Origin of the sequence: Rhodococcus sp. O3, assembly GCF_048897285.1 — a bacterium.
Taxonomy (GTDB): Bacteria; Actinomycetota; Actinomycetes; order Mycobacteriales; family Mycobacteriaceae; genus Rhodococcus.
This window is the reverse complement of record NZ_JBMBTE010000029.1, coordinates 1-51,309: the sequence shown is the minus strand read 5'-3', so window position 1 is coordinate 51,309 and position 51,309 is coordinate 1. Positions and strand designations below refer to the sequence as shown.

Sequence of the window (51,309 nt, the reverse complement as noted above, 5' to 3'; positions counted from 1 at the left end):
TCCGGTTCGAAAGCATGTTCGAACCATAGCGGGACCCACCGACAAAGTCGGATCGGACCGATCGTCAGGAGGATCGCCAGCGCAGAGGCTTTGCGTCGCCGTGCTCATCGCAGCGCCATTCGGTAAAGTATTGGTAATGGAGCAGTGGCACGCGCTCGACACCACCGCCACGTTGGATCGTCTGGATTCCTCGCCGACCGGCCTGAGTTCGGACGAAGCGGAGCGGCGGCTCACCGAGTGCGGCCCGAACGCCTTACCGCGTCCTCCGTCGGACCGCTGGTGGGGGCGGTTGCTACGACAGTTCCACAATCTCCTGCTCTATGTGATGCTGGGTGCCGCGGTCATCACCGCGTTTCTGGAGCACTGGATCGACACAGGGGTACTGCTCGCTGCGGTTGTGATCAACGCGCTGCTGGGCTTCGTGCAGGAGGGGCGCGCCGAATCCGCGCTCGACTCGATCCGGGCGATGCTGGCCCCCCGCGCCCGCGTGCGCCGGGACGGGCGGCTCGTCGATCTACCCGCCGCCGAACTGGTCCCCGGCGATGTCGTCCGGCTCGTCTCCGGTGATCGGGTACCCGCCGATCTGCGGCTGATCCGCGTGCGTGAACTCCGTATCGACGAGGCAGCGCTGACCGGCGAATCCGTGCCGGTGGACAAGACGTCCCACCCTGTGGAGGCGGACAGCGAGCTCGGGGATCGCCGATCGGCCGCCTATGCGGGAACCGTCGCCGTGTTCGGGCAGGGCGACGGCGTGGTCACCGCCACCGGGATCAACACCGAACTCGGCCGTATCAACGCTCTCCTCGCCGGAATTCCCAAGAGCACGACGCCCCTGCTGCGCCAGATCGACCGGTTCGCCCGGTGGCTGGCCGTGGTCATCCTGGCCGTCGCTGCGGCGACGTTCGTGATCGGAATCGCGTGGCGAGGCGAATCTCCGGCGGAGATGTTCACGCTCGTCGTTGCGCTCGCCGCCTCGGCCATCCCCGAGGGGTTGCCGGCGATCATGACGGTCACCCTCTCGCTCGGGGTGCAGCGGATGGCCCGGCGAAATGCCGTGATCCGGCGGCTACCTGCAGTCGAGACGCTCGGCTCGGTCACCGTGATCTGTTCCGACAAGACCGGCACGCTCACCCGCAACGAGATGACCGTGCAGAAGGTTTTGTGCGCACACGACCGGATCGACGTCGGCGGGATCGGCTACGCGCCGATCGGAGCGTTGACCGCCGGCGACGGCACCGTCGCGGATCGGGCATCCGTCCCCCCGCTGGACCTCGCCGTGCGAGCCGGAGTGCTCTGCAACGACGCCCGCCTGTTCGAGACGGACGGGGCGTGGCAGATCGAGGGTGACCCGACCGAGGCAGCGCTGCTCGTGCTCGGACGAAAGGCGGGCCTGTCGAAGCAGGACGCCGAGCGCACCTGGCCGCGGCTGGACGTCGTGCCCTTCGAATCCGAACACCGGTTCATGGCCACCCTGCATCGCGCCGACGACCCGGCACACGAGCGGATCTTCCTCAAGGGAGCCCCCGAGAGGATCTTCGCGGCGTGCACCCATCAGCTCGGGAAGGACGGCTCGAGGACCGACTTCGACACGGCCCACTGGAACGCCTGCGCGGCCGATACCGCAGCGCAGGGGCTGCGCGTGCTGGCTCTGGCCTACCGGGAACGCAAAGCCGTCGGTGCCACCCTCGACTTCGAGGACGCCGAGCACGATTTCACGATGCTCGCGCTGGTCGGGATCATCGACCCGCCGCGGGAGGAAGCCGTCACCGCTGTACGCGAATGCCACCGAGCTGGCATCACGGTCAAGATGATCACCGGCGATCACGCCGCGACGGCCGCCGAGATCGGCGCTCAGATGGGGCTCGGCGTCGGCTCGCAGCCCGTCACCGGGGCCGAGATCGAAGCGCTGGACGAACCGGCGTTGCGGCGCGTTGTCGCCGACGCCGACGTGTTCGCCCGGGCCAGTCCCGAACACAAGTTGCGCCTGGTGCGGGCACTGCAGGCGAACGGTCACGTGGTGGCGATGACCGGCGACGGCGTCAACGACGCCCCGGCCCTCACCCGCGCCGACGTCGGTGTCGCGATGGGTGCCGGCGGCACCGAGGCGGCCAAGGAAGCGGCCGACATGGTGCTGGCGGACGACAACTTCGCGACGATCGCCGCTGCGGTGCGCGAAGGCCGCGGCGTCTACGACAACCTCAAGAAGTTCGTGCTGTTCATGCTGCCCACCAACGGCGGCGAAGCACTCGTGGTGATCGCCGCGATCCTGTTCCAGCTGACGCTTCCACTCACACCCGCACAGGTGCTGTGGATCAACCTGGCCACGGTCAGCACCCTGGGTCTGGCGCTCGCGTTCGAGCCGACCGAGTCGTCCGTGATGCGCAGGCCGCCACGTCCACCCACGGAGTCGCTGATATCGGCCTTCTTCGTGTGGCGCGTGGCCATGGTGTCGGTGGTGATGATGGCGGGCGCACTCGGACTGTTCCTGTGGGAGCTGGAATCGGGTACGACCGTGGAGGTGGCGCGTACGATCGCCATCAACGCGATCGTCGTGGCCGAGATGTTCTACCTGGTCAACAGCCGCCGCATCGAGGAGTCGGTCCTGAATCGAGAGGGCCTGTTCGGCAACCACTACGTGCTGGGCGCGATCACCGCCTGCATCGGGCTGCAATTGCTCTACACCTATATGCCGTTCTTCCAGACCGTGTTCGGATCTTCGGGCCTCACTCTCGTGGAGTGGGTGAAGGTGCTCGGCGTCGGACTGACGGTCTTCTTCGTCGCCGAGGCGGAGAAGTGGGTGGTCCGTCGCATCCGCGCCAGAAATGAGGGGCTGTAAACACAATGGAGACGTCATCTCTTCGGCACATCCTGGTTGCCACCGACCTGTCCGATGGTGCGGCGCACGCGGTCCGCCGCGCCGCGCAGCTCGCCCGCGAACACCACGCGCAGCTCACCGCGGTGTATGTGCCGTCCTCGGCCGCACCGGAAAAGCTGCGGCGGTCGAATGCACTCCTGGCGGGGCATCTGAACCGATGCGTCGGCGACACAGCGGTCGATGACACAGCGGTCGGTGACACACAGGTCGACGGTGTGGTCCGGGCGGGTGACATCGCCTCCGTCGTCGGCGCCGTCGCCGGTGAGTGCGACGCCGAGCTTCTGGTCGTCGGCGCGCACAGCGGTCGACTTCCCATAGCGTTGCTGGGAAGCACCGCCGAGCGACTCGTCGGAACGAGTGCCGCGCCGGTGCTGGTGGTCCGGAATCCATCCGACGGCCCCTACCGGACCGTCCTTCTGGCCGTGGACACTTCTCCCGTCTCCGCCTCGGCCGCCCGTACCGCCGCAGCGTGGACACCCGGCGCCGACCACATTGTCGTGCACGTGTCGGTCGTCATGGGTGAACAGCTCATGCGAATGCACGGCGCCGACGACGTGGGGTTGGCGCAGCTGCGGCGCGTGAGTACCGAGCAGGCCCGCTCTCACCTCGACGAATTCGCCGCGACGCTGATCCCCGAACCTGCCGACACCCGCATCGAATCCGGTCATGCCGCCACGAGGATCCCGGAAATCGCCGACGAGTATCGCGCCGAGCTGATCGTCGTCGGGACCGGGGAGCGTTCGGCACTCGAATACGCGATGCTCGGCAGCGTCGCCCAGTACGTACTGCGATACGCCACCACGGACGTCCTGGTGATGCCCGAGGGTGGATCGGGCTCGAAATCGGCTGTATGAGTTTCCACTCACGTGGGGTAGTCGCAGCGGTACGTTCCTCCAAGGAGAGGAGTTGCCATGACTCAGGTCGGCGGCGCACGCGGGAGCGGACTCTTCCGCACCAAATCGGTCGAGCAGTCCATTCGTGACACCGACGAACCGGATTCGAAGCTCCGAAAAGACCTCACCGCGTGGGATCTGATCGTCTTCGGCGTCGCCGTCGTCATCGGTGCCGGCATCTTCACCTTGACGGCCCGCACCGCCGGTAACGTCGCGGGCCCGTCGGTATCCCTCGCCTTCGTGTTCGCCGCGATCGCGTGCGCCCTCGCCGCGCTGTGCTACGCCGAGTTCGCGTCGACGGTGCCGGTCGCCGGCAGCGCCTACACGTACTCGTTCGCGACGTTCGGCGAGTTCATCGCGTGGATCATCGGCTGGGACCTCATCCTCGAGTTCGCGCTGGCCGCAGCGGTCGTCGCCAAGGGCTGGTCGCTGTATCTCGGTGAGGTGATCGGCGGGCTGTCGTCGTCCTTCATGCTCGGGTCGGTGAAGGTCGACTGGGGCGCCGTCCTCATCACCATCGTCATCGGCGTGCTCATCGCGACCGGGACCAAACTGTCGTCGCGGGTGTCGTTGGTGATCACCTCCATCAAGATCGCGGTGGTGATCTTCGTCGTCGTCCTCGGCGCGTTCTACATCCAGGCGGACAACTACTCGCCGTTCATTCCGCCGTCGGAGGCGGGCGACACCGGTGAGGGTCTGCACCAGTCGCTGTTCTCGTTCGTCACCGGCGCCGGCGGCAGCACGTTCGGCTGGTACGGCCTGCTCGCCGCGGCCAGCCTGGTGTTCTTCGCATTCATCGGATTCGACGTGGTCGCCACGACCGCGGAGGAGACCCGGAACCCGCAGAAGGCCGTGCCGATCGGCATCCTCGGCTCGCTCGCCATCGTCACCGTCCTGTACGTCGCGGTCAGTCTCGTCCTCACCGGCATGGTGAACTACACCCAACTCGCCGGGGACGAGTCGACCCTGGCCACGGCGTTCGCGCTCAACGGCATGGACTGGGCGAAGAACCTCATCTCCATCGGCGCTCTCGCCGGCCTGACCACCGTCGTCATGGTGCTCATGCTGGGGCAGACGCGCGTGCTCTTCGCGATGGCCCGCGACGGCCTCATGCCCCGGCGGCTCTCGCACACCGGCCGCCACGGCACCCCGGTCCGCACGACCGTCGTCGTGACGGTGGTCGTCGCGATCCTCGCCGGCCTGATTCCGCTGGGCACCCTCGAGGAGATGGTGAACATCGGCACGCTGTTCGCGTTCGTCCTGGTCTCGCTCGGCGTGATCGCGCTGCGGCGCATGCGCCCGGACCTCGAACGCGGATTCCGGGTTCCTTTCGTTCCCGTGGTGCCGATCCTCTCGGTGCTCGCGTGCGTGTGGCTGATGATCAACCTGTCTGTGGAGACGTGGCTGCGATTCGTGGTGTGGATGGTCATCGGCGTCGTCGTCTACTTCACCTACAGCCGGAAGCATTCGGTGCTCGCCGGACAGGGCAGGGTCGGATCACCGACCTCCTCGCCTTGACCGGAACGGGCGGGTGAAGGTGCGAATCGACTATTCCCGAGCATCCGACCGGAGGCCACGATGCCGCAGCGTCTGAGAATCGACCGGGGTTTCACCATCGGGGCGGGGGCCGTGCAGTGCTGGTCGTGGAACTGGCACGGCGAACCCGACGCCGATCGCGGGCCCGTCCTCTTCATTGCGGATCCGAAGGACGTCCCGCCCCAGCGCGTGGTGCTGGTGACCTACGACATCGCCAAGTGCCGGGCCGGCCCGAACGAGCTGCATCCGTCGGAAGTGTTCTACGAGTTCAAGATCCGGAACGACAGCAACATCACCGTGGCGTTCCGGCTGGAGATCGTCCTGCTCGACGACATTCCGGTCCGTGACACCACATGAGACGACACGACACGAGAACGGAACCGTCATGAAGCTCACCGTCATCGTCGGTGCCGAGGGCCAGGTGATCGGGACCGCCCACCACATCGACAGCGAGGAAGGCTCCGGGACCGGTGGCCCGATCGCGGGTCCCGGTCAGTCGGTGCTCCTGATCGACGTGCCCGCGGAGGTCGAGAACGTCCACGACGTCGACGAGCTGTACCGGGCGCTCGAACACATCATCCGGTCCGGCACCCCCAAGTAACACACCTGAACATCAGCCGAGTTGCTCGAACAGGGACACGATGATCCCGTCGGGTCCCCGCACGTAGGCCATGCGCACGCTGTCCTCGTACGTGCCGATGCCACCGACGAGCCCGTACCCGTCCGCGGCAGTCGCGTCGAGGGCCGCCTGCAGGTCGCCGACCTCGAAGGACACGTTGCGCAGCCCGAGTTCGTTGGGCATCGCCGTCGGCGATCCGGGCACGTGGCCGGGCGTGACGAAGGCCGAGAGCTCGAGCCGGCACCCTCCGTCCGGCGGACGCAGCATCACGATGTTGCAGTGTGCCCCGGGGAGGCCGTAGACGGTCTCCGGGAACTCGCCCTCCACGGATCCGGTGCCCTCCACCTCGAATCCGAGTTTCACGAAGAACGCCGTCGCCGCGTCCAGGTCCGAGACGGTGATGCCGACGTGGTCGAAACGTCGTACGTGTGCCTGTCGTTCGTGTGCCATGGGGAATCATCCTCCGAAGTTGTCTCGCCGATTCGATTCTGGGACGGAGCCGCGGCCGGGATCTCGACACGACCCGGAATCCGAAAGGTGACACCGCCTTGCAGAACCTGCGAAACAGCGGGTGCCGCAATTAGGGTCGTCGCCATGCGCAAACTCTGGTGGTCCCTCGCGGCGGTCGTCGTGATCGTGCTGCTCGGTTTCTTCGTCGCTCCGTGGGTGTACGGGACGTACATCGCCGAGGACGACGCTCCCGCCGCGGCGGTGTCGACGTCCGGCGCGGAGGCCGCGACCGGCGACCTCGAGGGTTCGTGGACGATCACGCCCGGGTCGGAGGTCAATCGCACGGCCGCCGGGTACACCGTGCACGAGATTCTGCGCGGCGCCGATGTCACCGTCGTCGGCAGCACCGACCAGGTCACCGGATCCGCGACGATCGAGGCCGACAAGCTCACCGCCGCGGAGGTGACCGTGCAGGTCGCCGGGATCACCACCGACAGTTCGCAGCGCGACGGCCAGTTCCGGGGCCGGGTCATGGACACCGACACCTATCCGACCGCCACGTTCGTCCTCGCCGAACCGGTGGACCTGTCGGGACTGCCCACCGACGGGACGACCGCGACGCTGCCGGTCGCCGGGACGCTCACCCTGAAGGATCGGTCGCTTCCGGTGACCGTGGACGTCGAGGTGCTGCGCTCGGGCGCCGACCTCGTGGCGTCGGGCAGCGTCCCGGTCGTCTGGTCGGACTTCGGGGTCGAAGCCCCGAGCCTCGGATTCGTCACCGTCGACGACCGCGGCAGCGTCGACTTCCTGGTCAGCTTCGCGAAGAACTGACCGCCGCGGACCGGTCGGCCGGTGCCCAGCCGGGCGGCCCGAACACGTAGCCGAGCTTGTCGCGCCACGACGACGCGGACCGCCAGTCCCGCGCGATCGCCCGGTATTCGTGGGTCTGCAGATCCCAGATGTTGTAGGTGCCCACCGGCTTGGTGAGCCCGTAGGTGGGCCGGTGGGTTTCGGGCCGGAACGTGCCGAACATGCGGTCCCACACGATGAACATGCCCGCGTAGTTGCGGTCCAGGTATTCGGGATCGCACCCGTGGTGCACCCGGTGGTGCGACGGTGTGTTGAACACGAACTCGATCGGCCGGGGGAGCGTCCCGACCCGCTCGGTGTGAACGAAGAACTGGTAGACGAGGTTGACCGAGAACCCGACGAACACCATCCACGGGGGAATGCCGAGCAGCGGCAACGGGATCCACATGAGGATCTCGCCGCTGTTGTTCCACTTCTGACGCAGCGCGGTCGCGAAGTTGAAGTACTCGCTCGAGTGATGCGCCTGATGGGTGGCCCAGACGATGCGGACCCGGTGCGCGATGCGGTGGTACCAGTAGAACAACAGGTCGACACCGACGAGCAGGATCACCCACGTGTACCAGGCGTCGGCGGGCAGGTGCCACGGCGCCACGTACACCCAGATCGCCGCGTAGCCGACGAGCGCGATGACCTTCCACATCGCGCTGGTCGCGATGGACACCAGCCCCATCGACAGGCTCGCGCGCGCGTCGCGGAACTCGTAGCCGCCGCGCGGCGGGCGGGTACGGCCGTCCGCGCCGGGTTCGACGTGTTCGAGGGTGCGGGCGGCGGTCCACTCGAGGATCAGGAACAGCAGAAATGCCGGGATCGCGAGCGCCACCGGATCCTGCAGCGGCTCGAGCAGCGAACCCCACGAGTGGAACAGGGTCTCCCACATGTCGTCCTCCGGTGTCGTGCGGGCAGGCATTCAATCTACCGAAATGTGTCGGTGGTCACTCCGGGTGGTCCCGGGGCCGCGACCCCGGCCGTCCGGTCCTGGCATACTTTCCCCCTGATCGGATAGGAAATCCGGTGGCGTCCGCGAGGGGAACGGCGAGGAGGGCGGCAGTGCACATCACCGCGAGGGTGGATTACGCCGTGCGCACGTTGCTCGAGCTGGCGGCCGCGGGTGACGCCCCGGCCAAGGCCGAGGGGCTGGCGAAATCGCAGCACATCCCGCACAAGTTCCTCGAAGCGGTGCTGGCGGATCTGCGGCGCGGCGGCCTCGTGCGCAGTCGTCGCGGACCGGAGGGTGGCTACTGGCTCGCGCGCCCGGCCGACGAGATCTCCGTCGCGGACATCATCCGCACGGTCGAGGGCCCGCTGGCGTCGGTGCGCGGGGAGCGACCCGAGGACGTGGTGTACACCGGGCCGGCGGAGAAATTGCGGGATGTGTGGATCGCGCTCCGGGTGAACCTGCGCGCGGTTCTCGAGGAGGTCACGCTCGCCGACATCGTCGACGACGACCTGCCCGGCTTCGTCGGCGAGCTCATCGCCGATCCGGGAGCGTGGACCCGCCGCGAGGTGTGAGCTACCGCATGGCTGCTCGGCGAGTGTGGGCAACCACATAAAACTGCACAACTCTGCAAAGTTACAGAGTTCTGCAAGTTCTGTACGTTGGATGACGTGACCGAACTCGGACTGCGCGACCGCAAGAAGGCTGCCACCAGGGCTGCCCTCGGCGCGGCCGCAGCGCGTCTGGCCCGGGCTCGGGGCATCGAAGCCGTCACCGCCGACGCGATCGCCGCCGAAGCGGGCGTCTCCACCCGCACCTTCCACAACTATTTCGCCAGCAAAGAGGAAGCGGTCCTCGAGCACCTCGACGCGCTGCTGCAGAACTGGCTCCAGCGGCTGCGCGACCGACCGTCGGACGAACACGTGTGGGACGCGATCGAGGCGGCGGCACTCGAGGTCGTGGCCGAGATCGACGACTTCGACGAACTGTGCGCGATGTTCGAACTCGTCGAGCAGAGCCCCGCGCTCGTCTCGCGCAGCATCGAGATGCAGACGCGCACCGCACCGTTGCTGGTCGAGACGATCGCCGAACGCAGCGGTCGCCACGCCGGCACCGACATCTACCCGGCACTGCTCAACTACTGCGCCGTGGCCGCGATCCGCGCATCGATCGACCTGTGGGTGGCCGGGACCTCGGGCGCGCAGTCCCCCGAAGAACTCATCCGCGCCGCATTCGATCGGCTGCGGCAAGGAATTTCGTAGTCGGCTTCCGCCTGCGACACATCCGAAGAAAGGCGCCTTGTGGCTACCTACCTGTATCGGATCGGCAGATTCGCCTACCGGCGGAAAGGCACGGTCCTGTCCCTGTGGATCGCGATCCTCGTCCTGTTCGGCGTGGGTGCGGCGACCCTGTCCGGACCCACCACCGACTCCTTCTCCATCCCGGGCACTCCGGCGCAGCAGACGCAGGACCTGATGGCCGAGCGTTTCCCGAATGCCGGCGACCCGATGAACGCGCTCAGCGCGCGTTACGTGTTCGCCGCTCCGGATGGGCAGACCCTCGACGAGCCGCAGAACATGGCGGCGATGAACGACGTGCTCGCCGCGGTCCGCGGGATCGACCGGGTCGCCCCCGGTGCCAAGGTCGACCCGGTCGCCGCAACCCCCGAGCAGCAGCCCGCGCTCCTCGTCGACCCGGTCACCGCGAACGCGGGCCTCGTCGAGCAGATGAAGGCCGCAGCCCAGCAGCAGGGCGGCACCGTGGAGTCCGCGCTCGCGGACGCCGCCGCGCTGTCGCCGCTCAGCCCCGATCGCACCGTCGGTTACGTCACCGTCCCGTTCCAGGGCAGCATCACCGACGTCGACGCCGCACTGACGGACCAGATCACCGCCGCCGCCGACATCGGCCGGTCTGCCGGCCTGAACGTCCAGGTCAGCGGCACCGCCGCGGCCGAAGCCGAAATGCCGGGCGGACTCACCGAGCTCATCGGCATGGGCGTCGCCGCGGTCGTCCTCGCCCTGACGTTCGGTTCGCTCGTCGCCGCCGGTCTGCCGCTGATCTCCGCGATCATCGGCGTCGGCATCGGCAGCCTCGGCATCACCATCGCCACCGGCTTCGCCGACCTGAGCTCGATGACCCCGACGCTGGCCATCATGATCGGCCTGGCCGTCGCCATCGACTACTCGCTGTTCATCGTCTCCCGGTTCCGCCACGAGATCACCGTCACCGCCGACCGCGCCGAAGCGGCCGGGCGCGCGGTCGGCACCGCGGGATCCGCCGTGGTGTTCGCCGGCCTCACCGTGATCGTCGCCCTGGTCGCGCTCAGCGTCGTGGGCATCCCGTTCCTGTCCGCCATGGGCTACGCCGCAGCGTTCACCGTGTTCATCGCCGTGCTCATCGCCATCACCCTGCTGCCCGCGATCCTGGGTCTGTTCGGCAACAAGGCCTTCGCGGGACGCGTCCCCGGTGTGAAGGCGAACGATCCGGAAGCGGACACCGACAAGCCGGGTGCCGCGCAGCGCTACATCGGCTGGGTCACCCGTAAGCCGCTGATTCCGCTCGTCGCCGGGATCCTGCTCCTCGGCATCGCTGCCGTCCCGGCACTGAACCTGCGTCTCGCCCTGCCCACCGAGGCCACCGGCGACCCGCAGACCAGCTCCCGCCAGGCCTACGACCTCGTGAACGAGGCGTTCGGGCCCGGCCGCAACGGCCCGCTGCTCGTCGTCGCCGACGCGCGCGAGGCGAACATGTCGGCGCCCGCCGCGTTCGGTGCGGTCGTGCAGGACCTGTACGAACACGACGAGGTGGTCAACGCGCAGATCGTCGCCGTGAACGAGGCCGGTGACACCGCGCAGATCATGGTCACGCCGAAGTCCGGCCCCAGCGAGGCCGCCACCATGGATCTCGTCGCCGACCTGCGCGCCGGCGAAGCGGATCTCGAGGCCCGCACCGGCATCTCCTACGGCATCACCGGGCAGACGGCCCTCGAAGGCGATGTCTCCGAGACCCTGCAGAGCGCCCTCGTCCCGTACCTCGCCGTCGTGGTCGGACTCGCGTTCATCCTGCTGATGCTCGTCTTCCGGTCGATCCTGGTGCCGCTCACCGCGACGCTCGGCTTCCTGCTCAGCGTCCTGGCGACCTTCGGTGCGACCGTCGCGATCTTCCAGGAAGGCTGGGGCGGCCTGATCTCGAACCCGCAGCCGCTGATCAGCTTCATGCCGATCTTCCTGATCGGCGTGGTGTTCGGCCTGGCGATGGACTACCAGGTGTTCCTGGTCACCCGCATGCGCGAGGACTACGTGCACGGCTCCACGGCGAAGGAAGCCGTCCGATCCGGTTTCCGTCACGGCGCCCGGGTGGTGACCGCCGCGGCGATCATCATGATCTCGGTGTTCGCGGCCTTCATCGCCGAACCCAACGCGTTCATCAAGTCCATCGGCTTCGCGCTGGCCGCCGCGGTGTTCTTCGACGCGTTCGTGGTGCGCATGGTCATCATCCCGGCCGTCATGGCGCTGCTCGGCGACAAGGCCTGGTGGCTGCCCAAGTGGCTCGACCGGATCCTGCCGAACGTGGACGTCGAGGGCGAGAAGCTCACCCGCGAACTGGCGGCGGCGTCCGAGCGGGACACGGTCCACGCGTGAACGATCACGGCGTGACGTGTCCGCCCAGGTAGGTTGATGCCCATGTTGGTCAGGCTTCTTCGGCGATTCCTCGCGCCTCACGGTGGTGCACTGGTTGCAGTCGTCGTGCTGCAACTGGTGTCCACGGTGGCGATGCTGATCCTGCCCAGCCTCAACGCGGACATCATCGACAACGGTGTGGCCCGCGGCGACATCGGCTACATCATGCGCACCGGCGCGATCATGCTGGTGATCGCCGCGTTCGAGGTGGCCTGCGCGATCGGCGCCGTCTACTTCGCGGCCCGCACCGCGATGGCCGTGGGACGCGACATCAGGCTGTCGCTGGTCCACCGCGTCGGGCAGTTCTCCGCCCGCGAGCACGGCAAGTTCGGGGCGGCGTCGCTGATCACCCGCAACACCAACGACGTGCAGCAGATCCAGATGCTCGTCATGATGACCTGCACCATCGTCGTCATCGCCCCCATCATGGGGATCGGCGCCATCGTCATGGCACTGCGCGAGGATCGGGGAACCTCGGTGGTCGTGGCGGTGGCGGTCCCCGTCCTCATCCTCACGATCCTGGGTCTGATGGCGATGATGCTGCCGTCGTTCCGGATCATGCAGACCAAGATCGACAGCGTGAACCGGGTGCTGCGCGAACAGATCACCGGCATCCGTGTGGTTCGCGCGTTCGTCCGGGAAGAATCCGAGGGCGCCCGATTCGACGCGGCGAACCTCGACCTCACCATGACGGCGCTGCGCGTCGGGCGGATCAACGCGGTGCTGTTCCCGGCGGTGATCCTCATCGCCAACGCCAGCACCGTGGCCGTGCTGTGGTTCGGCGGGCAGCGCATCGACAGCGGTGCCATGGAAGTCGGATCGCTGACCGCGCTGATCACCTACGTCACCCAGATCCTCATGGCGGTGCTCATGGCGTCGTTCGTGGCGCTGATGGCGCCGCGCGCGGCCGTCTGCGCCGACCGCATCCTCGAGGTCCTCGGCACCGAGCCGTCGGTGTCGTGCGCGGAGAACGCCGTGACGATGCTGCCGCGCCCGGTCTCCGTCGAGTTGAAGGGCGTCGGTTTCTCCTACCCGGGCGCCGACGCGCCCGTGCTGCACGACATCGCGTTCCGGGCCGAACCCGGCACCACCACGGCGATCATCGGCGGCACCGGGTCCGGCAAGACCACCCTCATGCGCCTGATCCCGCGGCTGATCGACGTCACCGCCGGTTCGATCGAGGTCGGCGGCATCGACGTCCGGAACATCGACCCGGCGGCGCTGCGCCGCGAGATCGGTGTGGTGCCGCAGAAGGCGTACCTGTTCTCCGGCACGATCGCCGAGAACCTGCGGTACGGGCGGCCCGACGCCACCGACGACGAACTGTGGCACGCCCTCGAGGTCGCGCAGGCCGCGGACTTCGTCGCGGCCCTGCCCGAGCGGCTCGAGACGGTCGTCGCGCAGGGCGGCACCACCGTCTCCGGTGGGCAGCGGCAGCGCCTCGCCATCGCCCGCGCGCTGGTCCGCCGGCCGGCGGTCTACCTGTTCGACGACGCCTTCTCCGCGCTCGACCCCGCCACCGATGCCCGACTCCGGGAGGCCCTGGTGCCCGAGACCCGCGACGCGTGCGTCCTGATCGTCGCCCAGCGGGTGTCGACCGTGCAGGACGCCGACCGGATCATCGTGCTCGACGACGGCGCGGTTGTCGGGTCCGGCACCCACGTCGAGCTGCTGTCGTACTGCCGGGAGTACATCGAGATCGTCGAGTCCCAGCGGATGGCGGCCGTATGAGCACCCAGACCCCGACCCTCCCGGCCCAGCCGCAGAACGGACTCGCGTCGATCAAGCGGATCCTCGGGCTGCTGCACCCGCAGCGCTTCATCGTCTACGGCGTGCTGCTGATGGTGCTCCTCGGCGTGATCGCGCAGGCGGTCGCGCCGCTGCTGCTCGGTCGCGCCACCGACGTCATCTTCAACGGCGTCATCGGCCTGCAGCTGCCGGCCGGGCTCACGAAGGACGAGGCCGTCGCGCAGCTGCGCAGCGAGGGCAACGACCAGTTCGCCGACATGGTGTCCGGGACCGCCGCCGTGCCCGGTGTCGGCATCGACTTCGGCGCCCTCGGCCGGATCCTGTTCGTCGTCCTGGCGCTGTACCTGCTGTCGTCGGCCCTGATCTGGGTGGCCGCGTACGGCCTGAACGAAATCGTCCAGCGGGTGGTGCGAGACCTGCGTTCGCGGGTCGAACGCAAGATCCACAACCTGCCCCTGCGCTACTTCGACACCCACTCGCGCGGTGACCTGCTCAGCCGCGTCAGCAACGACATCGACAACGTGTCGACGGGCATGCAGGAATCGATCAGCCAGCTCGTGCTGGCCGTGCTGACCCTGATCGGCCTCGTCGTGATGATGCTGTGGATCTCGCCGCTGCTCGCGCTCGTGGCGCTGTTCATGGTGCCCGCGTCCGTCGTCGCGACGGCCATGGTCGCGCGCCGGTCCCGCAAGCACTTCGCGGCGCAGTGGGAAGCGACCGGCAAACTCAACGGCCAGATCGAAGAGGTGTTCACCGGCCACGAGATCGTTACCGCGTACGGGCGCACCGCCGACGTGGAGCGCAGCTTCGCCGAGACCAACGACGAGTTGTTCCGGTCCGCCTACCGTGCCCAGTTCGTGTCCGGCACGGTGATGCCGCTGGTGACCTTCCTCGGCAACCTCAGCTACGTGGGTGTGGCTGTGCTCGGCGGCCTGCGCGTGGCGTCGGGCACCATCACCCTCGGTGAGGTGCAGGCGCTGATCCAGTACTCGCGTCAGCTGGCTCAGCCGCTCGCCCAGATCGGTGCGATGGTGAACCTGCTGCAGTCCGCCGCCGCGTCCGCGGAACGGGTGTTCGCGCTCCTCGACGAGCCCGAGCAGGAGCCCGAGTCTCCGGCGCCGACGTTGCCGTGGGGTCGTCACGGCAGCGTCGAATTCGACGACGTGTCGTTCTCCTACGATCCGGATCGTCCGCTCATCGAGCACCTGTCGTTGCGGGCCGAACCGGGCCAGATGGTCGCGATCGTCGGCCCGACCGGCGCCGGCAAGACCACGCTGATCAACCTGATCCTGCGGTTCTACGAGCTGAACTCCGGCCGCATCCTCGTCGACGGTGTTGACATCACCTCGATGTCGCGGGCCGAGCTGCGGTCGCGGATCGGCATCGTGCTGCAGGACACCTGGCTGTTCGGCGGCACCATCCGGGAGAACATCGCCTACGGCAACCCGCACGCCACCGAGAACCAGATCCTGTCCGCGGCCCGCATGAGCTACGTGGACCGGTTCGTGCGCGCCCTCCCCGACGGCTACGACACGATCCTCGACGAGGAATCGGGCAGCCTCAGTGCCGGTGAGCGTCAGCTCATCACGATCGCGCGGGCCTTCGTGGCCAAGCCGTCCATCCTGATCCTCGACGAGGCCACCAGCTCCGTCGACACCCGCACCGAACTGCTCGTGCAGCAGGCCACCGCGCGGTTGCGCGACGACCGCACGAGTTTCGTCATCGCGCACCGGCTCTCGACGATCCGCGACGCCGACCGGATCGTGGTGATGGAGGACGGGCGCATCGTCGAGCAGGGCACACACGAGGACCTGCTCCGCGCCGGCGGCGCCTACACCCGGTTGTACGACGCGCAGTTCCGTGCGCTGGTGGACTGATTCCCTTTTGCGCTCGCTGAGCGTAAGCGTTCAGTAACAGCGCTGCCGCGCCGACAATGACGGCATGGCAGACGCGTCGAAACTCCGGATCGCCGCACGCGCCACGTCGTCGACCGTGACGCGGACCCAGACCGCGCGTTCGTTCGGGTCCGTGCCGCGTGCGGGCAACCCTGCGTCCGGCACGATCACTCCGGCGGGGCAGGTGTTGCGGGTGCTGCGCAGGGGCGGGGCCGCGACCCGCAGCGAACTGTCGCGGCACACCGGATTCTCGTTGTCCGCCGTCAACCGCATCGTCGGTGAACTCCTCGGCCGTTCACTGCTGCGCGACCGTCCCGAGCTGGCCGCCGGCGGGATGGTGGGGCGGCCGCAGATTCCGCTCGACCTGAACACCGACGCGTACTTCACCGTCGGCGTCCACGTCGGTGAGCACGGAATGTGGTGTGTCGCAGGTGATCTTCGGGGGCGGGTCCTCGACCGTCTCGAATTCGACGTCCCGGCCACCGCACACGCGGCGCTGCCCGTCGTCGCGTCGGCGCTGCACCGGTTTCGTCTCGCCTACCCGACCCGGTGCGCGTTGTGGGTCGGGGTGGTCGGTGCCGGTGGCGGCCACGGATTCGGCTGGGACGACGTGCCGGATGCGGCGTGGGCCGCCGCGATACCCGTGCCGGTCACGGTCACCCCGCACGTCGACGCGATGGCCGAAACGGAACTGTGGGCACTGGAACTCGCCGGTCGCCCAAGCCCGTCGAGCTATCTGTACCTGCACGTCGACGAACCGTTCGGTGCCGCATGGATCGTCGACGGACGTATCCCCGCACCGGGCAGCGGCCCCGGCACCATCGGTCACCTCGCGATAGGTTCGGACGTGCCGTGTCCGTGTGGCCGGGTCGGATGCCTCGAGGTCACCGTAGCCGACCGGACGTTGCTCGCCGCCGCGGTCCGCGACGGTGTGCTCGGCTCGGGAGCCGCGTCCCGCGGTATCGGCGAACTGTATGCCGCCGCCGAATCGGGATCGAAAACTGCTTCTGCGCTTCTGGATTCACGAGCCGAGGCGATCGGGCGGGCGGTCGCGGTGATGCGGGACATCGTCAATCCCGACGTCGTCGCGGTCGGAGGGCGGGGGCTGGCGGCCTACCGTCCCGGTCGCCAGGTCCTCGCCCGCAGCTATGCGCGGGCGAGCGCGCTGCCCGCTCTTCCGCTCACCTTCTCGTCGTTCGGTGAAGAGATCGGCGACGCCGGCGCGCTCGGTGCGTCGCTGTCAGCGGTGTACACCGACCCGGTCGCGACTCTGGGCCGCCGGACGGCCCGCCCGTCCTACGATCCTGCCGCCGACCGCTTCTGCGGATAAGCCTGCGCGTCAGGGTCGTCGGACGGCGCGGAGCACCGCGTCGTGCATGACGAACTCCTGCCCGTCGTGTCCGTTCACCGTGTGGGTCCGCGACTCGGCGACCACGACGTCCCACAGGCCCGGTTCCAGTCCGGACGCGAGTTCGCTTGTGGTGACCCGCGATTCCGGTGCCGTGTGATCTCCGTGGTGCGGGTGGACGGAATGGTCGTGGCCGACGACGAGCAGCGTTCCACCCGGCGCGACCGCGTCGGCCAGGCGCTGCAGGAGTTCCTCGCGCGGTCCGGGTGCGTGCACGTAGTGGGAGGAGACGAGATCGTAGCCGCCGCGCGGCGGTGTCCATTCGCTCAGATCCGCGCGCACCCACTCGATGCGGTTCGCGATGTCGGCCCCGGCGGTGGCGGCGTGCACACGCGCGCGGTCCAGAGCTGCCTCGGCGATGTCCACCGCGGTCACGTGCCAGCCCCGCGTGGCGAGCCACAGGGCGTCGCCGCCCTCACCGCAGCCGGCGTCCAGTGCCCGGCCGGGTGGCAGGTCCGCGACCTCGGCGACGAGCTGGGGATTGGGATCGCGGCGGATCGTGGAGCGACCCCGGTAGCGGTCCTCCCAGAACTCCCTGTCGAATGCGTCGGGCATGATGACGTCCTTCCGTGTGCTGCCCCGACTGTGCGCGACACCCCGGCGGAAGGGCAAGTTCCCTTGCCGGATCGGCAAGGGGGACGATCAGTCCGGATCCGGCACGGGCTCGCGCGATTCGTCGGGTTCCACCTCTTCAGGTTCGGAGGTGTCGTCCGCGGACCGGGTACGTCCGGCGAGGGCGGTCAGCGACTCGAACCGTCCGATGTAGCGCTCCATGAACAGGCGGGCCTCGTCGTGTCCGCGTGTGACGTCGATGGCCGCCTCGTTGACGATGGTGCGCGCGAGACCGGTGAGGAACATCGCGATCACGACGGGCGGAAACTCGTCGAGGTCGACGCCGTGCGAGCGCAGCGCGACGGTCAGCGCGGTTGTCTCGATATCGCGGACCCGCTCGGCGTACGCCTTCAGTTCCGCCCCGATCGCCTTGCGGTGGTTTGCCAGGGCCATGAATTCGGTGTGCAGTCGGGTCATGCGGGTGTCGGAGGCGATCCGCCACAGCGCCCGCAGCGGATCCTCCTCGGACAGTGCCCGGCGCTGACGTTCGAGCACGTTCTCCGCGCCGGAGCGCAGCACCGCGAGGAACAGGTCGTCCATCGTGGGGAAGTAGTAGTACACGAGCGCCGGCTTCACACCGGCCCGCGTGGCCACCCGCCGCGACGTCGCCGCGGCGTAGCCTTCCTCCTCCATGATCTGAGCGGTCGCCTCGAGCAGTCGCTCGCGCGCTCCGGGTTCCTTGCCCTCGCTCACCTGTGGCCTACCCACTCGGAACACCTCCGGTCCACGTCGGGCGCATGATCGCAGCGAGGAACCCGCTCGGGTCTTGACTGTGATCTACGCCTCATGCAAACATGTGGCCACTGTATCAGCCTGATCGATCGATCAGTTTTTCTGCCTTCGCCGCACCGCGCGAACCGCACGTCCGAGGGGGGTGGCCTCGTGTTCGACGTCTCGACGGCGGCCTTCCGGCGCGCTCCACCTCGGGTGCGGAACGTAGGGACCGTTCCGGAACAGACAGCTGGGCAACCGAATTCGGACTGATACGCACATCGTCGAGAGCAGGGAGGAAACCATGGCTGGACGGGTCGAGGGGAAGGTCGCGTTCATCACCGGTGCGGCGCGGGGTCAGGGGCGCAGTCACGCGGTGCGGTTGGCCGAAGAGGGCGCCGACATCATCGCGCTCGACGTCTGCGGTCCGATCACGGAGGGCAGCCCGATCCCGCCGTCCACGCCCGAGGACCTGGCCGAGACGGCCGAGCTGGTGAAGAACCTCGATCGGCGCATCGTGACGGCCCAGGTCGACGTGCGGGACTACGAGGCCGTGAAGACGGCCCTGGACGGCGCCGTCGAACAGCTCGGCAGGCTCGACATCATCGTCGCGAACGCGGGCATCGGCAACGGCGGCGAAACGCTCCACGAGACCAGTGAGAGCGACTGGGACGACATGATCGGCGTCAACCTGTCGGGGGTCTGGAAGGCCGTGAAGGCCGGTGTGCCGCACCTGATCTCGGGTGGTCGTGGCGGCTCGATCGTGTTGACCAGCTCGGTGGGCGGACTCAAGGCGTACCCGCACACGGGGCACTACATCGCCGCCAAGCACGGTGTGGTCGGTCTGATGCGCACGTTCGCGGTCGAGCTCGGTCAGCACTCGATCCGGGTCAACTCGGTGCACCCGACGAACGTCTCGACGCCGATGTTCATGAACGAGGGCACCATGAAGATGTTCCGTCCCGACCTCGAGAACCCGGGTCCCGAGGACATGGAGATCGTGGCGAAGCTGATGCACGTGCTGCCGGTCGGCTGGGTCGACCCGGTCGACATCAGCAACGCCGTGCTGTTCCTGGCGTCCGACGAGTCCCGCTACGTGACGGGCCTGCCGTTGACGGTGGACGCCGGCAGCATGCTGAAGTAACACGGGCACAACGCAACCCGGCCCGGCCGATACGGAATCGGCCGGGCCGGGTGTGCGGCTCCGCGGTTATGCGGTGCGATCGGCCGAGCGCGAACCGGTCAGCGCGAGCGCGCCCAAGGCGATCGCGGCGCTGAGCACCATCGCGATCCCCATGGGCAGAGAGGTTTCCTCGCCGCCGATGCCGACGAGCGGCGAGATCGCCGCGGCGAGCAGGAACTGCAGGGCGCCGAGGACGGCCGAGCCGGTGCCCGCGGCGCGCTGCGCCTCGCCGAGCGCCAGGGTGGTGGCATTCGCGATGACCAGGCCGAGGCTGCCCATCGTCAACCACAGCGTGGCCAGCGTGACCCACAGGACCGGACCGACTACAGCGTCGACCAGCATGACGACGGAGAACACGGCGAGCAACGTCAGGCCGATGCGCAGCGTCGTGCGTTCGCCGAACCGGCCCGCGACTACGCCGTTGACCACGCTGAAGATCACCAGGCCGATCGCGTTGGCCGTGAACGAGACGGTGTACCAGCCGGTCGAGAGACCGTGGACGTTCTGCAGCACGAACGGTGACGCCGAGATGTAGGCGAACATCACGCCGAACGCGAAAGCGTACGCCAGGGTGTATCCGACGTACCGGCGGTTGCGCAGGAGAGCGCGGGCGTCACCCAGCATCGCGGCCGCACCACCGATGGAGCGGCGTTCCTTCGGATGGGTTTCCGGCACCAGCGCCAGGACACACGCGAACATCAGCAGCGACAACCCGGCCAGCACCCAGAACACGGCGCGCCAGCCGACGTTGGTGACGACCGTGCCGCCGACCAGCGGGGCGACGACCGGAGCGACGGCGTTGACCACCACGAGCAGCCCGAACAGCTTGGCCGCGGCCGGACCGTGCGCGCGATCGGAGATCACCGCGCGGCCGAGCACGATGCCGGCCGCACCGGCGAAGCCCTGCAGGAAGCGCGACGCGGCGAGCAGTTCGACGGTGGGGGCGAGAGCCGAGGCGGCACTGAACACCGCACACACCAGGGTGCCGACGAGCAGCAGCGGCCGGCGACCGAACCGGTCCGAGAGCGGCCCGAACACGAGCTGGCCGAGGGCCAGGCCGACGAGGAACGTCGTGAGGGTGAGCTGCACGGCCGAGGCGCTGGTGCCGAACTCGACGGCCATCTCGGGGAACGCCGGCAGATACATGTCGATCGCGAGCGGGGCGACCGCGGCGAGCAGCGCCAGAGTGGCGACGAGTTTCGCCGGGAAGTGCGGGGTGTCCGGCGCCGGGATCGGGGGAGCGGCGGAGGCGTCGGCGGGCTCGGCCACGGCGGTGCCCGCGTGCTGGGAGTGCTGGTTCAAGACGACCCTTCGAATCGAGATGGATCTAAATATAGATCTAAAACTATATCTAAAGTAACCACTAGACTGCGGGTGTGTCCAACGATCCGCTCGTCGCCGACGGCAACACCCCATCCGACGAGGACGTCCGGCGCCTTGCCCGGACCGCTCGCTCGCTGGTCTGGGCGTTGCGCCGCTTCGGGGAGAAGGAGGCGGGATTGTCCTTGCTTCCCCAGTCGGAGATCGAAGTGCTCCGGACGCTGGCCGAACGCCCCGGCAGCACGGTGTCCGAGGTCGCCCGCTACCTGGGCCTGCAGAGCAGCAACGTCAGCACCACGGTCCGTCGCCTCGTCGACCGGGGTCTGGTGGAACGGCAGGTCGACCCCCGCGACGGCCGCTCGCACCGCCTGCACCAGACGCCCCTCGCCGAGCGCAACAACAGCCGGATCGACGACATGTGGTTCGACGGCATCCGCCGGCTGCTCGACGGGATGAACGAGGACGAGGCGGCCAAACTTCTCGAGGCAGCGCCGCTGCTCGCCCGGCTGGGCTCGATGTCAGGCGACTGACGGGCGCAGCACCTCCCGCGCCGTGCGCCGCACCACCTCGGTGAGCGCGTCCAGAACGGGGGATTCCAACCGCCAGCGCTGCCAGTACAACGGCACGTCGAACGGCTCGTCCGGGGCGAGTTGCACGAGATCGGCATCGCCGCCGAGCGCGAGGTCGAGCATCGGTTCGGGCAGCATGCCCCAGCCGAGCCCCAGGCGCGCGGCGTCGACGAACTCGCGCGCACCCGGCACGTAGTTGCGCGGTGGGTCGAAACGGCTGCGGGTGTGGCGCCGGAGGAAGCGGTTCTGCAGGTCGTCCTTGCGGTCGAAGGTCAGCATCGGAGCCTCGCGCAACGCGGCCGTGGTCATCCCGTCGGGAAACCAGTGCGCCGCGAAGTCGACGCTCGCCATCGCGTGATACCGCATGGCGCCGAGGTTTTCGGACGTGCAGCCCTGCACCGGGTCGGGTACCGACGTGACCGCCGCCATCGCCGTGCCGTCCCGCAGCAGCGAGGTGGAATGGAACTCGTCCTCGCGCAGCAGCTCGAACAGCGCGCGGTGGTGCTGCGGCATCCGGGCCAGCGCCCGCAGCATCCAGGTGGACATCGAGTCGGCGTTGACCACGAGCGGAACGGTCACGTAGTTGTCCGCGCTCGCGGTGATGCCGAGCGCCTCGGCGGTGTCCTGCTCGAGCCGGGCCACCTGGCGGGCCAGCCGCATGATCGCCTCCCCGGGTCCGGTCGCGGTCACCGGCCGGGTCCGGCGCACCAGCACCTGCCCGACCTGCTGTTCGAGGGCCTTGATGCGCTGGCTCACGGCGGACGGGGTGATCCGCAGGACCGCGGCGGCGCCGTCGAAGGTGCCCTCGTCCAGCACCGCGGCCAACGTGCGCAGTTGAGCGAAGTCCAGATCCATATGAAGAAACTCTAATGTTCCTTAAGGAAAATCAACTGTTCTTATCTCGTGACCTTTCCTAGCGTGGTCGCCGTGAACCTCGTCCTCGCCGGTTTCCTCACCGGACTCTCGCTGATCGTCGCGATCGGAGCCCAGAACGCGTTCGTCCTGCGTCTGGCCATCGCGCGCCGGCACGTGCTGCCGGTGATCGTCGTGTGTGCCCTGTCCGACGCGGTGCTCATCGCCGCCGGCATCGCCGGCATCGCGACGGTCCTCGATCGAGCACCCGGCGCGCTCGAGGTGATCCGTTGGGGCGGTGTGATATTCCTCGTGTCGTACGGTCTGCTCGCGGCCCGCCGCGCGCTGCGACCGTCCGCGTTGAGCGCGGCCCCGGGCGGGGCGATCACCGTCGGTGCCGCGCTCGCGACCTGCCTCGCGCTGACCTGGCTCAACCCGCACGTCTACCTCGACACCGTCCTCATGCTCGGATCGGTCGCCAACACCCACGGCAACCCCGGCAAGTGGTGGTTCGGGACCGGCGCCGTCGCCGCGAGCATCGTGTGGTTCGGCGCGCTCGGCTACGGCGCGCGGTACCTGCGGGCGTGGTTCGCGCGACCCGGTGCCTGGCGGGTCCTCGACGGCGCCGTCGCGGTGCTCATGGTGAGCCTGGGCGTGGGTCTCGCGGTCGGGAACTGACCGCGAGCTGCAGGTTCACCGACGCCGCGCGACCTTGCCGATGGGCTCCAGGTGGGTGAACACCGTGGTGTCCGGCAGGGCTGAGCGCACATCGTCCTCGACCCGGTCGAGCAGATCGTGTCCCGCCCGCACCGTCCAGTCGCCGGGCACGCGCACCGTGAGATACACGAAACGCTGCCGGCCCGACGCCCGGGTGCGGGGCGGCAGGATCGTCACCGACTCGCCGCGGTACCGATCGAGCACCTGCTGCACCTGCGCGACGTCGTCGGCGGGCAGCGCCGCGTCGAGCAATCCGACGACCGATTCGCGCACCAGGCCGGAGCCGATCCGCAGGATGTTCAGGCCGACGAGCAACGCCACGATCGGATCGAGGATGTACCAGCCGAACAGGGCGACCAGGCCGATACCGACGAGAACCCCGACCGACGTCCACACGTCCGTGAGCAGGTGCTTGCCGTCGGCCACCAGTGTGATCGACCGGTGGCGGCGGCCCACCCGTAACAGCAGCAGGCCCACCGCGAGATTGAGAACCGACGATCCCGCCGACAGGAACAGGCCCAGCCCCACCTCGGTCAGTGGCCGGGGCTGCAGCAGCCGCTGCACCGACGTCCACACGATCGCCCCGGCCGCCGCGAAGATCATCGCGCCTTCGACCGCGGCGGAAAGATATTCGGCCTTGCCGTGGCCGAAATCGTGATTCTCGTCCGGAGGTTTCGCCGCGGCCCGCAACGCGAAGACCCCCACCACCGCGGCCACCAGGTTGACACCCGACTCGAGCGCGTCGGACAGCAGGCCCACCGACCCGGTGATCCACGCTGCCCCGGCCTTCAACGCCATCGTGGTCAGGGCGGTCGCGACCGACAGCAGCATGCACCGCATGAGCAGGCGGTGCTGCCCGGGTTCGGTCACCGGTCAGTGCTCGATGAGCGCGAAGCGACGGCCCGTGATCTCGGTTGCGGTGATCTCCACGAAGTTGTACTTCGGTGTCGGCACCCAGGGCGTCGGACCGAGTTCTTCCACCGCCTGAATCTCCTTGAAATGCGTGAGGATTCGCGCCCTTCCGTGCACGACGACGCTCCACGCGGTGCGTTCGCCGACGACGTCGGCCTCGAACGCGACCTCCGCGTGCACCGCCAGCTCCGACAGTTTGCTGCCTTCCCCGGACCGGAAGTACACCTTCCCGTCACCGGCGACATAGTTCACCGGAAAGATGTCCGGCCGGCCGTCCGCGATCACCACGAGCCGGCCCAGCTTCTCGGTTCGCAGCAGCTCCCAGCACTCGTCTTCCTCCAGAACGGTGACGGCGTCCGCATCCGACGGCTCGCTCATGGCTCCTCCGATCCTTCGACGACGTACCTGCCAGTCCAGCACATCACGAACAGCGTGGCCGTGCAGTCGAACGCCGGGCGCGCGGGGCGATCCACCGATAGCGTGAGAGCCCATGATCGACGTCGCCGAACCGCCGTGGCACACCCGGGCGCCCGTCGAGGTCGCCGACGCGCTCGGAGTCGACCCCGAGACAGGACTGTCCGCCGCCGAGGTCGAACGGCGACACACCGAACACGGACCCAATCTGCTCGCCGAGGCGCCGCGTGTTCCGGTGTGGCGCAAGGTGGCCGCCCTGCTCGCCGACCGGATGACCCTCGTGCTCGTGATCGCCGCGGTGGTCAGCGCGACCGTCTCCCGCGAATGGGAAACCCCGGTCGTGATCTTCGCGGTCATCGCGTTGAACACGGTCCTCAACTACGTGCAGGAGTCCCGCGCCGAGAACAGCCTGCAGGCACTGCGGCAGATGTCCGTCTCGACGGCGCGGGTCCGCCGCGACCGACGGGAAGCGGACCTGCCGCGCGCCGACCTGGTCCCCGGGGACGTCGTGCTGCTCGAGGCCGGCGACACCGTCCCCGCCGACGGCCGGGTCGTCACCGCCGTGCGACTGCAGGTCGCCGAGGCCGCGCTCACCGGGGAATCGCATCCCGTCGACAAGGAGATCGACCCCGTCGCGGATCCGGCCGCACCCCTCGGGGACCGCACCGACATGCTGTTCATGAACACGCAGGTCACCCGCGGGCGTGCCGAGATGATCGTCACCGCCACCGGCATGCACACCGAGATGGGTGCGATCGCCACCCTCCTCGGCACCGCCGGGGTGGAGCAGACCCCGCTGCAACGCCGCATCGGTCAGCTCGCCGGAACGTTGACGGTCGTCGCGCTGGTCACCGTCACCCTCGTCTTCGTGCTGGGCCTGCTGCGCGGCCAGTCCTGGTCGGATCTGCTGCTGACCGCGGTCTCCCTCGCGGTCGCCACGATCCCCGAGGGCCTGACCGCCGTGGTCGCCTTCACCCTCGCCATGGGTGCGTCCCGGCTCGCGGCGCGCGGCGCGATCGTCAAACAGCTGTCCGCGGTGGAGACCCTCGGCAGCACCACCCACATCGCCACCGACAAGACGGGCACGCTCACCCTCAACGAGATGACGGTGCAGCGGTTGCTCGTGCGTGGCCGCAGTTTCCGGGTGACCGGAAGCGGCTACGGCACCGACGGCAAGATCCTCGTCGGCGACGGCCTGCCCGCACCGGACATGACGGCCGCGCTGCTGGGCATGGCGCTGTGCAACGACGCGACCGTCCACGACGGCGTCCTGGTCGGTGATCCCACCGAGGGCGCGCTGGTCGTGCTGGCGGAAAAGGGCGGCATCGACGTCGACGGGGCGCGGGATGCGTTGCCGCGGCTCGCCGAGGTGCCGTTCGACTCGGCCTACAAGTACATGGCCACCTTCCACGCGGTTCCCGAGGGCGGCTACCGGGTCTTCGTGAAGGGTGCCCCCGGTGTGCTGCTCGACCGGGCCACGACGATGCTCGGCGCCGACGGCCCGGTGCCGCTCGACGAGGCCGACCACCGCCGGATCAGGACCGCGATCGACGACCTCGCCGGCGAGGGCCTGCGCACCCTCATGATCGCCGGCCGCGACCTGGACGCGGTGCCCCGCGGCGACGCCGACGCCCTGCAACGGTGTGTGCACGAACTGACCGTGTACGCGGTCGTCGGGATCGTCGATCCGCCGCGACCGGAGGCCAAACACGCCATCGAGGTCGCGCACGGCGCCGGAATCGCCGTGCACATGATCACCGGCGACCACCTGGTGACGGCCACGGCGATCGCACGGCAACTGGGCATCCCCGGCAGCGCCGCGAGCGGAGCGGATCTCGACCGGCTCGACGATGCAGCCCTGCAGGACCGCGCGCCGGAGTTCGGGGTCCTGGCCCGGGTGGCACCCGAGCACAAGATCCGGGTGGTCAAGGCCCTGCAGGCCCGCGGGGAGATCGTCGCGATGACCGGCGACGGTGTGAACGATGCACCCGCCCTCGAGCAGGCCGACATCGGCGTGGCCATGGGGATCACCGGTACCGACGTGTCCAAGGGCGCCGCGAACATGATCCTCACCGACGACAACTTCGCGACCATCGTCGCCGCGGTCGCCGAGGGCCGGGGGATCTACGACAACATCGTCAAGTTCGTGAAGTTCCAGCTCACCACCGCGTGGGGATTCGTGCTGATCTTCCTCGCGGCCGGGGCGCTGGGGCTGGCCGGGGGCGCACCGTTCACCGCGCTGCAGATCCTGTGGGTGAACATCATCATGGACGGGCCGCCGGCCCTGTCGCTCGGCGTCGACCCGGCCGAGCCCGGCACGATGAAACGCCCGCCGCGAGCGGCCCACGAGGCACTGCTGAACGCGGCCCGGGTCCGGCGGATCCTGGGGCTGGGTGTCGTGATGGCCGCCGGCACGATCGCGGTGCTGTACTTCGCGCCCGACCTCTTCCCGGACAGCGCCGGCGACCCGCTGTTCGCGACGACACTCGCGTTCACGACGTTCGTGTTCTTCCAGGTGTTCAACCTGTTCAACGTGCGGTCGAATCTGGGATCGGTCTTCTCGTTGCAGACGTTCACCAACCACAGCGTGTGGATCGCGATCGCTGCCGTGATCGTGCTGCAGGTCGCTGTGGTGCAGGCCGGGGTGTTGCAGGGATTCTTCGACACCACGTCCCTGACCCTGCCGCAGTGGGCGCTGGCCGTCGCGGTGGGTTCGGTCGTCCTGTGGGTCGACGAGGTCGGCAAGGCCGTCGCGCGGGGCGTGGCACGACGCCGCAGAATCGGGGACGTCCAGCCGTAGCGATCACGGAAACGGCCGCTCACGCACCGGCCGGTCGAGGTTCGGTGAACGGTGACCTGGCACAATCGTCGGGTGAACGCCCCACGCAGTACCGACTCCGCAGTGCCGACTCCGCCCGACCCGTTCTTCACCGTCGGCGCCCGGCTGGACAACGGTCTGGGCCGCACAGGCACCATCCACACCCCGCACGGCGACATCCGCACGCCGGCGTTCGTCGGTGTCGGCACCAAGGCGACGGTCAAGGCGGTGCTGCCCGAGTCGATGAAGGATCTCGGGGCGCAGGCCCTGCTCGCCAACGCGTATCACCTGTACCTGCAGCCGGGACCGGAGATCGTCGACGAGGCCGGCGGGCTCGGCAAGTTCATGAACTGGGACGGACCGACGTTCACCGACAGCGGCGGATTCCAGGTGATGTCCCTGGGCGTCGGATTCAAGAAGGTGCTGGCGATGGAGGCGGTCGGCGTGCAGTCCGACGACGTCATCGCCAAGGGCAAGGAACGGCTCGCGCACGTCGACGACGACGGCGTCACCTTCAAGTCGCACCTCGACGGCTCCCGGCACCGGTTCACCCCCGAGGTGTCGATGCGGATCCAGCACCAGCTCGGCGCCGACATCATGTTCGCGTTCGACGAGCTGACCACCCTGATGAACACGCGGCGCTACCAGGAGGAGTCGCTCGCGCGGACGCAGGCGTGGGCGGTGCGCTGCATCTCCGAGCACGAGAAGCTCACCGCCGAACGCGCGCACCGTCCGTACCAGGCGTTGTTCGGTGTGGTGCAGGGCGCGCAGTACGAGGATCTGCGGCGGCAGGCGTGCCGCGGCCTCGAATCCATCGTCGGCGAGTCCGGGCGCGGATTCGACGGATACGGAATCGGCGGGGCACTCGAGAAGCAGAACCTCGGCACCATCGTGCGCTGGTGCACCGAGGAACTGCCCGCCCACAAACCCCGCCACATGCTCGGCATCAGCGAACCCGACGACATGTTCGTCGCGATCGAACACGGCGCCGACACCTTCGACTGCGTCAATCCGTCCCGGGTCGCCCGTAACGCGGCGATCTACCATCCGGACGGCCGGTTCAACATCAACACCAGCCGCTTCCGGCGGGACTTCACGCCCATCGACGAGAACTGCGACTGCTACACGTGCGCGAACTACACTCGCGCCTACATCCATCACCTGTTCAAGGCGAAGGAGATGCTGGCGTCGACGCTGTGCACGATCCACAACGAACGGTTCACCGTGCGGCTCGTCGACGAGATCCGCGCGTCGATCGAGGGTGGTTACTTCGCCGAGTACAAGGCGGACACCCTCGGCCGGTTCTACTCGGGTGCCGCCCGTCCGTAGTCAGGCCGCGTAGGTCGGTTCGTGCTTCTTCACGTGCGCGATCACGCGGTACGTGATCGGCATGACGACGATCTCCACGAGCGTCTTCCACAGGAATCCGACGATCACGTAGTTGGTGAAGTCCGTCCACGTCGAGATACCGATCGCACCCGCCGCGATCGCGCAGAAGATCAGCGTGTCGGCGAACTCGCCGACCACCGTGGACCCGATCAGCCGGGCCCACAGGTACTTCTCCTTCGTGCGCTCCTTGATCCGCACCAGCACGTACGAGTTCAGCAACTGGCCGACGAGGTAACCGGAGAGACCGGCGAGCAGGATGCGCGGGACGACCCCGAGGACCGCGTCGAACGCGTCCTGGTTTTCGTAGAAGTCGGCGGGCGGCAGCAGGCCGGTGATCCAGAAGCACAGGGCGGCCAGGGCGACCGCGCCGAACCCGAACAGCACCGCACGCCGGGTCGCCGCGAACCCGTACACCTCGCTCAGGACGTCGCCCAGGATGTAGGCGAGCGGGAACAGGAAGAATCCGCCGTCCGTCAGGATCGGCAGGATCTGCAGTGAGCCGACCGCGACGTCGGCGTCGCCGAAGAACGCGACGCCCTTCGTCGCGCAGATGTTGGAGATGATGAGCACCGTCGTGAACAGCGCGACGATCCCCGGGTAGTAGCTGCGGGCCACGTGCGCGAACGCCGCATGATCGGTGGTGGCGACCGGGCCGGTGGCGGGATCGTTCGGGGTCGATGCGTGCTCTGTCACCCGGTCATCCAAGCACTCGCGGCGCGACAACGCGAAGTACGGACAAAACGCCGCGGGCCCCGTCCGGAGTGGACGGGGCCCGCGGTCGGGGTGGGACGGGTCAGGACTTGACGACCCGGGTGCCGCCCGCGAACTTGTCGTGGAAGCCCTGCTTGGTCGGGCTCTGCTCGATCGTGACGGCGATGCCGATGTACGCGGCGATCGAGGCGATGTTGAACAGCCAGCCGAGGATCGGAATCCAGGTCAGGGACTGCAGCGCCAGGTAGGCGTTGCGCTTCGCGGCCTCTTCGAGGGTGGGGAGTCCGCCGTTCGGGCCGATCACCGACAGGCCGAGCACCTTCTTGCCCACCGTCGCGCCCTTCGTGCACTCGAAGTACGCCGAGTAGCCGAGCATCGCGACGCCGGAGAGCAGGCCGACCACCGCGGACAGGAAGAAGCTGTCGGCGAAGGCGACGATCGCGGTGACGATACCGACCGGGATACCCACGATCAGGGCGTCGATGATGCGCGCGCCGAGTCGCGGGAGCAGCTCGCCCGGCTGACCGGCACCCGGACCGAAGCTGGGCTGCGGTGCGCCGAACTGCGGAGCGCCGTACTGCGGGTCTCCGGCGGGAGCACCGTACTGGGGGCCGGGTTGCGGGGCACCGTACTGCTGGTTGCCGTACTGCTGATTACCGAACTGCGGGGCCTGCTGGTCGCCGTACTGCGGCGCACCGTATTGGGGGCCGGCGGGCGGGGCGGTGTATTGCGGCGTCGCGGTCTGGCCACCGTACTGCTGACCGCCGTACTGCGGGGCGCCGTACTGCTGACCACCGGCGGGGGCGCCGTACTGCTGACCACCGGCCGGTGCACCGTACTGCGGGGGATTCTGCTGGGGCGGCTCGTAGCCCGAGGTGATCGGGTTCGGGAAGTGCGTGGTGTAGTCGGCCGGTTGCCCGGATGCCTGCGGTCCGCCGTACTGAGGTGCGGGGTATGCCCCCGAACTGTGTGGATCGGACTGAGGCGGATATCCCCCGGTGGTCATGTGTCTCCCTTGTCGTCGGGCGTGCGGATGCTGCACGGTACATCGCCCGTGCAGCCGTCGTCGATATGGTCGAAATGTCCGCACGCTGCCCGATCAGGGTGCCACAGGACCCCCAGTGGTCACTCGGTACGCATAGGTCGAGGCGATGAGCGTCACGGGAACACTGACGAACAGACCCAGCCCGCACAGCAGTGCGCCGACGATGTTGAGCCCCACCACGGCCAGCGCGAGCAGCAGCAGCGTCCCCACGTTGGACGAGATCGCTTGGATGCTGGACTTGATCGCGGTGATCGCATCCTGGTTCTTGTCGATGACGAACGGCAGCGTCCACCAGGTCAGGAACATGACGATCAGGCCCGGGATGATCAGGAGCACGAACCCGATGACGGTGGCGAGTCCGATGAGCACGCCCGCGATGATCACCGCGGCCACGTTGGTGAACTGGAAGAACGAGCCGAACGCAGGCTTGTTGCCGTCGATCTCGTGCAGCGCCCCGCGGACGTATGCGGCCTGGATGAGGTAACCGACGATCGCGCTCACGATCGAGCCGATCGTGCGCCACAGCGTGAAGTCACCGTCGGTGTCGAAACCACCGAAGATGAGGTTGATCACACCCTGGATGACGAGGGCCACGATCATGAAACCGATCCACACCCCGGCGTTCGCGCTGAACTTCGACCATCCGTACGAGATGGCGTCGCCCACGCTCAGCTGCGTCGGGACGGGGGAGTAGCCGGGACCCTGCGACGAGAAGTTGCCCGGCGGGGGCGGGTAGTTGCCCGGGGGCGGTGGATAGTTCCCCGGCGGCGGGTAATTGCCCTGCGGGGGATAGTTCCCTGGCGGCGGGGGGTAGTTCCCCGGCGGGGGCGGGTAGTTGCCCTGGGGCGGGGGATAGTTCCCGGGAGGTGGGTAGTTGCCCGGCGGGGGCGGATAACCGCCGGACGGTGGTGGCGGGTAGCCACCCTGCGGATTCTTCGGATCCGGGTTCTCGGGGCTGTTGCCCTGCCTGTACGGGTCCTGGTTCGGGTCGTAACCGCCGGTCGTCATAGCTCGTCCTCTCGAGGCGGCTGAGCGTCAAGTCAATTCCGCACACTACGTCCGATCCGGTCGTCGCGCAGCATGATCAACTTTGTCCGGCGATCCCGCCTTCGTCGGGCCGCACGGGCTCGGTCTCGAACACCCACGGATGCCGGGGCAGCAGCGCCGGGTTCCAGCGGTCGAGCAGCAGCGGCAGCGTCACCGGCTCCCCGGGATCGGCCAGGCGAAGGGACACCGCGATCCGGCCCAGCACGTCCGCCGGAGTGTGCCCGAGGGCGCGGTGATCGGCGAGGGTCACGGCGCCGTCGCGCTTGGCCAGCCTCTTGCCCTCCGCATTGAGAGCGAGCGGCACGTGCGCGTACACCGGAGCCGGAAGATCGAGCAGCGCAGCCAGATACGCCTGACGGGGTGCGGAGGAGAGCAGGTCGTCGCCCCGCACGACCTGATCGATGCCCTGCGCGGCGTCGTCGACGACGACCGCCAGGTTGTAGGCGGGGGTCCCGTCGCCGCGGCGCAGCACGAGATCGTCGACGATTCCCGTGAAATCGCCGTGCAGCACGTCGTGCACCGTGTAGAAGTCCGTTCCGGCCCGCAGCCGTACGGCCGGCGGGCGGCCGGACGCCTTCTTCTCGGCACGTTCGGCACTCGACAACCTGCGGCACGTGCCGGGGTAGGCACCGGCCGGCGCGTGCGGCGCGGAGGTCGCCTGCTGGATCTCGCGTCGGGTGCAGAAACACTCGTAGGTCAGCCCGGCCCGGGTGAGCCGGTCGATCGCCTCCTCGTACAGACGAAGCCGCCGCGACTGATGGACGACCTCGGCGTCCCAGTCGATGCCGAGCGCCGCCAGATCCGCGAGCTGCGCGTGCTCCGCGCCGGGGCGGACCCGATCGAGATCTTCGACGCGCACCAGGAACCGGCGTCCGGTGCTGCGGGCGAACAACCACGCGAGCACGGCGGTCCGCAGATTTCCCAGATGCAGGTCGCCGGAGGGGCTCGGCGCGAACCGCCCGGCTCCCACCGGTGCCTCGGCCTCCGAATTGAACATTCCTGCACCCTATCCGGGTGCGGCTCCGCCGCCCGTGTGCCTTTCTGGCGGTCGGGACCGCCACAACGCAACACCGTCAGAGGAGGTTCACCGCATTCGCCACGACCAGACCGAGGATCACCAGCGACAGCAGGGACTGCACGGCCATCGTCAGCTTCGCCCACCGAGCCAGAGGAAGGACGTCGGCGGGACCGAACGTGGTGGCGTTGGTCAGGGCGAGGGACAGGTAGTCGGCGAAGACGGGCCGCCACCCCGGCGGCGCGAGTTCGGGCTCGAGCTGCTGGGGGAACGCCAGGTCGGGATGGGGCCGGGGCCGCAGGTGCCGGTTCACGGCACCACCACCGTCGAGTTCCCAGTACAGAAAGCCGAACGCCAGTACCGTCTGCATCCACACCAGCGCACCGGACAGCAGCAGGTCGGTCGCGACCGTGGCCGTCGGTGAGCTGTGCAGCAGATCCCACACCAGCCGCGCCGCACTCCACGCCGCCCCCGCCGCGATCACGACCACCAAGGCGACGGACAGCGCCCGCACCCAGCGACCCGGACGGTCGATACGACCGGGATCGACGACGACGAGCGCGACGAGAACCGATCCCTCGATGACGGGAAGCAACCACGTGTAACCCGGCGAATAGTGCGCGGGAAGCAGGAACGGCACGGCCATCGACACGAGCACGAACGCCGAGGCGGTCCAACGCTGTTCCGCGCGTGGGGAACGTGAAACCTCGGTCATCGCGGAGCCTCGTTCCGGGCGACGGGACCATTCACTCGGGTAGACCGAATGATGGTCGCATCAGTCGTCGGCGAGGGCCAGCTGAATCTGGGTGTGCAGGGAGTGGGTGAGGAACTCCGGCGGATACAGCGCCGGGCACGCGATCGCGTCGAGAGCGAGACCGTTGACGGAGGCGAGCAGCAACGTCGCCCGTGTCTCCGGCTCCGGGATGCCCATCCGGATCAGCACGGCGGAAACACCCGTGCGCATCGTGAACAGCGTCGCGTGGCGGATCGCCCCGAGCGGCGGCGACGTGACCGCGCGGACCGTGAAGGCCGCCATGACCTGCGCTTCGCTCGCTCGCTGTTCGTCGAGCGGCAGCAACTGGCTCAGGGCCGCGAACAAGGTGCGGGACGGGTCGATGTCGGGATCGGTGCTGCTCAGCCTGGCCAGGACCCGGTCGGCGAGTGCCCGGAAGGCGAACGCGAGCATCGCGTCCTTCGTCGGGAAATGATGCTGCACTGCGCCGATGGAGACCCCGGCCTCACTCGCGACCTCGCGCACGCTTGCCGAGTCCAGGCCGCTGCGTGCCGCGACCTGGAGCAGGGCAGCGGCGAGCCGGTTGGGGTTCGTGGTGGCGTACGGACGGGCGCGCATGGATGCACCGTACCTGCATCAATCGGACATACGACGGTATGGGTACCGCCTACCGGAGACCGACCGGCACCACGGCGACCAGGCACGACGCCGACATGCGACGCTCAGGCCTGCCGGCCCAGGTATCCGAGGACCCGGGTGGTGCGGTCGGCGCCCTCGGGCACGTCGACGGCCGGACCGCACACACCTGCCATGCGGATCGATTCCCCCATCGCGGTCGCCGCGGACTCGACGAAATCGAGGTCGGCGTCGGCGATGGTCTCGTCGAGGCCCGTCGCGCGCGCCAGATCCCACCCGTGCACCACCAGATCGAAGGTGTAGAACCTGTCGACGGTCGCGGCGAGGGACGTCCGCCCGAAATAGCCGTCGTATTCGAGGTTTCCGCGAGCCGGATCGTCGAGGATCTCCTGCATCGCGTCGCGGGTCGCGATCCACGCCCCGACCGGATCCGCTTCCGGTGAGGGTTCGGACGGCAGCTCGAGCCCGACCTTCGTGACGATGTCGCGCTGGGTCTCGACGACGTGCTGCACCACGTCGCGAGCGGTCCAGCCGTCGCACGGAGACGGTGAGCTCCACAGGTCGGTGGGGACCGCTTCGACGGTGGCGGTGAACTTGGCGGCGAGGTCGCGGTAGTGGTCGGCGGGGGACGCTGCGTTCGTCATGGCCTCGATTGTCGTCGAAGCCCCGCGATCCGAGGCGGTAACTCGCTCGCCGACGAGCAGGCCCCGGACCGTAGGTAGCTGTCGGTACCGCTACCTACGATCCGGGGCCGTCACTGCGATCGGATACCGCGGTCAGCGCGGTGCCATGCGGATGGCGCCGTCGAGGCGGATCGTCTCGCCGTTGAGCATCGGGTTGTCGATGATGTGAGCGGCCAGTGCCGCGTACTCGTCGGCCTTACCGAGACGCGAGGGATGCGGAACCTGCTCGCCGAGTGAACGCTGCGCCTCCTCGGGGAGACCGGCCATCATCGGGGTCTCGAAGATTCCGCGCGCGATCGTCACGACCCGGATGAGATGCCGTGCCAGTTCACGGGCGAGCGGCAGGGTCAGGGCCGCGACCCCACCCTTCGACGCGGCGTAGGCGGGCTGACCGATCTGCCCGTCGAAGGCGGCGACCGAGGCGGTATCGACGATGACGCCGCGCTCGCCGTCGATCGGATCGGTCGCGGCGATCTTCTCCGCGGCCAGCCGGATCACGTTGAACGTGCCGACGAGGTTGATGCGGACGACGCGTTCGAATTCCTCGAGGGGAAGTGCCCCGTTGCGGCCGAGGACCTTGCCGGGCGTGGCGACACCTGCGCAGTTGACCGCGACACGCAGATCGCCGAGACCGGCGGCGAAATCGACGGCTGCGGTGACCTCGTCGGGGGAGGTGACGTCGGCGGGGACGAAGTGCGCGCCCTCACCGATGGCCGCCGCGGCCTCGGCGCCGCGCGAGCTCGGCAGGTCGATCAGCACCACCTGGGCTCCGCGTTCGTGCAGGGCCCGGGCGGTGGCGTGGCCGAGGCCCGAGGCACCACCGGTGACGATTGCGACGGCTCCGTCGATGTTCATGAAGTTTCTCCTGGTCGGGGACGGTCGCGGGGTTCTCGCGACCGGAAGAGACGGGGCGCTCAGCTCACGGCACGCGCAGGACGAGTGCGTCGCCCTGACCGCCACCACCGCAGAGCGCGGCGACGCCGGTGCCACCGCCGCGGCGGCCGAGTTCGAGCGCGAGGTGCAGCACGATGCGCGCCCCGGACATGCCGAGAGGGTGGCCGAGTGCGATGGCGCCGCCGTTGACGTTGATCCGCGTCCGGTCGAGGCCGAGTTCGCGGGCCGATGCGATGCCGACCGCGGCAAATGCCTCGTTGATCTCGACGAGATCGAGGTCGGTCGGGGCGATGCCCTCACGCTCGCAGGCCTTCGCGATGGCCCGCGACGGCTGCGACTGCAGGGTCGAGTCGGGGCCGGCCACCACGCCGTGCGCGCCGATCTCGGCGATCCAGGACAGTCCGAGTTCCTCGGCCTTGGCCTTGCTCATCACGACGACGGCGGCGGCACCGTCGGAAATCTGCGAGGCCGACCCGGCGGTCACCGTGCCGTCCTTCAGGAACGCGGGCGGCAGCTTGGCGAGCGATTCGGCGGTGGTGTCCGGACGGATGCCCTCGTCCGCGGTGAACAGGACGGGGTCGCCCTTGCGCTGGGGGATCGGCACCGGCACGACCTCGTCGTCGAACAGGCCGTCCTTCCAGGCGCGGGCCGCGTTCTGATGCGACGCCGCGGAGAAGGCGTCCTGCTCCTCGCGGGACACGGCCCGCTCGTCGATGTTGGCGTACTCGGTGAGGTTGCCCATGCCCTGATCGGTGAAGACGTCGTAGAGCCCGTCGTGCGCCATGTGGTCGCGCATCGTGACATCGCCGTACTTGAATCCGGCGCGGCTCTTCTCGAGCAGGTGCGGTGCCTGGCTCATCGATTCCTGCCCGCCGGCGACGACGATGTCGAATTCGCCGGCGCGGATGAGCTGGTCGGCCATCGCGATCGCGGTCAGTCCGGACAGGCAGACCTTGTTGATGGTCAGGGCCGGGACGTCCATCGGGATGCCGGCCTTGGCGGCGGCCTGGCGGGCGGGGATCTGGCCGGCGCCTGCGGTGAGGACCTGGCCCATGATGACGTAGTCGACCTGGTCGGGGGACACGTGGGCCTTGTCGAGCGCGCCCTTGATGGCGACGGCGCCGAGGTCCGAGCCGGAGAAGTCCTTCAACGAGCCCAGCAGCCGTCCCATGGGGGTGCGGGCGCCGGCGACGATCACAGAGGTGGTCATGAGTGAGCTTTCGGCAGTAGGGCAGTAGGGAAGGGGCGGCGGGTCAGCCGGCCAGGTGGCGGCTGATGACCAGTCGCTGAATCTGGTTGGTGCCCTCGAAGATCTGGGTGATCTTGGCTTCCCGCATGTACCGCTCGACGCGGAAGTCGCGGGTGTAGCCGTAGCCGCCGAGAACCTGGACGGCGTCGGTGGTGACCTTCATCGCCGCGTCGGTGGCGACGAGCTTGGCGACCGAGGCGTTGCGCGAGTACGGCAGGCCCGCGTCGCGGCGCCGGGCCGCGTCGATGTAGGTGGCACGGGCCGAGTCGACCGCGGCGGCCATATCGGCCAGCAGGAAACCGAGACCCTGGTGGTCGATGATCTTGCGGCCGAACGCCGTCCGCTCCTGGGCGTAGGCAACGGCTTCGTCGAGCGCGGCCTGTGCGAGCCCGACCGCGACGGCGGCGATGCCGAGGCGACCGGAGTCGAGGGCGCTGAAGGCGATCTGCAGACCCTGTCCCTCGGCGCCGAGGCGGCGCTCCTCCGGAACGAACGCGTCGTCGTAGTGCGCCGAAGTGGTGGGGACGGCGTGCAGACCCATCTTCTCCTCGGGCTTGCCGAAGCTCAGTCCCTCGGTGTCCTTGGGGACGAGGAAGCACGAGATGCCCTTGGAACCTTCGCCGGTGCGGGCGAACAGGTTGTAGAAGTCGGCGATGCCGCCGTGGGTGATCCACGCCTTCGCGCCGGTGATGCGGTACCCGCCCTCGGTGGCGGTGGCCTTGCAGGCGAGGGCGGCCGCGTCGGAACCGGCCTGCGGTTCGGACAGGCTGTAGGCGCCGATGGTGTTGCCGCCGAGCATGTCCGGCAGCCACTTCTGCTTCTGCTCGTCGGTGCCGAAGGCCATCAGCGGGTGGCAGGCGAGGCTGTGGACGCTGACCGCGACCGCGACCGCGGCCCAGCGGGCAGCGATTTCCTCGAGAACCTGCAGGTACACCTCGTAGGGTTGGCCCCCGCCACCCCATTCCTCGGGGTACGGCAGGCTCAGCAGCCCGGCCTCACCGAGGGTGGCGAAGACACCCTCGGGATAGGTCTCCGTCTTCTCGTGCTCGTCGACGAGCGGTGCCAGCACCTTGTCGGCCACGTCGCGGGTGAGCTGGATGAGGTCACGGGCCTCGTCGGTGGGCAAGAGACGGTCGACGGCCACAGGATTCTCCTCGGGGGAATACGGAAAGTAGTACTGGGTTCTGCTTCACAGTACTGCCGACGGAGGCGTACTGCAATCAGTCCCCCAGTACTATCGCTCGTATGGATTCCCGCTCGTCCTTCGCCACCGCTCGTCGCACCGAACTGTTCGACGGGCTGGTGGAGCTGTTCCTCGCGGAGGGCTTCGCACATCTGACGCTCGATGCGATCGCTGCCCGCCTCCAATGTTCCAAGTCCACCCTCTACACCCTCGCCGGCAGCAAGGAACAGCTGGTCACGGCGGCGACGGTGCACTTCTTCAAACGAGCGACCGAGCAGGTCGAGTCGAAGGTCGCCGCCGCGGGATCCCACGACCGCATCGCCGCATACCTCACGGCCGTCGGCGAGGCGCTCGCCGCCGCGTCGGAGAAGTTCATGAACGACCTCGACGCCTTCGCCCCGGCCCGCGAGGTGTACGAGCGCAATACCCGGATCGCTGCCCGCCGTGTCCAGGAACTGATCACCGAAGGCGTTGCCACGGGCGACTTCCGAGGAGTGAACGCCGCCTTTGCCGCAGACCTTGCCGCGACGATGATGGTGCGCATCCAGCAGGGTCGCGTCCGGGCCGCCACCGGGCTCGACGATGCGAGCGCCTACCGCGAACTCGCCTCCATTCTCACCACCGGTGTCACCGCCTGAGGCACAGCGTTCAGCAGGAATCCGGCCGCTGCCGACGGCGCAGTCGCCGGCGAAATCTCCGGACGGTCGGCCCGATCCGCCCCGATGAGACCCGTCCCGGTGGGACAATCGGACGGACCCCCAACAGTGTTTGTCGAGGTCGGCGGAGGGTACGTCCGGAAGATTCCGGCCCTGCCTCGCGGTATGCAGGTACGGGCACCGACTGGGAGAAGGACCCGATTCCTATGAACAGATTCGTGCGGAGAAGAGTTGTGCGCGCTGCGACGCCGGTGGCCTTCGCAGCCGTCCTGGTGCTGGCCGGTTGCTCCGACGACGGCAACGGCGACACGGACACCGACAGCGGAGCCTACGACCACGGGACCACGCACACCAGCGACGAGACCCGGACGACGGAAGCCGCCTCTCCTCCACCGGCCGGCGCGGCGGGGGCGGCACTCGCGGTCGCAGGGTCCGAACTGGGCGACATCATCGTCGACGGCAGCGGGATGACCGTCTACGTCTTCGACCAGGACACTCCCGGTTCCGGCACGAGCGCGTGCACCGGACCGTGCCTCGACGAGTGGCCCCCGGTTCTCACCGACACGACCACCCCACAGGTCGAGGGCGTCGGCGGGGAGATCGGCACGATTCCCGCACCGGACGGCAGGCAACAGATCACGGTCAACGGATGGCCGATCTACTTCTACGTCGACGACACCGCCCCCGGCGAGGTCGACGGCCAGGGAGAAGGCGGCGTGTGGTGGGTTCTCGACCCCGCCGGCCAGAAGGTGACCACGCAGAACTGATCTCGGCCACGAAGTCACCGCGCGGGCCGGACGCGCGCGGTGACTCACCCGTGTCGAATTGGTCACCCGTGTAATGGATTCGGTCCAATCAGGCCGTAAACCGTTCCGTCCGAACAGTTCCCGAACCGGCTCGACCCCTGCGGGGGCGTCGTGCCGAACCGAGGTCGACCCTTTACGTTTCCGCCACCGTCTTTCGGGTATCCGGTCGGGGACGAGGAGGTCGACGAGATGCCTGTGTGGGGATGGATCCTGATCGGGGTGCTCGCGGCGATCGCCGTGGTCGCCGTCGTCGCCGCGATTGTCGCCGCGCGCGCCGCACGCGGCCGCACGCGGACGGAGCACCTGAAAGAACGGTTCGGGCCCGAGTACGAGCGGACCGTAGACGAGGTCGGTGAACGACGTGCCGCCGAGAACGAGCTCGCGGCCCGCGAGAAGAAGCGGGAAGCACTCGACATCGTCGCACTCCCGCCCGCGGCCCGCGAGAAGTACCAGGAGACCTGGCGGACGGTGCAGACCTCGTTCATCGACGATCCCTCGGGCGCGGTCGGCGCCGCGGACCGGCTCGTCACCGAAGTCATGCGCGAGCGCGGCTACCCGGTCGACGACTTCGACCGGCGCGCGGCCGACATCTCGGTCGATCACCCGACGGTCGTCGAGAACTATCGCGCTGCGCACGGCATCTACCTGTCGCAGCAGAACGGCACTGTCCGCACGGAGGACCAGCGCGAGGCATTCGTGCACTATCGAACGCTTTTCGAATCACTCCTCGCGCGGGACAACGAGCAGGGCAACCCGAAGGAGGCGCGCGCATGACCACCCAGGATCCGCATCCCGGCAGCACCGAAACGGCCGGGGGCGTAGCACCATCGAGCGAGGGAGCCGGATCGTCGGCCTACCGCACCGACCCGGCCGTCGGGGAAAGTGGAGTGCCGACGGACACCGGAGTGCCGGCGGACACCGGAGCATCGACGAACACCGGAGAGACGGCCGCGAGGACAGGGACTGCTGCTCCGCCGACCGGTGATCTCGGGTCGGCCGGCGATGTCGGTACATCGACCGCGCAGACCGAGAGGACCTCCGCAGCGACCGAATCGGGCTCTCGCGACGAACTTTTCGGCCAGGAGGAATTGTCCGGGCTCAGGTCGCGCTGGGACGAGGTCCAGGCCGGTTTCGTCGACGATCCCAGGGAGTGCGTCCGGAAAGCGGACGGTCTGGTGTCCGACGTCGTCGAGCGGCTCACGAACGGGTTCGCGGATGCGCGGTCGCGGCTCGAGGAACAGTGGGCTCGGGGCGACGAAGCGTCAACCGAAGATCTTCGGCTCGCGTTGAAGCGCTACCGCGAATTCTTCCAGCGGTTGCTCTCGATCTGAGCGGGCAGTTCACATCGGCCGGGTAGCGGGCTTGTAGGGGAGATATCTCACCGCGACGGTGAGCGCCAACGCGGCCGCCGTCGCGATCCACAGCGCGTGCAGACCGAAGGCGTTGTGGGCGAGTGCACCGAGCACGGCGCCTCCCACAAGCCCTGCCCACAGCCCGAGATAGGGCAGGAAGGACCACCGGGGTCCCCCGAACATCGCCGCGGCGACGCGCTGGCCGATCTTGACCAGCGCGCCCGTCATGTAGGTCAGCGCCACGCTGGTTTCGCCGTCGCGCCGGAACACGTTGTTCTCGGCGCCCATCGCCAGGGTCATCGCGATGATCGCCACCGGCGTCCAGCCGAGCGCCGCCGCGACCGCGCCGGCGAACAACAGAGCGGACACCGCCGCCAGAACCGAGAATTTTCGGCTGCGGCGATCCGGTCCGGTGATCTCCGCGACGACGCCGCCGAGTACGACGCCCGTGACGAACAATCCGAGGATTCCCGCGACGAGTGCGGCCTGCGACCAGTGTCCGTCGGCGATGCCGACGCTCATGCGGGTGGAGTTGCCGCTCATGAAGGACACGAACACCCCGCCGAGCGTCACGAAACCGAGGGCGTCGACGAATCCTGCGAGGGAGGACAGGGCGATTGCCAAGCCCTGGAGTTTCCTGTCGTATCCGACCACTCCCTGAATGCTAATGATCCGGTGGGTGTGCGACGCGCCACGCCTCCGATTTTGCTTGCCTCGTGCAACGAGGCAGGGTGGTCGGGCGACAGTCCACGGATCCATCCCGACCAGGAGTATTTCGAGTGACCGGCCGATCGGCGACCTTCACCCGGGGCGGCCGGCTCGTTGCCGCCGTCGCCGCGATTGCAACCCTCACGGGATGCGGCGTGACCGCAGACCCCACGACTGCGACAGTTTCCCGATCGGCGCCGGTCACGGCCGTCACCGCTCCCACCGACTCCGAACCGCAGCCGAGCGGTCCGTCCACGTCCGAGGCGACCGCGGCGCTGGCGGTCCTGGCGCAACTGCCGATCAAGGGCCGCGCTCCGAAGAGTGGTTACGACCGCGAGCTGTTCGGGCAGGCGTGGAGCGACGCCGTCGGCGTCGACGGCGGCCACAACGGCTGCGACACCCGCAACGACATCCTGCGCCGCGACCTCGTCGACATCGAGTTCAAGCCGGGCACCCGCGACTGCGTCGTCCTGTCGGGAACCCTGCACGATGCCTACACCGGCACGACCATCCCGTTCACCCGCGGCCAGGGAACGTCCGAGGCCGTGCAGATCGACCATGTCGTCGCGTTGTCGGATGCCTGGCAGAAGGGCGCGCAGCAACTCGACGCGCAGACCCGCGTGGACTTCGCGAACGATCCGCGCAACCTCCAGGCCGTCGACGGCCCGACGAACCGGAAGAAGGGCGACGGTGATGCCGCCACCTGGCTGCCGCCGAACCGCGCGTACCGGTGTACCTATGTGGCGCGGCAGGTCCAGGTGAAGGCGGCGTACGGGCTGTGGGTGACGCAGGCCGAACACGACGCGATCGCGCGGGTGCTGTCCGAGTGTGGCGGAGCCGCGGCATCCGAGCCGGTTGCGACGCAGACTCCCGAGCCGTCCGTCCCGGCGACGACCGGTGTGTACTTCGCGAACTGTGCGGCGGCTCGTGCGGCCGGCGCCGCACCGCTGTATGCCGGACAGCCCGGCTACCGCCCGGAGATGGACGGCGACCGCGACGGGGTTGCCTGCGAGTAACCGGAAACTGCTGTGACGGAGCAGTTTCCGCGAGATCAGCCTGCGGAGACGACTGCCGGACGTGCCTGCATGCCCCGCAGGGTCAGAATTACCAGGAAGGCTGCGCCGCCGACGATGGCGATGTCGGCGACATTGCCGACGAACCATTTGTTGTAGGCGATGAAGTCGACGACGTGCCCGCGAGCGAACCCGGGCGCGCGAAGCAGGCGATCACCCAGGTGGCTCGTGATGCCGCCGAGCAGCGCGCCGACGCCGAGTGCCCATGCGGGAGAGAGGGTTCGCGCCGCCAGCACGGTGAGGGCGACGACCGCAACGCTCGCGACCACGGTCAGCACCCAGGTGGAGTCGGCGCCGAGCCCGAATGCCGCGCCTGGGTTGTAGACGAGCCGCCACTCGAGGAATTCGCCGACGACGGGCGTCGAGACGCCCGGGGTCAGGGTCGATTCCGCCCACCACTTGCTGAGCTGGTCGGCGACGACCACGCCGGTGGCCAACGCGAGGATCCAGGGCAGAAATCGGGAGGTCGACGGCACGGCGTCATCGTTCCCGATGCGCGGCGCGATTGCGAGCGTCGGGTTCTTCGAGGCGGGACGGCCGACCCGGCGTGTCCGGGCCCTCCGAGAGGCCGGAGGCAGCGACCATGACTGTATGGAGCCTGAGCCGCGCCTTCACCTGACCACCGGTGGTCCGGTCGACGACCCTGTTCTGCCCGAGGACTGGCAGCCCTCCGACGACGCGATGCTCGCGCTGTCGATCGCCCTCGACATCGATGTGAACGCGGCAACGGTGCAGTTCCTCGACCGGTACCGGGGCCGCCGCTTGTCGGAGGCGACCCCCGAGGGCGCACCGAGGACGTCGTGGCTCGGCCTGTGGTGCATCGCCCTGGTCCTCGAGGACGGCCGCCGTCAGGAAGTGTTCCGTCGCCAGCTGCGGGCGACGAGGGAACAGATCGAGGCGGCCCGCGAGATCGGTGAGCAGCTTGCTTCGACACCGGGGCCGGCCGGCGGGCTGCGGCTGGTGCCGCGCGCAGAGCACTGATCCTCGGCGCACCGCAAAAAGGAAAACGCCCGTGACCTGCATTTCTGCCGGTCACGGGCGTTTCCCGTGGCGGAGGATAGGGGATTTGAACCCCTGAGGGCGTTAACCCAACCCGCGTTCCAGGCGAGCGCCATAGGCCACTAGGCGAATCCTCCGTGGGGAAGCATACCGAACACTCCGCGATTCTTGCCAAACGAGCAGGTGGAGGTGGCTTTTCTCGGGGTCGCGCCGGGGCGATTCCACGGTCGTCCGGCATGTCCTCTACACTTGCCGATGGATCCCGCGCGGCGCGCATCCTGTGAACTCCCCCAGGGCCGGAAGGCAGCAAGGGTCAACGGGCTCTGCCGGGTGCGCGGGGTCCCCTTAGTCTCCGCCGATGCCCGTGTCGCCGTGCACGGTGAAAGGTTCTTCCGCATGCCTGTCCAAACCCAGATCGGGTTGATGAGCCATGAGGAACTCGTTGCAGAGCACGAGCGCCAGTCCGCCAACTACGACCGGCTGAAGACCGAGAAGCTCACGCTGGACCTGACCCGCGGCAAGCCGTCCCCCGAACAGCTGGACCTCTCCGCAGAGCTGCTGTCGCTGCCGGGCGAGGGCGACTACCGCGACGGAAGCGGCACCGACTGCCGCAACTACGGCGGCCTCACCGGCCTGCCGGAGCTGCGCGCGATCTTCGCCGAGCTGCTGAACATCCCCGTCGAGAACCTCGTCGCCGGTAACAACGCCAGCCTCGAGATCATGCACGACCTGATCGTCGCGTCGCTGCTGCACGGCACCGTCGGTTCGCCGCGTCCGTGGTCGCAGGAACCGGTCGTCAAGTTCCTGTGCCCGGCCCCCGGCTACGACCGTCACTTCGCGATCACCGAGTCCTACGGCATCGAGATGATCCCGGTGCCGCTGCGCGACGACGGTCCGGACACCCACCTGATCGCCGAGCTGGTCGCCGCTGATCCGCAGATCAAGGGCATGTGGACGGTGCCGACGTACTCGAACCCGACCGGTGCCGTCTACTCCCTGGACGTTGCCCGCGCGCTGGTGTCGATGCCCACCGCGGCTCCCGATTTCCGGATCTTCTGGGACAACGCCTACGCGGTGCACCCCCTCGTCGAGGACTGCGCGCCGGCCATCGACATCCTCGGCCTCGCGGCCGAGGCCGGGAACCCGGACCGGATCTTCGCGCTCGCATCGACCTCGAAGATCACCTTCGCCGGATCGGGTGTGAGCTTCTTCGGCGCGTCCGCCGCCAACCTGGCCTGGTACCAGAAGTTCCTGGGCATCAAGACGATCGGCCCGGACAAGATCAACCAGCTGCGGCACCTGCGGTTCTTCGGCGACGCCGACGGCGTGCGTGCCCACATGGCCAAGCATCGCGAGATCCTCGCACCGAAGTTCGCGCTGGTGCTGCGCATCCTCGAGGATCGTCTCGGCGCGTCGAAGGTCGCGTCCTGGACCGAACCCAAGGGCGGCTACTTCATCAGCCTCGACGTCGTCGAGGGCACCGCGAAGCGGGTCATCGCGCTGGCGAAGGACGCCGGCATCGCGCTGACCGGCGCCGGATCGGCGTTCCCCTACAAGAACGACCCCGAGGACAAGAACATCCGGCTCGCGCCGAGCTTCCCGTCGCTCGACGAACTGGCGAAGGCCATGGACGGTGTCGCCACGTGCGTGCTGCTCGCCGCCACCGAGAAGGCCCTCGCCGGCTGAGCGAGCCACCGGCTTCCTTCCGCCGTCGCACCCGAATCGGGTGCGACGGCGGTTGCTTTTCCGGGTGTCCGTCCGTTTCGAGCGAGTTGTGCCCAGGCTGTGGACAAACCTGTGGACAACCCGTGGACCGACGGTGGACCGGCCGTGGACAACTCCCCGCCGCAGGGCTGTGACCTCGGAAAATATCCGGAATGGGCTTTTTCCACAGGAGATGCCATACTGCCCGATCAGGGTCGCCGCGAGTTTCGCGGCGGGTTCGGAAGTGGTGAGTGTGATGGAATACCGCGCTCTCGTGAAATCCGGAGCCGGCGCAACCGCCGTCGCGTCCGTTACGGGATGCCACGGCGTGCTCGATGTCTTTCTCCTGGCGCTCGATATCGACGCCTCGACGGTCCCGCGACCGCCGATTCCGCCCGCCGCGGCGGTCGAACCGTTCCTGCCCGCGCGGATCGGAGCGAACCCCGCCACCGATCACGGTGTCCGTCCGGCAGTTCTGCTCGCGTATCGGCACATCGTCGATCGCACACGCCCCGAGGTGTCGTTCGGCGTCTCGACCGGGGCGTTGCGGGCCGGCTCGCCGGCGGCTCGTCCGTTCGTCGGCGCTCCCGCGACCTGTGCGTCGTTGTGGGAGATCCCGGGGCACGGACTCGTGCTCGCGTTGGAGACGCTGACCGACAGGCCCTCCCTCGTCGGCCGGCGTATCGATCCGCTGCAGGACCGTGAGGGGCAGGGTTTCCGGCCCACCGTCGACGGATTCCTCGCCCCGTTCGAGCTGACGTCGTCGGCTTCTCTCGAAGATCTGTTCCCCGGGATCAACCGGATGATGCCCGTCCCCACGACCTACCGGCCGCTGCCCGAGATCGTCGTGCACCGGCATCGCGGGGTCGGCGATCGCAAGGTCGTCGAGGCGCTGATCGTGGAGATCGTGTCGAGTGGGGGCGAGCGGGTACGCGACCTCGTCGACGGCAACGCGACCGGATCTCGCGCCCGGGCCACTGCCCGCGCGTGGGGTGTGGTGTGGCGGTGGGATCGGGTTCAGCTCGTCGAGGTGCCCGCACAACCCGGCGCCGCGATCGCGGTGCGGGAGGACTGCGGCGCCGTGCTGCTCGATCTCGAGGCGACCTCGGTGGACAGCGACTACACGACTCACGGAACCGGGGACATGATCTTCGGGCTGCTGCCGTGGGTCGCGATGCGGGCGAGTTGCTCGCGGGACTTCTGGAAGATGCTCGCGCACCTGCGTAACCACGAGGATCTCGACGGTGACCGGCTCCGTGCCGCGCTCGACGACGTCGCCGCGATGCAGGCCCGCAAGATGGAGCGGGCACTGCTGCGCAAGGAATCGATACACGACGACCGGTTCCATTCGTGGACACAGCCGACGCAGCTGCGGTCGCTGCTGGTGCGCCGCGTCGCCGACGACCTCGCCGCCCTCGACGGAGAACTCGCCGAGGCGGCCGAGGTGATCGAGCACGCGGTACGACGCAGCGTGGAACTGCGCGGTCAGCGGCACTCGCGGCTCGCCCGCGGATGGTCCGCGGCGGCATCGGTCATCGCGGTCGTCGCATTGTTCGCAGCTCTCGCCGCGGTTCCCGCCGAATCGGAACCGACACTGTTCCCGCACTGGCTGTACGCGTTCAGCGCCACGCTGGCGCTCACCGTCGTCGCGATCACCGGCGCCGTACTGTGGCGACGGCGATAACGGGCAGGGCATGATCAACCCATGGCATCGACGCTGAATCTGGTCGGGGACCCGGACGCCGACGCGCTGCTCGCCTCCGACCCGCTGGCACTGCTCATCGGCATGCTGCTCGACCAGCAGGTTCCGATGGAGACGGCCTTCGCCGGCCCGAAGAAGCTCGTCGACCGGCTCGGCAGTCTCGACGTGCACGCGATCGCGGAAGCCGACCCCGACGACTTCGTCACCGTCTGCGCGCAACCCCCGGCCGTGCACCGGTTCCCGAAGGCGATGGCACAGCGGATCCAGGCTCTGTGCGCCGCGATCGTCGACGAATACGACGGCGATGCGTCGGCCATCTGGACGTCGGGTGATCCGGACGGCAAGCAGGTACTGAAGCGGTTGAAGGCACTGCCCGGCTACGGCGACCAGAAGGCCCGAATCTTCCTGGCGTTGCTCGGCAAGCAGATGGGTGTGCAGCCGGCGGGTTGGCGCGAGGCTGCCGGCGACTACGGCCAGGAGGGATCCCGCCGATCCATCGCCGACGTCGTCGACGACAAGTCGCTGCAGGAGGTGCGCGAGTTCAAGAAGTCGGCGAAGGCGGCCAAGAAGGGCTAGCGTCCGGAAACGGGGACGGTTCACACCCGCGGCCCCTCCGGCGGCTCGACGGTTCCGGCGCCCGACCTCGGGATGATGCTGATCATCCCGTTCGGTTCGAGATAGGCGCGGGCGACCTCGTCCGCATCGGAGATGCCGTGCAGCCGGAGTTGCGACAGCACTTCCTGTTCCGTCATGAACTCGCGACGCAACGCCCGGCGATTGAACTGCCCGTCGGTGATGAGGGGCCGCGGCCGGGATTTGACGAGGCGCGCCAGACGCGGCCACCGATATGCGGCCGCGTCGATACCGACGCTGCAGAACAACATGGTGGCCGCGACCACCAAGCCGTCGCCGACCGACTGGGCACCGGCCATCATCCCGGCTCCTGCCGCGTTGGCAACAAGCACGACCACGAGAAGATCGGTCAGGCCGATGCCGCCGGATTCGCGTTGACCGATGATCCGGAGCAGCACCATCAGCGCGAGGAAGGTGATGGCTCCCCGGGCGATCAGTTCCACGGTCGGCATGCTGGGCATCAAGGTCGTGGTCCAGTCCATGGGTCCTCCCGCAGTTCCGGTGACAGGTGCCGTATCGATGGTGTCCACGACTGCATGAGCGTGTGGCCTGTTCGGACGGGATCGGTCGGCGGGACGGCGGCCGGACGAACCGGTCAGGAATCGAGAAGCCAGGTCCGTCTCGGCTTCCTAGCATCGAGATCATGACGACGACCAACGCAACCACGTCCATCACATCCGTCACGCTCGAGGTCGCCGACGTCGACGCCGCGCGTCGCTTCTACAAGGCGTTCGGGGTCGACTCCTGCATCCGGCTTCGGGAGTCCGCCGAAAATACCTCCGATTTCCGGGGGTTCACGCTTGCACCGACGGTCTCCGGCCCAGCGACCGTCGACGCATTCCTCGACGCCGCCGTCGACGCCGGCGCCGAGGTGACCAAGCCGGCGGCGAAGTCCCTGTGGGGCTACGGCGGGACCGTCCAGGCGCCGGACGGGACGCTCTGGAAGATCGCGACGTCGGCGAAGAAGGACACCGGTCCTGCCACTCGCAACATCGACGAGTTCGTCCTGCTGCTCGGCGTCGACGACGTGAAGGCCGCCAGGAAGTTCTACGTCGAGCGCGGGCTCGTGGCCGGCAGGAGCTTCGGCGGCAGGTACGCCGAATTCGTCTCCGACGCATCGAGTCCCGTCACGCTCGCGTTGTACAAGCGCCGGGGTCTGGCAAAGCTGCTCGGGGTTCCGGCCGACGGCGCCGGTTCGCATCGCATCGTCATCGGCTGCACCGCAGAAGGATTCGTCGATCCGGACGGTTTCGTCTGGGAGGCTGTCGCGGATTGAGGGCCTGCATCCGCGTGGTGCCCAGTCATCCGCTGGGACGATCGCGGGGAAGGATAGCTGACGGCCCAGCGGATATGCGAAGAGTTTCGTCCCCTGTTCGCCGAGACGTGGCGTGGCCTCGGTGACGACCACACCGTCGTCCGCCGCGATCTGCACCCGGGAGCCGCTTCCGCATCTGACCGACGCGGCTGGCACCGCTTGCCCCACTCGCCGGACCGGCGAAGGAAAGCCGCTCCGCCGCAGAGGAATCCGTGCGCAGCCTCGCGATCGAACTGGGCTCCCGGGCGTGACGCTGTCCGGTTCGGGACGTCCGGCGCCGGCGGTGCCACGACACGCGGTCGCGAGATTTGCCGAACCCCCTCGTATCGGGTGTGATCGAAGTGGGTACTACGCCGAGGCGGGTCACCGTCGCGGCGCGCCCGAAAAGGAGGGATAACCATGCAGGTCCAGCTCAACAAGGACGGCAACATCCAGGTCGACGAGGACATCGTCCGCCGACTGGAAGGTGAAGTGGAGTCCGCTCTCGAGCGCTTCGGCGATCGGATCACCCGCGTCGAGGTCCACCTCGGTGACGAGAACGCCGCGAAGACCGGCGTCGACGACAAGCGCTGCGTGCTCGAGGCCCGCGTCGCAGGTCAGCAGCCGATCGCGGTCACCCACCACGCCGGTTCGGTGAAGGAAGCCTTCGACGGTGCCGTCGGCCGCCTGCAGAAGCAGCTCGACTCCCGGCTCGGCCGTTCCGGCAACCACAAGGGAGGACCGTCCATCCGTCACATGCCGGTCGACAAGGACGCACTCTGATCCGGAACGACCGCGCTCTCCGCGCATGACGCAGATCGCCCCACCGCACGTAGCGGTGGGGCGATCGTCGTTCGAGCCCGGCCGGAAGCCGGTCACTGCTGAGGCTGTTCGTCCTGACTTTCCCGGCGAAGGTCGCGGGGCAGACCCGAGAACGGGGAGTGGGCCGCGCCGCCCCCACCGATCGGTCCGTGCCCGACGACACCGTGCTCGTACGCGGATTCGGCGTGCAGGGCCAGGTCGATGCCCGACGATTCGGCCTCACGGTCCACACGGAACCCGAAGAACCGGTCGATCACCTTGCCCAGGACGTAGGTGACCCCGAACGCGTAGAGGCCGACCACCGCGACCGCGAGGATCTGCTTGCCGAGCTGGGCGAGACCGCCGCCGTAGAACAGGCCGTCCGGGCCGTCGGTCATCACCGCGGTCGCGAGCAGTCCGATGAGGACGGTGCCGACGATGCCGCCCACGAGGTGCACACCGACGACGTCGAGCGAATCGTCGTAGCCGAGCCGGAACTTCCAGCCCACCGCGTACGAGCAGAACACGCCCGCGACCGCGCCGACGACGACCGCGCCGAGCACGCCGACGGTGCCGCACGCCGGGGTGATCGCGACCAGACCGGCGACGACGCCGGAGGCCGCACCGAACGTGGTGGGGTGTCCGTCGCGGCGCTGTTCGACGAACAGCCAGCCGAGCATGCCGGTACACCCGGCGACGAGGGTGTTGAGGAAGATCGCGGCGGCCTTGCCGTCCGCTGCCAGCGCCGAACCGGCGTTGAATCCGAACCAGCCGAACCACAGCAGGCCGACGCCGAGCAGCACCAACGGAAGATTGTGCGGTCGCATCGAATCGAGTTTGAAGCCGAGGCGGGGGCCGAGGACCAGTGCCAGCGCCAGGCCGGACGCGCCGGAGACGATCTCGACGACGAGTCCGCCCGCGTAGTCCAATGCGCCGAGTCGCGCGATCCAGCCGTCCGGTCCCCAGACCCAGTGCGCCACCGGCACATACACGAGCAGCGACCAGACCGGCACGAACAGCATCCACGCCGAGAACTTCGCCCGGTCGGCGATCGCGCCGCTGACGAGTGCCGCGGTGAGGATCGCGAAGGTGAGCTGGAAGGTGGCGAACAGGATCTCGGGGATCTGTCCGTGGACGGTGGTCGGGGAGATACCGCTCATGCCGAGGTGGGAGAGTCCGCCGAGCAGGCCCCCGCCGAGGTCGTCGTCGAAGGTGAGGCTGTAGCCGGCGATCAGCCAGGTCACCGTCACCAGGGGGATCGAAACGAAACTCATCATGATCATGTTGAGCACGCCGGTGGACCGCACCATGCCGCCGTAGAACAGGGCGAGACCCGGGGTCATCAGCAGGACGAGGGCTGTGCTCGCCAGCAGCCATGCGGTGGCGCCGGCGTCGATTGTCGGGGGCACGAGCGAATCTCCTCACGGTCACTGAATCTCAGTGCACCGGAATTCGACGATCCGGCCGTGGCGTTTCCTCCGCGGGACGGTGGTGTTGCGAACGCGTTACGGAATGCTCATGACCCCGTTCGGGTGTCTGTTATGCCTCGTCCGACGGTTTCGAGTCCGGACCCTCGGCGAGGAGCAGGTAGAGCGCCCGTCGCGCGTCGGCGAGGATGTCGCGGGCCGCGGCGATCTGTGCGTCGGTGCCGGTGGTCGCGACCGTGCGTGCGGCGTGATGGACCTCGGCCAGCGCGCTCCGCAGATCCGGTGTGTCCGCCGATGCCGCGAATCCCGCGAAGGGGTCGGCCACCGCGGAGGCCGGGTCTTCGAGGTAGCGGCGTCCGGCATCGGTGAGCGAGGCGAGCTTGCGGCCGCCGTCGACCTCGACGTGGACGAGACCTTCGTCCTCGAGCTGGGAGATGGTCGGGTAGATCGCACCCGGGCTGGGACGCCAGGTCCCGCCGGTGCGTTCGGCGATGGCCTGCATGAGCTGGTAGCCGTGCATGGGCTGCTCGGCCAGCAGGATCAGGGTCGCGG

General features: G+C 68.6%; 51 protein-coding genes, 1 tRNA gene and 1 other RNA gene. 29 read left to right on the top strand and 24 right to left on the bottom strand.

What is annotated here, in order from left to right; all coding sequences use genetic code 11:
* The first annotated feature begins 136 nt into the window (after positions 1–136).
* Genes ACN675_RS11245 through ACN675_RS11225 form a run of 5 tightly spaced genes read left to right on the top strand, consistent with a single transcriptional unit; the run spans position 137 to position 5,905 of the window.
* Complete coding sequence (locus ACN675_RS11245; RefSeq protein WP_420750942.1) at positions 137–2,836, top strand: cation-transporting P-type ATPase; 2,700 nt, start codon at positions 137–139, stop codon at positions 2,834–2,836.
* A gap of 5 nt (positions 2,837–2,841) precedes the next feature.
* Positions 2,842–3,729, top strand: coding sequence for a universal stress protein (locus ACN675_RS11240; RefSeq protein WP_420750941.1), 888 nt, complete (start codon positions 2,842–2,844; stop codon positions 3,727–3,729).
* A gap of 57 nt (positions 3,730–3,786) precedes the next feature.
* On the top strand, positions 3,787–5,286 hold the full coding sequence (locus ACN675_RS11235) for an amino acid permease (RefSeq protein ID WP_420750940.1): 1,500 nt from the start codon (positions 3,787–3,789) through the stop codon (positions 5,284–5,286).
* 60 nt (positions 5,287–5,346) lie between these two features.
* Positions 5,347–5,661, top strand: a complete 315-nt coding sequence (locus ACN675_RS11230; protein ID WP_197252098.1) for a hypothetical protein — start codon at positions 5,347–5,349, stop codon at positions 5,659–5,661.
* Between the two features lie 28 nt (positions 5,662–5,689).
* Entirely contained in the window at positions 5,690–5,905 is a 216-nt protein-coding gene (locus ACN675_RS11225; RefSeq protein ID WP_420750939.1) for a hypothetical protein, read from the top strand.
* A gap of 12 nt (positions 5,906–5,917) precedes the next feature.
* Here the strand turns inward: ACN675_RS11225 and ACN675_RS11220 are convergent, their stop codons facing one another.
* Positions 5,918–6,373, bottom strand: a complete 456-nt coding sequence (locus ACN675_RS11220; RefSeq protein WP_420750938.1) for a VOC family protein — start codon at positions 6,371–6,373, stop codon at positions 5,918–5,920.
* Positions 6,374–6,517: 144 nt separating this feature from the next.
* Between ACN675_RS11220 and ACN675_RS11215 the strand changes: the two genes are divergently transcribed.
* Positions 6,518–7,204 carry a YceI family protein gene (locus ACN675_RS11215; RefSeq protein WP_420750937.1) on the top strand — a complete coding sequence of 229 codons (687 nt, stop codon included), beginning with the start codon at positions 6,518–6,520 and terminating at the stop codon, positions 7,202–7,204.
* Here the strand turns inward: ACN675_RS11215 and ACN675_RS11210 are convergent.
* Positions 7,185–8,120 carry a sterol desaturase family protein gene (locus ACN675_RS11210; RefSeq protein WP_420750946.1) on the bottom strand — a complete coding sequence of 312 codons (936 nt, stop codon included), beginning with the start codon at positions 8,118–8,120 and terminating at the stop codon, positions 7,185–7,187. The two genes, ACN675_RS11215 and ACN675_RS11210, sit on opposite strands and share 20 nt — an antisense overlap.
* Positions 8,121–8,290: 170 nt before the next feature.
* On the opposite strand from ACN675_RS11210, the gene ACN675_RS11205 reads away from it, so the two are divergent.
* The 6 genes from ACN675_RS11205 (at position 8,291) to ACN675_RS11180 (ending at position 16,831) form a co-directional block, all read left to right on the top strand.
* Entirely contained in the window at positions 8,291–8,752 is a 462-nt protein-coding gene (locus ACN675_RS11205) for an RrF2 family transcriptional regulator (RefSeq protein ID WP_420750936.1), read from the top strand.
* Positions 8,753–8,839: 87 nt separating this feature from the next.
* The gene (locus ACN675_RS11200; protein ID WP_420750935.1) at positions 8,840–9,439 is read left to right on the top strand and encodes a TetR/AcrR family transcriptional regulator; all 600 of its coding nucleotides are present in this window, start codon (positions 8,840–8,842) and stop codon (positions 9,437–9,439) included.
* Between the two features lie 39 nt (positions 9,440–9,478).
* Positions 9,479–11,818 carry an MMPL family transporter gene (locus ACN675_RS11195; RefSeq protein ID WP_420750934.1) on the top strand — a complete coding sequence of 780 codons (2,340 nt, stop codon included), beginning with the start codon at positions 9,479–9,481 and terminating at the stop codon, positions 11,816–11,818.
* 42 nt (positions 11,819–11,860) lie between these two features.
* Positions 11,861–13,588: an ABC transporter ATP-binding protein gene (locus ACN675_RS11190; RefSeq protein WP_420750945.1), complete on the top strand. Its 1,728-nt coding sequence runs from the start codon at positions 11,861–11,863 to the stop codon at positions 13,586–13,588.
* Positions 13,585–15,483: an ABC transporter ATP-binding protein gene (locus tag ACN675_RS11185; protein WP_420750933.1), complete on the top strand. Its 1,899-nt coding sequence runs from the start codon at positions 13,585–13,587 to the stop codon at positions 15,481–15,483. Before ACN675_RS11190 ends, ACN675_RS11185 begins: the two co-directional genes overlap by 4 nt.
* A 64-nt stretch (positions 15,484–15,547) precedes the next feature.
* On the top strand, positions 15,548–16,831 hold the full coding sequence (locus tag ACN675_RS11180) for an ROK family transcriptional regulator (RefSeq protein WP_420750932.1): 1,284 nt from the start codon (positions 15,548–15,550) through the stop codon (positions 16,829–16,831).
* Between the two features lie 9 nt (positions 16,832–16,840).
* Here the strand turns inward: ACN675_RS11180 and ACN675_RS11175 are convergent, their stop codons facing one another.
* Together ACN675_RS11175 and ACN675_RS11170 are read right to left on the bottom strand one after the other, a co-directional pair.
* The gene (locus ACN675_RS11175) at positions 16,841–17,464 is read right to left on the bottom strand and encodes a class I SAM-dependent methyltransferase (protein ID WP_420750931.1); all 624 of its coding nucleotides are present in this window, start codon (positions 17,462–17,464) and stop codon (positions 16,841–16,843) included.
* Positions 17,465–17,551: 87 nt separating this feature from the next.
* The gene (locus ACN675_RS11170) at positions 17,552–18,238 is read right to left on the bottom strand and encodes a TetR/AcrR family transcriptional regulator (RefSeq protein WP_420750930.1); all 687 of its coding nucleotides are present in this window, start codon (positions 18,236–18,238) and stop codon (positions 17,552–17,554) included.
* A 298-nt stretch (positions 18,239–18,536) separates the two neighbouring features.
* Between ACN675_RS11170 and ACN675_RS11165 the strand changes: the two genes are divergently transcribed.
* Positions 18,537–19,376, top strand: coding sequence for a mycofactocin-coupled SDR family oxidoreductase (locus ACN675_RS11165; protein WP_420750929.1), 840 nt, complete (start codon positions 18,537–18,539; stop codon positions 19,374–19,376).
* Between the two features lie 66 nt (positions 19,377–19,442).
* Here the strand turns inward: ACN675_RS11165 and ACN675_RS11160 are convergent, their stop codons facing one another.
* Complete coding sequence (locus ACN675_RS11160) at positions 19,443–20,717, bottom strand: multidrug effflux MFS transporter (RefSeq protein WP_420750928.1); 1,275 nt, start codon at positions 20,715–20,717, stop codon at positions 19,443–19,445.
* 74 nt (positions 20,718–20,791) lie between these two features.
* On the opposite strand from ACN675_RS11160, the gene ACN675_RS11155 reads away from it, so the two are divergent.
* Positions 20,792–21,265, top strand: a complete 474-nt coding sequence (locus tag ACN675_RS11155; protein ID WP_420750927.1) for a MarR family winged helix-turn-helix transcriptional regulator — start codon at positions 20,792–20,794, stop codon at positions 21,263–21,265.
* Here ACN675_RS11155 and ACN675_RS11150 read toward each other — a convergent pair.
* Entirely contained in the window at positions 21,254–22,159 is a 906-nt protein-coding gene (locus tag ACN675_RS11150) for a LysR family transcriptional regulator ArgP (RefSeq protein WP_420750926.1), read from the bottom strand. The two genes, ACN675_RS11155 and ACN675_RS11150, sit on opposite strands and share 12 nt — an antisense overlap.
* Positions 22,160–22,231: 72 nt before the next feature.
* Between ACN675_RS11150 and ACN675_RS11145 the strand changes: the two genes are divergently transcribed.
* On the top strand, positions 22,232–22,834 hold the full coding sequence (locus ACN675_RS11145; protein WP_420750944.1) for a LysE/ArgO family amino acid transporter: 603 nt from the start codon (positions 22,232–22,234) through the stop codon (positions 22,832–22,834).
* Positions 22,835–22,849: 15 nt separating this feature from the next.
* On the opposite strand, the gene ACN675_RS11140 is transcribed toward ACN675_RS11145, so the two are convergent.
* Together ACN675_RS11140 and ACN675_RS11135 are read right to left on the bottom strand one after the other, a co-directional pair.
* Positions 22,850–23,713 carry a cation diffusion facilitator family transporter gene (locus ACN675_RS11140; RefSeq protein ID WP_420750943.1) on the bottom strand — a complete coding sequence of 288 codons (864 nt, stop codon included), beginning with the start codon at positions 23,711–23,713 and terminating at the stop codon, positions 22,850–22,852.
* 33 nt (positions 23,714–23,746) lie between these two features.
* Positions 23,747–24,163, bottom strand: a complete 417-nt coding sequence (locus ACN675_RS11135; RefSeq protein WP_420750925.1) for a pyridoxamine 5'-phosphate oxidase family protein — start codon at positions 24,161–24,163, stop codon at positions 23,747–23,749.
* 112 nt (positions 24,164–24,275) lie between these two features.
* Here ACN675_RS11135 and ACN675_RS11130 point away from each other — a divergent pair, with 112 nt between their 5' ends.
* Both ACN675_RS11130 and tgt read left to right on the top strand, forming a co-directional pair.
* On the top strand, positions 24,276–26,999 hold the full coding sequence (locus ACN675_RS11130) for a cation-translocating P-type ATPase (RefSeq protein ID WP_420750924.1): 2,724 nt from the start codon (positions 24,276–24,278) through the stop codon (positions 26,997–26,999).
* Between the two features lie 102 nt (positions 27,000–27,101).
* Entirely contained in the window at positions 27,102–28,346 is a 1,245-nt protein-coding gene (gene tgt, locus ACN675_RS11125) for a tRNA guanosine(34) transglycosylase Tgt (protein WP_420750923.1), read from the top strand.
* On the opposite strand, the gene ACN675_RS11120 is transcribed toward tgt, so the two are convergent.
* From ACN675_RS11120 to ACN675_RS11075, 10 genes are all read right to left on the bottom strand, one after another.
* The gene (locus tag ACN675_RS11120; RefSeq protein WP_420750922.1) at positions 28,347–29,099 is read right to left on the bottom strand and encodes a queuosine precursor transporter; all 753 of its coding nucleotides are present in this window, start codon (positions 29,097–29,099) and stop codon (positions 28,347–28,349) included.
* A 100-nt stretch (positions 29,100–29,199) separates the two neighbouring features.
* Positions 29,200–30,123 (bottom strand): RDD family protein, encoded by a 924-nt coding sequence (locus ACN675_RS11115; protein ID WP_420750921.1) that lies wholly within the window; start codon positions 30,121–30,123, stop codon positions 29,200–29,202.
* Positions 30,124–30,216: 93 nt separating this feature from the next.
* Positions 30,217–31,170 carry a hypothetical protein gene (locus tag ACN675_RS11110; RefSeq protein WP_420750920.1) on the bottom strand — a complete coding sequence of 318 codons (954 nt, stop codon included), beginning with the start codon at positions 31,168–31,170 and terminating at the stop codon, positions 30,217–30,219.
* A gap of 76 nt (positions 31,171–31,246) precedes the next feature.
* The gene (gluQRS, locus tag ACN675_RS11105) at positions 31,247–32,206 is read right to left on the bottom strand and encodes a tRNA glutamyl-Q(34) synthetase GluQRS (protein WP_420750919.1); all 960 of its coding nucleotides are present in this window, start codon (positions 32,204–32,206) and stop codon (positions 31,247–31,249) included.
* 76 nt (positions 32,207–32,282) lie between these two features.
* Positions 32,283–32,939, bottom strand: a complete 657-nt coding sequence (locus ACN675_RS11100) for a hypothetical protein (protein ID WP_420750918.1) — start codon at positions 32,937–32,939, stop codon at positions 32,283–32,285.
* Between the two features lie 60 nt (positions 32,940–32,999).
* A complete protein-coding gene (locus tag ACN675_RS11095; protein ID WP_420750917.1) occupies positions 33,000–33,575 on the bottom strand; it encodes a TetR/AcrR family transcriptional regulator in 576 nt (191 codons plus the stop codon).
* A gap of 104 nt (positions 33,576–33,679) precedes the next feature.
* A complete protein-coding gene (locus ACN675_RS11090; RefSeq protein ID WP_420750916.1) occupies positions 33,680–34,237 on the bottom strand; it encodes a TIGR03086 family metal-binding protein in 558 nt (185 codons plus the stop codon).
* 132 nt (positions 34,238–34,369) lie between these two features.
* The gene (locus ACN675_RS11085) at positions 34,370–35,131 is read right to left on the bottom strand and encodes an SDR family NAD(P)-dependent oxidoreductase (protein ID WP_420750915.1); all 762 of its coding nucleotides are present in this window, start codon (positions 35,129–35,131) and stop codon (positions 34,370–34,372) included.
* A gap of 64 nt (positions 35,132–35,195) precedes the next feature.
* Positions 35,196–36,380, bottom strand: coding sequence for an acetyl-CoA C-acetyltransferase (locus ACN675_RS11080; protein ID WP_420750914.1), 1,185 nt, complete (start codon positions 36,378–36,380; stop codon positions 35,196–35,198).
* Positions 36,381–36,423: 43 nt separating this feature from the next.
* Positions 36,424–37,563 (bottom strand): acyl-CoA dehydrogenase family protein, encoded by a 1,140-nt coding sequence (locus ACN675_RS11075; protein ID WP_420750913.1) that lies wholly within the window; start codon positions 37,561–37,563, stop codon positions 36,424–36,426.
* Positions 37,564–37,664: 101 nt separating this feature from the next.
* On the opposite strand from ACN675_RS11075, the gene ACN675_RS11070 reads away from it, so the two are divergent.
* The 4 genes from ACN675_RS11070 to ACN675_RS11055 all read left to right on the top strand — a co-directional run bounded on the left by ACN675_RS11070 (position 37,665) and on the right by ACN675_RS11055 (position 40,395).
* Positions 37,665–38,240, top strand: a complete 576-nt coding sequence (locus ACN675_RS11070) for a TetR/AcrR family transcriptional regulator (RefSeq protein WP_420750912.1) — start codon at positions 37,665–37,667, stop codon at positions 38,238–38,240.
* A 251-nt stretch (positions 38,241–38,491) separates the two neighbouring features.
* Positions 38,492–39,025 carry a hypothetical protein gene (locus tag ACN675_RS11065; protein WP_420750911.1) on the top strand — a complete coding sequence of 178 codons (534 nt, stop codon included), beginning with the start codon at positions 38,492–38,494 and terminating at the stop codon, positions 39,023–39,025.
* 228 nt (positions 39,026–39,253) lie between these two features.
* Entirely contained in the window at positions 39,254–39,838 is a 585-nt protein-coding gene (locus tag ACN675_RS11060) for a hypothetical protein (protein ID WP_420750910.1), read from the top strand.
* Positions 39,835–40,395: a hypothetical protein gene (locus ACN675_RS11055; RefSeq protein ID WP_420750909.1), complete on the top strand. Its 561-nt coding sequence runs from the start codon at positions 39,835–39,837 to the stop codon at positions 40,393–40,395. Before ACN675_RS11060 ends, ACN675_RS11055 begins: the two co-directional genes overlap by 4 nt.
* 9 nt (positions 40,396–40,404) lie before the next feature.
* Here the strand turns inward: ACN675_RS11055 and ACN675_RS11050 are convergent, their stop codons facing one another.
* On the bottom strand, positions 40,405–41,070 hold the full coding sequence (locus tag ACN675_RS11050; RefSeq protein ID WP_420750908.1) for a YoaK family protein: 666 nt from the start codon (positions 41,068–41,070) through the stop codon (positions 40,405–40,407).
* Positions 41,071–41,195: 125 nt separating this feature from the next.
* On the opposite strand from ACN675_RS11050, the gene ACN675_RS11045 reads away from it, so the two are divergent.
* A complete protein-coding gene (locus ACN675_RS11045) occupies positions 41,196–42,140 on the top strand; it encodes a GmrSD restriction endonuclease domain-containing protein (RefSeq protein ID WP_420750907.1) in 945 nt (314 codons plus the stop codon).
* Positions 42,141–42,175: 35 nt separating this feature from the next.
* Here ACN675_RS11045 and ACN675_RS11040 read toward each other — a convergent pair whose 3' ends face one another.
* Positions 42,176–42,673 (bottom strand): signal peptidase II, encoded by a 498-nt coding sequence (locus ACN675_RS11040; protein ID WP_420750906.1) that lies wholly within the window; start codon positions 42,671–42,673, stop codon positions 42,176–42,178.
* A 115-nt stretch (positions 42,674–42,788) separates the two neighbouring features.
* Here ACN675_RS11040 and ACN675_RS11035 point away from each other — a divergent pair, with 115 nt between their 5' ends.
* A complete protein-coding gene (locus ACN675_RS11035) occupies positions 42,789–43,178 on the top strand; it encodes a hypothetical protein (RefSeq protein WP_420750905.1) in 390 nt (129 codons plus the stop codon).
* 67 nt (positions 43,179–43,245) lie between these two features.
* Here ACN675_RS11035 and ACN675_RS11030 read toward each other — a convergent pair.
* Positions 43,246–43,333, bottom strand: a tRNA-Ser gene (locus ACN675_RS11030).
* 117 nt (positions 43,334–43,450) lie between these two features.
* On the opposite strand from ACN675_RS11030, the gene ffs reads away from it, so the two are divergent.
* The 4 genes from ffs to ACN675_RS11010 all read left to right on the top strand — a co-directional run bounded on the left by ffs (position 43,451) and on the right by ACN675_RS11010 (position 47,178).
* An RNA gene (gene ffs, locus ACN675_RS11025) (signal recognition particle sRNA small type) lies at positions 43,451–43,545 on the top strand.
* A 47-nt stretch (positions 43,546–43,592) separates the two neighbouring features.
* Complete coding sequence (locus ACN675_RS11020) at positions 43,593–44,882, top strand: aminotransferase class I/II-fold pyridoxal phosphate-dependent enzyme (RefSeq protein WP_420750904.1); 1,290 nt, start codon at positions 43,593–43,595, stop codon at positions 44,880–44,882.
* Positions 44,883–45,156: 274 nt separating this feature from the next.
* Entirely contained in the window at positions 45,157–46,584 is a 1,428-nt protein-coding gene (locus tag ACN675_RS11015; protein WP_420750903.1) for a hypothetical protein, read from the top strand.
* A 21-nt stretch (positions 46,585–46,605) separates the two neighbouring features.
* Positions 46,606–47,178 (top strand): HhH-GPD-type base excision DNA repair protein, encoded by a 573-nt coding sequence (locus ACN675_RS11010; protein ID WP_420750902.1) that lies wholly within the window; start codon positions 46,606–46,608, stop codon positions 47,176–47,178.
* 20 nt (positions 47,179–47,198) lie between these two features.
* Here ACN675_RS11010 and ACN675_RS11005 read toward each other — a convergent pair whose 3' ends face one another.
* Positions 47,199–47,717, bottom strand: a complete 519-nt coding sequence (locus tag ACN675_RS11005; protein ID WP_420750901.1) for a DUF421 domain-containing protein — start codon at positions 47,715–47,717, stop codon at positions 47,199–47,201.
* A 161-nt stretch (positions 47,718–47,878) separates the two neighbouring features.
* Between ACN675_RS11005 and ACN675_RS11000 the strand changes: the two genes are divergently transcribed.
* A complete protein-coding gene (locus ACN675_RS11000) occupies positions 47,879–48,511 on the top strand; it encodes a glyoxalase (protein ID WP_420750900.1) in 633 nt (210 codons plus the stop codon).
* Between the two features lie 438 nt (positions 48,512–48,949).
* Positions 48,950–49,312, top strand: coding sequence for an HPF/RaiA family ribosome-associated protein (locus ACN675_RS10995; RefSeq protein WP_197254479.1), 363 nt, complete (start codon positions 48,950–48,952; stop codon positions 49,310–49,312).
* 92 nt (positions 49,313–49,404) lie between these two features.
* On the opposite strand, the gene ACN675_RS10990 is transcribed toward ACN675_RS10995, so the two are convergent.
* Together ACN675_RS10990 and ACN675_RS10985 are read right to left on the bottom strand one after the other, a co-directional pair.
* Positions 49,405–50,739 carry an ammonium transporter gene (locus ACN675_RS10990; protein ID WP_420750899.1) on the bottom strand — a complete coding sequence of 445 codons (1,335 nt, stop codon included), beginning with the start codon at positions 50,737–50,739 and terminating at the stop codon, positions 49,405–49,407.
* A 130-nt stretch (positions 50,740–50,869) separates the two neighbouring features.
* A partial coding sequence (locus tag ACN675_RS10985; RefSeq protein WP_420750898.1) for a PadR family transcriptional regulator occupies positions 50,870–51,309 on the bottom strand: 440 nt, incomplete at its 5' end.

Excerpts from the sequence above, each read along its gene's own strand:
- ACN675_RS11085 (WP_420750915.1), bottom strand. The coding sequence starts at position 35,131 with ATGAACATCGACGGAGCCGTCGCAATCGTCACCGGTGGTGCCTCGGGC.
- ACN675_RS11095 (WP_420750917.1), bottom strand. The coding sequence starts at position 33,575 with ATGCGCGCCCGTCCGTACGCCACCACGAACCCCAACCGGCTCGCCGCT.
- ACN675_RS11080 (WP_420750914.1), bottom strand. The coding sequence starts at position 36,380 with ATGACCACCTCTGTGATCGTCGCCGGCGCCCGCACCCCCATGGGACGG.
- ACN675_RS11220 (WP_420750938.1), bottom strand. The coding sequence starts at position 6,373 with ATGGCACACGAACGACAGGCACACGTACGACGTTTCGACCACGTCGGC.
- ACN675_RS11215 (WP_420750937.1), top strand. The coding sequence starts at position 6,518 with ATGCGCAAACTCTGGTGGTCCCTCGCGGCGGTCGTCGTGATCGTGCTG.
- ACN675_RS11010 (WP_420750902.1), top strand. The coding sequence starts at position 46,606 with ATGGCATCGACGCTGAATCTGGTCGGGGACCCGGACGCCGACGCGCTG.
- ACN675_RS11060 (WP_420750910.1), top strand. The coding sequence starts at position 39,254 with ATGCCTGTGTGGGGATGGATCCTGATCGGGGTGCTCGCGGCGATCGCC.
- ACN675_RS11100 (WP_420750918.1), bottom strand. The coding sequence starts at position 32,939 with ATGACCGAGGTTTCACGTTCCCCACGCGCGGAACAGCGTTGGACCGCC.
- ACN675_RS11180 (WP_420750932.1), top strand. The coding sequence starts at position 15,548 with ATGGCAGACGCGTCGAAACTCCGGATCGCCGCACGCGCCACGTCGTCG.
- ACN675_RS11165 (WP_420750929.1), top strand. The coding sequence starts at position 18,537 with ATGGCTGGACGGGTCGAGGGGAAGGTCGCGTTCATCACCGGTGCGGCG.
- ACN675_RS11140 (WP_420750943.1), bottom strand. The coding sequence starts at position 23,713 with ATGCGGTGCATGCTGCTGTCGGTCGCGACCGCCCTGACCACGATGGCG.
- ACN675_RS11225 (WP_420750939.1), top strand. The coding sequence starts at position 5,690 with ATGAAGCTCACCGTCATCGTCGGTGCCGAGGGCCAGGTGATCGGGACC.
- ACN675_RS11090 (WP_420750916.1), bottom strand. The coding sequence starts at position 34,237 with ATGACGAACGCAGCGTCCCCCGCCGACCACTACCGCGACCTCGCCGCC.
- ACN675_RS11020 (WP_420750904.1), top strand. The coding sequence starts at position 43,593 with ATGCCTGTCCAAACCCAGATCGGGTTGATGAGCCATGAGGAACTCGTT.
- ACN675_RS11070 (WP_420750912.1), top strand. The coding sequence starts at position 37,665 with ATGGATTCCCGCTCGTCCTTCGCCACCGCTCGTCGCACCGAACTGTTC.
- ACN675_RS11000 (WP_420750900.1), top strand. The coding sequence starts at position 47,879 with ATGACGACGACCAACGCAACCACGTCCATCACATCCGTCACGCTCGAG.
- ACN675_RS10995 (WP_197254479.1), top strand. The coding sequence starts at position 48,950 with ATGCAGGTCCAGCTCAACAAGGACGGCAACATCCAGGTCGACGAGGAC.
- ACN675_RS11190 (WP_420750945.1), top strand. The coding sequence starts at position 11,861 with ATGTTGGTCAGGCTTCTTCGGCGATTCCTCGCGCCTCACGGTGGTGCA.
- ACN675_RS11210 (WP_420750946.1), bottom strand. The coding sequence starts at position 8,120 with ATGTGGGAGACCCTGTTCCACTCGTGGGGTTCGCTGCTCGAGCCGCTG.
- ACN675_RS11185 (WP_420750933.1), top strand. The coding sequence starts at position 13,585 with ATGAGCACCCAGACCCCGACCCTCCCGGCCCAGCCGCAGAACGGACTC.
- ACN675_RS11230 (WP_197252098.1), top strand. The coding sequence starts at position 5,347 with ATGCCGCAGCGTCTGAGAATCGACCGGGGTTTCACCATCGGGGCGGGG.
- ACN675_RS11150 (WP_420750926.1), bottom strand. The coding sequence starts at position 22,159 with ATGGATCTGGACTTCGCTCAACTGCGCACGTTGGCCGCGGTGCTGGAC.
- gluQRS (WP_420750919.1), bottom strand. The coding sequence starts at position 32,206 with ATGTTCAATTCGGAGGCCGAGGCACCGGTGGGAGCCGGGCGGTTCGCG.
- ACN675_RS11175 (WP_420750931.1), bottom strand. The coding sequence starts at position 17,464 with ATGCCCGACGCATTCGACAGGGAGTTCTGGGAGGACCGCTACCGGGGT.
- ACN675_RS11240 (WP_420750941.1), top strand. The coding sequence starts at position 2,842 with ATGGAGACGTCATCTCTTCGGCACATCCTGGTTGCCACCGACCTGTCC.
- ACN675_RS11005 (WP_420750901.1), bottom strand. The coding sequence starts at position 47,717 with ATGGACTGGACCACGACCTTGATGCCCAGCATGCCGACCGTGGAACTG.
- ACN675_RS11245 (WP_420750942.1), top strand. The coding sequence starts at position 137 with ATGGAGCAGTGGCACGCGCTCGACACCACCGCCACGTTGGATCGTCTG.
- ACN675_RS11055 (WP_420750909.1), top strand. The coding sequence starts at position 39,835 with ATGACCACCCAGGATCCGCATCCCGGCAGCACCGAAACGGCCGGGGGC.
- ACN675_RS11115 (WP_420750921.1), bottom strand. The coding sequence starts at position 30,123 with ATGACCACCGGGGGATATCCGCCTCAGTCCGATCCACACAGTTCGGGG.
- ACN675_RS11235 (WP_420750940.1), top strand. The coding sequence starts at position 3,787 with ATGACTCAGGTCGGCGGCGCACGCGGGAGCGGACTCTTCCGCACCAAA.
- ACN675_RS11135 (WP_420750925.1), bottom strand. The coding sequence starts at position 24,163 with ATGAGCGAGCCGTCGGATGCGGACGCCGTCACCGTTCTGGAGGAAGAC.
- ACN675_RS11130 (WP_420750924.1), top strand. The coding sequence starts at position 24,276 with ATGATCGACGTCGCCGAACCGCCGTGGCACACCCGGGCGCCCGTCGAG.
- ACN675_RS11035 (WP_420750905.1), top strand. The coding sequence starts at position 42,789 with ATGGAGCCTGAGCCGCGCCTTCACCTGACCACCGGTGGTCCGGTCGAC.
- ACN675_RS11110 (WP_420750920.1), bottom strand. The coding sequence starts at position 31,170 with ATGACGACCGGCGGTTACGACCCGAACCAGGACCCGTACAGGCAGGGC.
- ACN675_RS11015 (WP_420750903.1), top strand. The coding sequence starts at position 45,157 with ATGGAATACCGCGCTCTCGTGAAATCCGGAGCCGGCGCAACCGCCGTC.